The sequence below is a fragment of the Pontibacter diazotrophicus genome (genome assembly GCF_003367245.1).
In the GTDB taxonomy this organism is placed as follows: domain Bacteria; phylum Bacteroidota; class Bacteroidia; order Cytophagales; family Hymenobacteraceae; genus Pontibacter; species Pontibacter diazotrophicus.
This window is the reverse complement of record NZ_QRGR01000009.1, coordinates 57,672-115,342: the sequence shown is the minus strand read 5'-3', so window position 1 is coordinate 115,342 and position 57,671 is coordinate 57,672. Positions and strand designations below refer to the sequence as shown.

Here is a 57,671-nt window from a genome sequence, read left to right as displayed (position 1 = left end):
ATTTCAAAACCAAGTTTGGCATTGTCGAACGTGCTGGTGACAAGCTCCTGGAAAATAGTGGTGTTCTGGAAAAAGATAAGCTGAAATAAAGCAATGCAGAAAGCAATCAGGAAGAAACTTGCCCACAGATAATTAAGAACCATGCAATTTTAGATCGGTATGGAATGAGCGTGTAAGTTACAAAGCCATCCATCATAAAAAAACCACTGGCATTATAAGTATAGCCAGTGGTTGATATAGTTTTTATCAAGCGTATGTTTCACCTCGTGTCAGGTGAAAGGCGATGCTATAAAACTTCTTAATTATAGCACCAGGCCATGGAAGAGAGCGGGTTTATCACCTTGCAGGTTATATACAAAGCCATTCACAATAGCATATTTTACTTTTCCATCTGCACCTTTTAGTACAAAATTAGCACCGCCTTCCAGGCGAAGTGTATGGTTGAGCTTGCTGTTCAGGGTTGTTACATTCAGTGGTAAGTCAGAAGGAGTAATATTGGGGGAAGAAAGCTTCTCTATCCGGACAGTGGTATAACCTTCTGCCAGCAATTCCCGGCTACGCTCCGGTGTCAGGGCTGCAATGCTTTTGAAGTGTTTGCTGTATACCTTTCCCGGCACCAGCGTCAAGCCCTCTCCATTTAGTTCTTCATAGCCGTAGAAAACGCTCATATCCCCGATTTCCTGCACACTGCTGCGGTGGTAGAAGCCTTTGTCGTTAGGAGAAGGCACCTCATCGCGGATGATCCCGAAGTCCAGGAGAATGTTCCTGTCATTGTCTCCATAGCGCACATTCCGCACCACCACGTCGTACAGGTAGCGCTCGTTTTCCGGTATCTTATAATAATCTTCTAAGGCATAGTTGGTATAGCCGTTTTCCGCGATCAGGTGCAGCGCGGAAACGATAGAAGCAAAATTGAGCTGGCGAATGAGCTGTTTTTCCGGGTCGTCCTGATACCCGCCGGATTCTATCAGGATAACACTGGTTCCCCATTTCTGGATATTATCACCGAAGGCCCGTGGCTCGTGCTCATCAGAGTACTTGGCCACCTGCTCCGGAATCAGTTGCTGCAGCGCTTCGTTCATGCCCACAATGGTGCGCATGGCCCGATCGCGTACGGTGTTTACAGTTTGGGCATGGTCAAAAGCGGGAGCCAGAAACGAAATGGTAGCGGGTTTGGAGGTGGTGCCAACCGTGTAGTGGCGGCTCTGGTCGTGCAGGTTAAACCCGAACTCCGGGTTCAGGCTGTCGCGCAGGCTTTTGAGCAACTGCGCTTCCGGACTCTGTAAGCGCAGTGCATCCCGGTTCAGATCCAGTTGCAGTGCGTTTCGGCGCTTAAACTGCTCTGCCCCGTCCGGGTTCAGCATAGGCACGATGTAAAGTGTCATATTCTGCAGAATCTGCTGCCGGATTGGGTCTAGTTGGTCGGACTGCTGCAGAAAATTGAAAAGATCGAACAGCGCCATGGTAGCGGTGGACTCATCACCGTGCATCTGGGACCAGAGCATAACCTTGGTTTTTCCTGTGCCGGCTTTCACCAGGTACAGATCACGCTGTTCCACTGATTTGCCAACTGTCTGCACCTCAAACAGCGGGTGCTGCTTCAGTTGCTCCAGAAGCGGCACAATATCCTGGTGCTTAAACCGCCGGTTCTGTATAGCGGGTTCTTTGTAAGTGGAATGCTGTTTGAAAGCTTGCTGCGCTACTTCAGCACTGGACATTGTCTGGCACTGCGCTTCGAAAAGTGTCATGAACAGGAGTAAGAAAATTTGAAGTCTTTGCATCGGGCCACAGGTTTTTAAATGGCTCTATTTTACGACAAGTTAATAAAGATGCCTGGTTAACGCAGCAGCAACACAAATCTTTTATATGTACGGGGTATGTGTGGGTAAAGCAGGCGCTAGTCCTGCCTCGTGGTTGCTGGTTTTTATGTGCGTATGGCAATGGCGTGAAAGTGCGCGGGCATTGCTGAAACTGCAGGAAGCGTGGCGCTTATGCTGAAAGGAAGAAAGGTTATGGCGGGAAGAGGAAGGATTCAGGCCACCACAGCCTCTGAAATATCTATCATCTGCAGGTAAGGGTCCAAAAAAGCCGCACTGCTAAAACCATTGGTATGGGCTATTTCACCGGCTACAGGACTATACCATACTTCAACAAAGAAGCTTCCCATGTGGTATAGCGCAACATAATGGTCTGCCTCTGACCGGATTGCCAGGAAAGAGCCATATACCCAGACTGCTTCTGCTCTTACGTCTGAGGTCAGGATTTGAAAGTCATTTAGGTCCATGACAGCGATTTACTTTTAGTGCCAATAAGATAAAGGTCAAAAAGCTACTTTAAACTAAAAAATGTATGCTATTATGAAAACATTAATTTGTATTACTAGAAGCGGTAAGCTGTTTGAACCTAGCTCGGAAGGAGGAGAGCCTGAGGGCTGAAAATTCAACTCACTATCGTTAAGGTCTAGGGTGTAAGGGTTTTACGTATGTTTATATAAAAAGTTGAATATTCTTTATTCTTTGGAATCGACAAGCAATTTTCTCTACATATTCCTTAGGTGAAGCTATATCACCGGGTCAGTATGAGCCCCGTTCCTCAGCTGCTGAAAAAGCTATACTGTAAATAAATTTTCACTGCTTTTGCTTCTCATAAACTCTTGCTTCTTGGCTACTCAACATGTATGGAGGGAACATGTTGCTTAGCCAAGAAGTATAAGTTTCGATAACCAATAGGTATACATGGCTCGGAAAAATATAAAATGGATTTTGGGGACCTTGGCAGCGGGTACAACTGGCTTGCTGCTACTGGACGCTATCATCCTGGAGAAGTACTTTTTTAAAGTGAAGGTGTTTGATATCGGGAATAAGAGGAGCAGTAAAAAGCTAAAGCTTGTCCTGCTGACGGATTTGCACATCAGGCAAATTTTACTTCCTCAGTATCACAGGTTGGCGGTAAAGGTAAACAAACTCCAGCCAGACCTTATTCTAATTACGGGCGACATGCTTGACTCCACCGGTAAGGTGGAGGCTATGGATGAATTTTTAGGTCTGCTCCATCGGCATATAAAGAAAGTGGCTATTCCCGGGAACAACGACTACAAGGCGGACAGGAGCCTGCAGCATGTAAAGGCAGCCTACGAAAAGCATCAGGTTGATTTACTGGTAAACGAATCAAAAGCATACACTATCCAAAACACCCGTATCATGGTGACGGGTTTAGACGATTTTATTGAAGGGAAAAGCCATTTTAAAGCTGCCGTGAAAGATATAGGACGTGAAGAGCATCACTTGCTGCTTATTCATAGTCCGCTCCAGCAGGAAGCGGTTAAAGAGAAGATGGCGGAGATAAATAAGGAACGCAGCGTTTCTGAGCAGCTGAATATCCGCTATATCTTTGCAGGGCATACACACGGCGGACAGATAAGGCTACCGGGGTATGTGCCGGTGTTACCCGGCATGTCTGGTGACTATGTAAATGGCTGGTATAACGCCAGCGCGCCTTACCTCTATGTATCAAAAGGCTTTGGTACGTCTACTATTCCTTTGCGCTTTGATGCAAGGTCGGAAATAATCCTTTTTAACTATCATGTTTAAACTGGTGACAGTTTCCTAAGATTTTCCCGTGGAACGAATGAAGCGCATAAAAAAATAATCTACTGATAATAAGCGCTGCAGCAGGTTGAATAACAGGCTGAATTGTGGTTACTTTGTAGCCTTATGCAATTGTCTATCACATCATTGAATTCCGGGAGCAACGGGAACTGCTATTATATCGGGAACGGGAGAGAGGCTATTTTAGTGGATGCGGGAATTTCCTGCCGCGAAACAGAAAAGCGGATGAAGCGCCTGGGGCTGTCTATGAGTAAAGTGAAGGCAATATTCGTTTCGCACGAGCACTCCGATCACATCAAAGGCATTCCGGTGATGGCGAAGAAATACCAGCTGCCGGTTTACATCACCCCCGGTACACTGCAAGGGTGCAGGCTTGATTTCAGTGGAGTTTCTATACAGTATTTTCAGGCACACGAGCCGGTGCAGATAGGTAAAATCTCTGTTACAGCTTTCCCTAAATACCACGACGCCGCAGACCCGCACAGTTTTGTGGTGGATTGCCAGGGTATAAAGATTGGCGTATTTACGGATATTGGGGCACCCTGCGATCAGCTCATTTCTCATTTCGGGCAGTGCCATGCGGCCTTTCTGGAAGCCAACTATGATGACGAGCTGCTGGACCGGGGGCATTACCCCTACTACTTGAAGAACCGCATCAGGGGCGGGAGAGGGCATCTTTCCAACAGGCAGGCCCTAACGTTGTTTGCTGCCTACAAACCTTCTTTTATGAGCCATGTGCTGCTCTCTCACCTGTCAAAAGACAACAACTGCCCTAACCTGGTAAAGGAACTGTTTACCACACACGCCGATGGAACTGAGGTTATCGTGGCATCGCGCTTTGAGGAAACACCGGTTTACAATATTATATACGCTGAGGGTGCTCCTGCAAAAGCCGTAGTGAGCCATGGCAAACAAACCAGCTTATTTGATGACTTGCTGGTCTAAACACAGGAGCAGAGGCGTTGAATTACTTTATTGCTATTGTATTTCAGAAAAGCTTTAGTGAATACCAGGGGGCGGCTGAATAATATGCTCTAACTGCCTTGAACTAATTGTTCTTCCTGCACTGCTACTCTCGTTTTATTGCTATGGGGTATTTCTGTTGGTATCTCGGATGCCTTACTAAATAGCGGGGTAATTTCCAGAAGGTTTTCTTTTATATAATATAGCACGGCCCGTATGAAGAGAAGAACACCAGTCATTTCCAGAGATTCTTCGATGATAACACCTATATTATAAGCTACCTTTTGATACCCATCAGATAAAATATAACCTCCTATTGCCTCCATACCTGCTGCTCCAAACACAAAGATTACTCCCGAAATGATAAAGCGTACTTTTGTCTTGTTTGGAAGGTGAAGTACAAACTTTGAAAAAAACAAGATGCTTATAACGGCACAGCTTAGTATCAGAATGCTCGAACCTATGTGGAATTGTTCTGAAATATTAAATAAATCTAGTATAACACTGTCTACCAGAAGTTCATGAAGGCTTATACTTTCATCAATCGAGAGAAATAAAAAACCAAACGACAAAATACTCCAGTGCAGCCAGTATTTATCCTGAATGCTTCTTTTAAACTTGCTTACCAATGCTAACAAAGCGGATGCTATAAACAAATTAATAGTGGAAACATAGGTCGGTAGAGTCTGTTCGAAATCCATATTGAATTTCATCAGCAAACTATCTTCAGTGTTATTGCCGGTTGTATAAATATAAAAGCCTCTAACGAAAGCCATGAAAATGCACAGCCCTATCAGTGCACCTAAAAAGCGAGTAACAAAAGAGATGTTAACATTTAGATTGATTGCAAAATTTTTTCCCATATTCTCCATATAGTATCTTATGATAATATAAAATTAAGCTTTAGAAGTCACCGGAGTCTTAAAATGGTGATTCCCGAATGACACCGTATTGATGTACTACACACTAGCCTGCACTAGTTTTATTACTGTTTTAATTGAAGTATTTTTAAATTATAATGTATTTGCTGCTGAGTGTTTAAAAATAACCCACAAATCATTTGGCACAAAGAAACCTATCACTGTTGCGTTCAGTAAATGGTTTGTCGTGTATTGTTAAAGTAGATTGTTATTTCCGAACAATTAAATATAATAATGCTCTAATATTCGTGCAATCCTGCTACGAGATGCTTCTGCACCCTTTACTCTAAATGTTACTTGATTGTTATGATTTTGTAAAGGAAACAGTATACGATGGAAATAGAGGTAAAATAAAAACATGATGAAGGAAAATACGAAAGCTTTTCTGTTTGATTTAAACGGAACTATAATTGATGATATGCACTACCATGCCGAAGCCTGGCATCAGATACTGACAAAAGATTTAGGCGCTGATTTAACCTGGGATGAGGTGAAAGTGCAGATGTATGGGAAGAACCGTGAAGTGCTAAATCGTATTTTTGGCGAAGACCATTTCTCAGACGAAAAAGCGGATAAGTTATCTGTAAAAAAAGAAAAATATTACCAGGAGGCTTACAAACCGCACCTGAAGCTGATTAACGGCTTGCACAGTTTCTTAGCAGAGGCCGCTGCACATAACGTCAAAATGGCGATTGCATCAGCCGCCATTGCCGATAACATTGATTTTATTGTGGATAACCTGGACATCCGGCAGTATTTTGATGCCCTTGTTAGCGCGGATGATGTGGAAAATAGTAAGCCAGACCCGGAGACATTCCTGATTGCCGCTGAGAAACTGCAGTTTGATCCGGCAGATTGTATCGTGTTTGAGGATGCCCCAAAAGGAGTGGAGGCAGCGCAGAATGCAGGAATGAAATGTATTGTTATCACCACGGCCCATCCCAAAGAAGACTTTGAGCAGTACGATAATGTGATTGGTTATATCAAGGACTATGAGGATGCGCTAACCAAAAATTTCTTCCAGAAGCATACTGAAGCACCCCAAAAATGACCTGTCGCCGAAATCCATCCGGTGGCATACAGTAGGTGACGCATCTTCAGATTCGCTTCCTGTACTTGTGATGAAAGGTATAAAATAGAAAAAGCAGGCTGTTGTGCCTGCTTTTTCTATTTTCAGAGGTAAGTTTTTAACTCTTGTTCAATTGGTAGTACACCTCACTCCAGCGCAGTTCATTTTGCAACTGGCGCAGGCGTGTCTCCTTGTCAATTGACACACACTCTATACCAGCTATGTCAGCAAAGTCCTGGAGCTGCTCTACACTTAGGTTTTGACTGTAGCAGGTATGGTGCGCGCCTCCGGCCAGTATCCAGGCGGCACAGCCTGTTTTCATGTCCGGGTACGGTTTCCAGAGTACACGGGCCACCGGCAGGTTTGGCAGGTCGTGCTGCGGCTCTACGGCCTCTACTTCGTTCACGAGCAGACGGAAGCGGTTGCCCATATCCACAATAGAGGCATTCAGTGCCGGGCCACCAGCCACATTAAACACCAGGCGCACCGGGTCAGCTTTACCACCAATGCCCAGCGGATGCACCTCGCAGGAAGGCTTTCCGTTGGCAATAGACTCATCTATTTCCAGCATGTGCGAGCCCAGCACCAGTTGGTTGTTCGGGTCGAAGTGGTAAGTATAGTCTTCCATAAAAGCGTTACCGCCTTCCAGCCCGCTACCCATTACTTTCATGGCTCTAACTAACGCGGCCGTTTTCCAGTCGCCTTCGCCGGCAAAACCATAGCCCTGGCCCATCAGGCGCTGGGCTGCTATACCCGGAAGCTGCATCATGCCGTGCAGATCCTCAAAGGTGTCGGAGAAGCCTTTGAAATTACCATCCTCCAGGAACGTACGCAATCCAATTTCGATTCTGGCGGCATCCCTAAGGTTCTGGTATTGGTCTCCGCCTTTTCGCAGCGATTCCATCACCGCATAGCGCTCTTCATACTCCTGCGTCAGCGCATCCACGGACTGGTCGCTAATCTCATTGATTACCTTTACAAGGTCGCCGATGCCGTAAGTGTTCACAGAGAAGCCAAACTTCATCTCAGCCTCTACCTTGTCTCCCTCCGTTACAGCCACATAGCGCATGTTGTCGCCGAAGCGGGCAAACTTAGCACCCTGCCAGTCGTGCCAGCCACAGGCAACGCGGCTCCAGGCACTAATCTGCTCCCGCACGGAATCTTCTTCCCAATGCCCTACCACTACTTTGCGGTTGATGCGCATCCTGGATACCATAAATCCGAATTCGCGGTCGCCATGCGCGCTCTGATTCAGGTTCATGAAATCCATGTCAATGGAGTTCCACGGAATGTCGCGGTTAAACTGGGTATGCAGGTGCAGGAGCGGCTTCTTTAGAATCTTCAGTCCGCCAATCCACATTTTGGCAGGAGAGAAGGTATGCATCCAGGCCACAACACCCACACAGTTCTCCGCTACGTTCGCATCCTGGCAGATGCTGTATATCTCCTCCGTGGTTTTCACCACCGGTTTGAAAACAACCCTTACCGGAACCTGACCAGCCTGGTCTAAGCCATCAGCAATCTGCTGCGAGTGTTCTGCTACCTGGCGCAGGGTTTCTTCCCCATATAAATGCTGGCTGCCTGTTACAAACCAGATTTCGAATTTTTTAAGATCTATCATATGATTAAGTGTGCTTTATACAATAATTGATGAAGTTAAAAAGAAGGCGTTGCTACAGAAACGTGCAACGCCTTCTTAGGTTATCTGCTTAGTACCAGAAGAAGTAGTAAAGCAGGCCGATGATGAGTATGATACCGGCTGCGCCTATGTTAAACGGTGTGCCTGTATTGAACAGCACAGGGTCCGAAACAATGGCCTTTTTGTCGGCTACCGTCATTTTAGCATTGGTGTATAGAATAATGCCCAGCATGATGAAGAAAACACCCAGGAAGTAAGCAGACTCTATGCCTATGTAGCTGTACTCTCCGGCAAGAACCGCAGTTCCTATTAACGTGATAACGCCAAGTGCTAAGAAGAAGTAAGAGTAACCGGCAATCTTTCGCTGCCTTGCCGGCTCAGGAAGCGCTACGCTTACCTTGTGGCCCTTCTCCATGAAGGAGATAACTGAGGCGATAACGCAGAGGATGATAAACACATAGCCCATGCGCATCAGGAACGGCATATCAGGAGCTGTAATTTTGAAGAGGATACCAGCCGGAATGGTGGCAATCGCTGTCCAAAGAGCAGCATTAGGTGTAATCTGCGTCCAGAACAGTCCCATGCCAAACACCACCAGCACACCCGGATAAATGTAACCGGTGTACTCCTGTATGTACTGGAATACCTGGTCAAGGGAGCTTAACTGAGGAGCCACGGTCATGGCGATCAGGAGTGCAACAACTGCCACAATTCGTCCTGCTCTTACTAACTGGCGGCCTGTTGCATCCGGCTTAAAGTAAGGGCGGTAAATATCCATCGTGAAAATGGTAGAGGTACTGTTTACCATAGAAGCCAGCGAAGAAACGATGGCTGCGGCCAGTGCAGCAAAAGCAAGCCCCCTGATACCGGATGGTACGAAGTTCTTCAGTAACCACGGATAAGCCTGATCTGATTTCTGGATGCTACCTACTTCCTCTACAGTCGAGCCAAGAATAGCAGCAAGTTGTTCAGCAGGATATTCATTGATCAACACGTAAGCAGCGATACCCGGAATAACCACGATAAAAGGCATCAGAATCTTCAGGTAGCCGGCAAAGAGAAGACCTCTTTTTGCCTCGTTTATGCTTTTGGCAGCAAGACCTTTCTGGATGATGTACTGGTTAAAGCCCCAGTAGCCCAGGTTGGTAGCCCACATGGCCCCCACAATCACCGCTACACCCGGAAGGTCTTTAAAGGCGTCTCTTGTTCCTCCCTGTCCGTCTGGCACCATAATGTGCCCTTCCGGAACAATAAGGGTAAAGTGCTCGCGGGCACCTGTATAAAGATTGGCCAGACCGGCAAACATACCCTCTCCGTCTCCTACAGCGTCCAGTGCCAGGTAAGTAGTGAAAAGGCCACCGCCTATCAGCACCACCACCTGCACCACGTCTGTCCAGGCTACTGCCTCCAGACCTCCGTAGATAGAGTAAATACCAGAGAAAAGCAGCACTCCTATAATGCCGTAAACAAGCGGAATACCCATGATCTGCTCCAGTGCCAGGGCACCAAGGTAACTTACAGAAGTAAGGTTCACGAACACGTATACCAGCAGCCAGAAAACAGCGAAAGCCGTACTCACGCCACGATTAAAGCGCTCGTTCAGGAACTGCGGCATGGTGTAAATGCCCTTTTCGATGAAAACAGGCAGGAAATACTTTGCTACAATAATCAACGCAACGGCTGCTAACCACTCATAAGCGGAAATGGCCAGGCCGATGGCATAGCCGGAGCCGGAGGTTCCGATAAAGTGCTCAGCAGAAATGTTAGCGGCAATAAGAGAGGCACCCACTGCCCACCAGGTGAGTGATTTATCCGCCAGAAAGTATTCCTGGGCGGTTTTTTCAGTACCTTCTTTTGTCCTCGATACCCATAGTCCCATAAAGAGAATGACGATGGCGTACGCGACGAAAATTACATAATCAAGTGTAGAGAATCCGGCGGTCATTTAATGATGGTTTAGTTTAGAGCCCTCAATATAATGGAATTATATTTTTCAGGAATATACTTATGCTATATATTATGGAAGAAACCTTCTATTGGCCATAATAGGAGTCTGGCCCGTGCTTCCGCTCAAAGTGCTTTTTAATGAGCGAATCCTGTAGGCGCGGTACATCCCCCCGGATTTGCTCCGTCAGGTAAGCCATACGGGCCACCTCTTCCAGTACCGCACTGTTATACACTGCCTTTTTGGCCGTTTTACCCCAGGTAAAGGGCGCATGGTTCCCTACCAGCACCATTTCCACCTCTTCGTAACTCATCCCCTTCTCCTTCAGGTAATCCATTATCTGGAAACCTGTTTCATACTCATAGTTGCCCTGTATCATCTCGTCGCTCATGGGCGGGGCGCAGGGGATGTCTACTGTGTTATGGTCGGCGTGCGTGGTACCGTAAATCGGGATATCGCGCTGCGCCTGTGCCCAGGAAGTGGCATAGGTGGAGTGGGTATGCACAATACCGCCTATTTTATCCCAGTGCTTGTAAAGCACCGCGTGTGTTTTGGTGTCTGAAGAAGGGCGTAGGTTTCCCTCCACGGTATTGCCGTCAAAGTCTACTATCACCATGCTGTCTACGGTAAGGTCCTCGTAAGGGACGCCGCTTGGTTTGATGGCGAATACGCCCAGTTCTCTGTCTGCTGCGCTTACGTTTCCGAAGGTAAAGAGCACGAGCCCCAGCTTCGGCAGCTGCATGTTGGCCTCGTACGCTTCTTCCTGTATATGTCTGTACTTGCTCATAACTTAAGATGGGTTCTGTCTTACAACTTTTTCCTGCACATCGGTTGGCGCTGGCTTCTCAGGCACCGTCTCCTGCTCCACCAGGGCGCCGTGGGCTTGGTACTGGAGGTAGCGCTCCGCATAAATCTTTGTGCGCTCCGGGTTTGGATGATACTCCGCATCAAAGCCCTGCCCCATGGCAGCCATGGCATCCTCCACGCGCGGGTGAATTCCGGCAGCGGTGGCGGCAAACATAGCGGCGCCAATGGCACAGGTCTGTTCTGAACGGTGAATACGAATCGGCATGTCCATTACGTCGGCCATCATCTGCATGATGTAAGGCGACTTACGGGCCACACCGCCCATGCCAATCAGCCCTTTCACAGGAACTCCCTGCTCTTTAAAGCGGTCTACAATACTTTTCGCGCCAAAGCAGGTGGCCTCAACCAGGGCTCTGAACACGCGCGGTGCATCACTTCCAAGGCCTAAACCGAAAATAGCGCCTTTCAGCACTTGGTTGGCATCTGGGGTGCGGCGCCCATTAAACCAATCGATGGCGAACTCGCTTTCTTCCGTCAGTGGCAACTGCTCTGCCTGCCTGGTTAGCTCAGGAATTATTTTATCAGATATTTCCTGTACAAGTGCTTCGGCTGTTTCAGGGGATATAATTTGAGACTGGGAGAGAAGATTCTGCACCGGCCATAGCATTAGCTTCCTAAACCAGGCATAGGTGTCGCCGAAGGCAGATTGACCTGCTTCGAGGCCCATCATGCCCGGGATAACAGAACCTGGTACCTGGCCGCAGATGCCGCGCACTAATGTGTCTGCCACTTCTTCTATAGGGGCCACCAGCATGTCGCAGGTAGAGGTGCCCATTACTTTGCTGAGGTAGTACGGCTCAATCTGTCCGCCTACGGCTCCCATATGCGCGTCAAACGCTCCTACGCCCACCACTACGTCTGTAGAAAGCCCTAGTTTGTCTGCCCATTCTTGGCTCAAGTTGCCGGCAGGCTGGTCAGAAGGATAGGCATCTTTGAAAAGCCTGTCGGTGAAGCCTTGCAGCAGCGGGTCCAGGGAAGAAAAGAACTCCTCCGGCGGTAGCCCTTCGAACTCTTTTGCCCATAGGGCCTTGTGGCCGGCAGCACACACGCTGCGCTTCATCTGCATCACATCGTTTCCGCCCATCAGCAGGAAGGTCATCCAGTCGCAGTGCTCCACCCAGGAGTAGCAGGCAGCACGCACCTGCTCATCCACGCGCAGAATGTGCAGCAGTTTTGCCCAGAACCATTCTGAAGAATAGATACCGCCCACGTACTGCAGGTAATTGGCGTCGAATTTGGCGGCATGCTCATTGATTTGCTCCGCTTCCTTCACGGAGGTATGGTCCTTCCAGAGGACGAACATGGCGTTGGGGTTGCTTTTAAATTCCGGTAGCAACGCGAGGGGAGTACCCGTTTTATCTACGGCAACAGGAGTAGAGCCTGTGGTGTCGACAGAGATTCCCTTCACGGCAGAGGCCGGTACTTTGTCTCCGGCCTGGGCGAGGCAGTCTTTAATTGTCTGCTCCAGTCCTTCCACATAATCCAGTGGGTGCTGCCGGAACTGTTGCTTCTCAGCTATACAGTAATCCCCCTTTTTCCAGCGGGGATAATAATATACAGAGGAGGAAACTTCCTGCCCGTTCAGGGCATTTACGAGTACAGAGCGTACGGAGTCAGTGCCGTAGTCTACCCCGATAACATATTGGTCTTTATTCACGATGCCAGGTGTTAAGTTATAACTGTGTCAAATTAACACTTATTATTTGGAAATAAAAAATTGCGAAGTGATTCTATCAGCTGGTCTTTTATTAAGAAGTCAGGAATTTCTCCGGGTTAGGGATAAACTTCAGGAAGGCTTGAAAATCGTCCACGTACTTGTTCTGGTCCAGTTTATAATAGTAGGCTCCTTTCTTAGAGTTTTCTTTGTCTTTTTCCTGTTGCTTCACAAATAATCCGGTGGACAAAAGTTTACGGTTGAAGTTTCTTTTGTCAAAGTTTGTGTCGTAAAGCCCTTCATAAAGTGCCTGTAGTTGCGGGAAAGTAAACTTCTCGGGCAGGAGCTCAAACAGAATAGGGTGCAGGGCTGCTTTATAACGGAGCCTGTTTTTGGCCATTTCCACCATCTCGTCGTGGTCAAAGATAAGCTCAGGCATTTCATTTAAAGAGAACCACTCCGCATGATACTCTTTGCTCAGCTGCTTTTCATACTTCTGTATATCTACCAGAGCAAAGTAGGTAACAGCAATAGTTCGTTCCACCGGGTCGCGGTTAGGCTCTCCAAAGGTATGCAGCTGCTCCATGTACACATTTTCCAGGCCTGTTAGCTGCTTCAGAATGCGGTCGGCGGCTTTTTTCAGGCTCTCATTAGGCTGAACAAAGCCACCCATCAGACTCCAGTGCTTTTTTTCTGGCGCAAAGCCTCGCTGTATAAGTAAGAGCTTGTAGTGCTCACCATCAAACCCAAAAATGATACAATCGACGGCAACCAATAGTCTCGTCTGGCCTAAGTATTTGATCATGTATAAACTTTTTGCCTAAATGATGCTTTGTGTGCACCAACAATTCGTGTTTAAGAAATTAATGACAATATAGTTATAAAGTTTACAAATGAAAACGGTAACCGGCTGCTTCTCCTGATAACATGTGTGAAAAAGACTCTTAATGGAATACAGCTGCGGGGTTCTATTCCTGTTCGGGCTGGTTTTCTCCTCCGGGCACAGAAGTCTTGCTGGCTAAGTTAGGAATTGTGTGTCTCTTTGTTGAAGTCCAACTAGCTTTCTGCCTTTGCCTTACAATAAAAATAAGTGAAGCTGGTTTGCTTTTTCAGGTTTGCCGGGAGGCCTGCTAAGGATGCCGCTGCTTTACAGTAAATATTGAAAAGTATATAAAGATGTATAAAACAAAGGCCGGTTTTTAATATCTATTTATAACTTTATAAATTCGACTTAATCAACACACCCAAAAACTGACATGAAAAAGACATCATTCAGAAGGCGTCTTCTGCTGCTGACGGCAGTGGGGAGCATCGGCGCCGGCAGCCTTGCGGGCTGCTCAGGCCAGGAAGCCACAGAAGACAACACAGAAATAACAGCCACAACAGACCAACAGCAAGAAATGGACATCAGACAGGAGCCCTTCGGCACAACACCTGAAGGAGAAGAAGCCACCCTCTACACCCTCACCAACGCGCAGGGCATGCAGGTGCAGATAACCAACTACGGGGCCACCATCACCTCGCTGCTCACCCCGGACAGAGAGGGTGAGTTGGGAGACGTGGTGCTGGGCTTCGACAGCCTTGCCGGCTACCACAGCCCGGAATATGTGAAGAGCGGCCCTTACTTCGGGGCCATTGTGGGGCGCTACGGCAACCGCATCGCCCAGGGCAGGTTCACACTCAATGGAGAGGAGTACCAACTGGCCACCAACAACGGCGAGCACCACCTGCACGGGGGCGACAAGGGCTTTGACAAGGTAATGTGGGAGGCAGAGCCCCTGCCGGGGCAGAACGCACTCAGGCTGACGTATGTGAGCCCGGACGGGGAGGAAGGCTACCCCGGCACGCTTACCAGCACCGTCACCTACACCCTCACAGACGACAACGAGATACGCATCGATTACCAGGCCACCACCGACAAGGCCACGCCGGTGAACCTGACCAACCACAGCTATTTCAACCTGGCGGCAGGCGAGGCAGAGGACGCGCTGGAGCACGTGGTGACGCTCAACGCAGACAAGTATACGGTGGTGGATGAGTCGCTTATTCCCACTGGCGAGCTGCGCGATGTGGAGGGCACGGTGATGGACTTCCGGGAGCCGCAGACAATAGGCGCGCGCGTGAACCAGGTGGAGGGCGGCGGCTACGACCACAACTACGTGCTGAACGGAGCGGAGGGAGAGCTCACAAAGGCAGCCACGGTGTATGAACCCACGAGCGGGCGTGTGATGGAGGTCTTCACCACAGAGCCGGGCATTCAGTTCTACTCCGGTAACTTCCTGGACGGCACCATCACCGGCAGCGGCAACCAAACCTACAAAAAGCACTACGGCTTTGCCCTGGAGACACAGCACTTCCCGGACTCTCCCAACCAGCCGGACTTTCCCTCCACTACCCTGGAGCCGGGGGAGACTTACGAGTCGACAACCGTCTACAAGTTTTCTGTAAGAGATAACGGAGAATAAAATTAAGCTACACAAAAAGGCTACCTGTAATAGGTGGCTTTTTTGTGTAGCAACCTCTGTTTTTTTATTCCTTCTTTGTCATCTGAGAACCTTATTCTCAAGGAGCTCCTTTGTATAGGTTTGAAACAATATTAGAAGCTGTCCGTTCATTGGCTCTATCTGGCAAACTGCGCTGTTTTAGATGGGTGTGGTAGCAGAATACAATTGTGAAGGTATCATTCTGGCAGGTAAGTGGCTGCAATGGTATGAGCTGTGTAAACAATTTAAATTTTCAGGGAACAGTGCATTCGAGTACGCTTCTTCTCCAAATTAAGAATATCTTTAAGTTCTGGAACATCACCTATAAAACATGAAAATCAAAAAAGCTGTCATCACCGCGGCTGCCCGTGGCGAGAGGTTATACCCTGTTGCCGATACCATTCAGAAAGCCATGCTTCCGATTATTGATATCGACGGGCTGCATAAACCGGTCATTCAAATTATTGCAGAAGAAGCCTTTTCCAGTGGTATTGAAGAGCTTTGTGTGATTTGTGCTCCGGGCGACGGGGAACGTTACATCAGCGCCTTTGCTTCTTTGCGGGATAACCTGGTAAAGTCTTTTAAAGGTGTGGATTGGGCGAAAGAGGAAGCTGAAAAAATAGACCAGTTGCTGAGCCGTATTCAGTTTGCAGAGCAGGAGGAGCCTTTAGGGTATGGGCATGCGGTATACTGCGCCCGCGATTTTGTAAACAACGAGCCTTTCCTGCTGCTTTTAGGTGATTACCTGTATGTGTCTAACCTGCTTCAGAAACGTTGTGCTGCGCAGCTGATAGAGCTTGCCTCACAGGAGAACTGTTCGGTGTCGGCCGTAAACCCAACCATCGAGCACCAGATAGGCCGCTACGGCACGCTTACCGGTAAACAGTTGCCCGGCAACGCAGGCGTTTACCAAATCGATAAAATTATAGAGAAACCCTCTCTGAGTGTGGCGGAACTGGAGTTGCAGACGCCCGGACTACGTGTAGGTTACTACCTGTGCTTTTTCGGGATGCACGTGTTTACGCCTGTTGTTTTCGATATACTGGAGAAGCACGTCGCCCGCGACGGCAGCAACATTCTGCTCACGCCAGCGCTGCAGGAACTTGCCGAAACGGATAAATACCTTGCCCAGGAAGTGAAAGGGAACCGCTACGACCTGAGCAAAAAGCTTGGCTGGCTGCAGGCGCAGATTGCACTGGGACTGGCAGGGCAGGCGCACGACGAGACACTGACTTCTATGGTGGATTTGCTTGCTGAAGCTAACAGCCGGAAGTCTAGTTAAGCTTTATTTAGAATTAACTGCGGATCAAATAACCCACCCCTACCCCTCCCTGGAGGGGTAGGGGTGGGTGAAAAGCTGGTTGTAATCAACTGATGAAAGCATCCGCACCTGAATCAAAAAATAAATCTGCCTGCTGCTACCCTTCATCAGCGGGCCATATAGTGCTGCGAGACCAAAGCAACATGAACATCTTTATTCAAACCATTACTTCTTCGGATGCCGCCGAACGCAACCGCTCCTTTTTTGAGATAAGCCAGAAGCTGTCTGTAAGGGAACTGCTGGCGGCTATGCGCGAACTGGACGCTTTCCGGAAAACCACACCTAACCTGTATGAGAAAGTAAGAGCCATCCTCTTTTTATATGCTGGCTTCCGTTTCTTCCTGATGGAGGCGAAAGAAACGCCAGCTGTCGGGAAGATCTCCTATGCTGGTTTCGAGGACCTGCTGGCCCGGCGCTTCGAGCATGCCATTGCTACTTTTCTGCAGGAACTGGACAAACATGGACCGAATGCAGCCCTGTTCAGTGCCCTGGCCGATGCTTACCACCAGTTGTCGTTCCAGATACTGGCAGACCAGGTGCGGAAAAGCGTGCGTTCCAGCAAAGGAAACCAGTGGATGTTCCGGGTGGGACACCAGGAGGAGCACCCAATCCGGATACACCCAAAGCTGCTGGAGCGGCAGGACAACTCACTCTTTTACCCCATCCTGCACGAGCATACCTCCGTGCGTATGGACCTGACGCACAGCGGCTGGTCTGATATATTTTTCCTGGGAATGGATTATCCGGAAGGAGCGCGCGTCATCAACGTATCCATCAACTTAGGCGTTTTTGGTCGTGACAAGGACATCCGGCCGCCGTTGCACAGTTATGTGCGCGTTATTCCGGAGCCGGTGCTGCGCCTGACGAGTATCGACCTGAATACGACGAAAGACATACACGACCTGGCAGACCTGTTCAATTTCGGGAACGACTATCTGAGCCTGGTGAAAGCCGGTGTTATTGCATCGGGGCTTATTCCCCCTTCGTTTGAGGGAACAAATCAGTCTTTGCCCGAAATCCTGGCCCGTATCGTGGCACCGGGTATGGGTATTGAGTTAGTCACCAAAGTAAACGATATACCGAAAGGCTCCCGCTTTGCCGTTTCCACTAATCTCCTGGGCTCCATCATCAGTCTGCTAATGCGTGCCACTGGCCAGACACAGAAGCTGGAGGGCGGCCTGGAAGAGAGCGAAAGACGTCTGGTAGCGTCACGTGCTATACTTGGCGAGTGGATTGGAGGCTCTGGCGGTGGATGGCAGGATTCCGGCGGCGTATGGCCGGGTATCAAAGCTATACAGGGCACTTTTGCGCAGGAAGGCGATCCGGAAAACGGCATCAGCAGGGGAACGCTGCTTCCGCGCCACCGCGTGCTGCAGGGCGAAGAAGTGCATCCGGAAATAGCTGATAAGATTATCAATTCGCTGGTGTTGATGCACGGGGGGATGGCCTCCAACGTAGGGCCTATCCTGGAGATGGTAACGGAGAAGTATCTGCTCAGAGGAGAGAAGGAGTGGGCGGCCCGGCAGCAGACAAACCAGATATTCGATAACATCCTGGGAGCTATTCGGGAGGGAGACATTCGGAAATTAGGTGCTAACACAGCCCGTAATTGGGAGCAGCCCATCAAAACAATTATCCCGTGGGCATCTACTTACTTTACAGAGCAGATCATCGCTAAAGCCAAAAAAGCCTTTGGGGAAGACTACTATGGTTTCCTGATGCTGGGCGGCATGTCCGGCGGCGGAATGGGTATGTTTGTAAACCCCGAGCGACACGAGGAATATAAAACGGGCGTATTGGATATTCTCCGCCAAACCAAGAACGAGCTGTCGGACTCCCTGCCATTTGCCATGGAACCAGTGGTGTATAACTGGAGCATCAACCCGAAAGGTACCTGGGCGACACTGCATGAAGGAAACGAGTCACTGATGCCGGAGCAGTATTATGCCATTCATGTGTCAGAGCTGGTTCGAAAAGACCCGACGACCGTTTCGTACATCCGCCGCGCTGAAATTGATTTGTTTACTACGTACTGCGAAAAAAATAACCTGGCGTACCCGCTGCTTCGCACCATTGTCAGCAATTTGTTTAAAGTGTCTGACCCGTCTTCGCAGGGTAACCGCAGTGTGGAAAACGAAAAAGCGGAAAAAATCAAAAGAGAAAACGGCTTCGATTACATACAGCACGAAGACATACGGGAGGAGTTGCAAAAAGGCCGCATCGGCTTGTCGCGTAACCGTTTGGCCGCCGAGACTTCTATAGAAGATGTTCGGCCTGAGGATATTGTGCACCTGGAGGAGCTAAGCCCTACCGAAAAGACAGGTGAGGAAGCCATAAGGGCAGGCAAAGTAGCCGTGATGAGCCTGGCAGCCGGTGTGGGTAGCCGCTGGACCAAAGGAGCGGGTGTGATAAAAGCGCTTAATCCGTTTGTGGAAATTGAAGGGGAGCACCGCAGCTTCCTGGAGATTCACATGGCCAAAACCCGTAAAGTGGCGGAAAAGTATGATGCCAGAATCCCACATATAGTAGCCACCAGCTACCTGACGCAGGCACCTATCCGAAAGCAGTTGGAGAAGACGCAGAACTTCGGCTACGACGGATCTATTTACTTGTCTGAAGGGCGTTCTATTGGTCAGCGTTTTGTGCCGATGGAGCGCGACCTGCGCTTTATGTGGGAAGAGATGCCGCAGGAAACGCTGGACGAGAACAAACAGAAGGTGCGGGATGCCGTGCGGCAGAGCATGATCAACTGGGCTAAATCGAAGGGAGAGGGCACTGATTATGTCGATAACATTGCAGCTCAGCGCTTTTCGCCACTCGGCCATTGGTACGAGGTGTCGAACCTGCTGCGCAACGGCACCCTTGCCAAACTCCTGGAGGAGCAGCCGCAGCTGGAAACCATTATGCTGCACAACATTGATACCCTGGGGGCGGATGTGAACCCGGCTGCCCTGGGTTATCACCTGGAGTCAGAGAATGCGCTGACGTTTGAGGTGGTACCCCGCCGCATCGAGGACAGGGGAGGTGGACTGGCCAGTGTGAATGGCTACGTGCGCTTGCTGGAAGGCCTGGCGCAACCGCGCGAGGAAGACGAGCTAAACCTGAGCTACTACAACTCCATGACCACCTGGATACAGATTGATCCGCTGTTGAAACTGTTCGGGCTGACGCGTGCAGATCTGCAGAAAGGGGACGAGGCGCAGCTGGCAAAAGCCGTGAGAAGCGTGGCGCAGCGTATACCAACTTATGTGACCATCAAAGATGTAAAATACCGTTGGGGGCACGGGCAGGAGGACATTTACCCGGTAGCGCAAATCGAAAAGCTCTGGAGCGATATGTCAGCCCTGGCTGATGTGAAGTGCGGGTATATTGCGGTGCCAAGGTACAGGGGGCAGCAAATGAAAGACCCTGCACAGCTGGACTCGTGGGTAACGGATGGCAGCAAGGCCTATGTCGCTTCACTGGGTACGTTTGCTTGATAAAGCACTGGATTTCTCTGATTGTTATTACTGTTTATATAGCATCTGCAAAGGGAAAAGCAAAGGTGGGAGCCGTTAGACTCCCACCTTTTTAGCTTTTTGACTCTTTTATCAGTAGCACAACCCGGTAACCAAGTACAACCACGGCCGCCGGAATAGCCAGAAATTTAATTATTTTAAAAGGATCCATATTTTAAAGTTTATTTATCTGATAAGGAACAGCTGTTTGATAGGATTGTTTTTTCTGACTGCACAATAGGTAACTGCCAATCGGTTTTGCATGCTTAGAACCTTGTTTATGCCACTTTTGATTGAGCTACTTCCGTTTTGTCTAAGCTACCGTAGTTTAAGCTTGTCCAGCGGCTCATGAGCAGCCTTTTCCATCTTATCTCCTTTGCTCTCAAGGCCGAGAGGCCTCGTCTTGGGGGTAGGGGCCCTCTATAAGGGCATCGCGCTGTGCATTTGAAGTTGCCGGGGGAAGGGGCCCTCTTTAGCTCCGCTGCGGGCTGCCTCACTTCGTTCGGCACCACATCAAATACAAGGCGCTCAACCCAAAGACTGGAAACTATTTCACTCCGTGCTTGCTGGTTTTGGGTGATATACTCTAGAAATAAAGCCTTAGCAATGGAAGAGGCCTAATGCGGCCTAAAAAGCAGACCCCCATCCTTGGACTCTAAAGGGGGCCCCTGCACCCCCAGGAGGGACAGGGGTGGTTTGACCCGGTACCTAAGAAAAGGTGCTATGGAATTGACATAATGTGATATGATTAAAAACTGTTTTTAGAAGTAGCCATAAAATGAGAACAGCCTCACGACTATTTCTAGTCGTGAGGCTGTTCTCATAAAACCTATTGTTAAACTGCTACGCTGGCATCAGCTCTTTCAGTTCACCTACTACTTTGGTCATAGAGGATTTGGCATCTCCGAACAGCATCAGGCAATTCGGATAGCCGAACAACTCATTCTCAATGCCGGCATAGCCAGCGCTCATACCGCGTTTGCAAACAATCACAGTACGCGCTTTATCTGCATTCAGCACCGGCATACCATAAATCGGGCTGCCGGGGTTTGTGCGGGCGGCGGGGTTTACCACGTCGTTGGCACCAATAATCAGGGCGATGTCGGTGTTGGCGAATTCATCGTTGATCTGGTCCATTTCAATCAGCTTGTCGTAAGGCACATTGGCTTCTGCCAACAATACGTTCATGTGCCCGGGCATGCGGCCCGCCACCGGGTGTATGGCAAACTTCACAGAGGTTCCTCTGCGTTCCAGCATGTCAGAAAGCTCACGCACAATGTGTTGGGCCTGTGCTACAGCCATGCCATAACCTGGCACAATGATAACAGATGAGGCTGAGTCGAACAGCATGGCTGTTTCTTCCACGCCCACCTCTTTTACCACTATCTCTTCACCGCCATCGGTAGTGGCCGCAGAACCCGTCTGGCCGAAACCGCCGAGCAGCACGTTGACCAAAGAACGGTTCATGGCCTTGCACATAATCTGGGTAAGGATGATACCAGATGCACCCACCAGGGCACCCGCTATAATCAGTACCTGGTTGTTGAGCACGAAGCCCGTGGCGCAGGCGGCAATACCAGAATACGAGTTCAGCAGGGAGATAACCACCGGCATATCGGCCCCACCAATAGGGATGACAACGAGCACGCCCAATAGCAGGGCTATAAACAATACTCCCATCATCCATAACTCCACGTTCGGCTCCAGCACCACCAGTACAGACAGGGCCAGGGCACCTAAGAACAGGATGGCATTCAGGGCATGCTGCCCGGTAAACATAATCGCTCTGCCGTTGATGAGGCCTTTCAGTTTACCGAAGGCCACCAGCGAACCCGTCAGGGTAACGCAGCCAATGATAACACTTATAACAATCGTCACACCTACCACCACTTCCATGCTGTAACCGGCATCATGTGCCATGCGCCAGTATTCAGAGGTAGCCACCAGTACGGATGCAGCACCACCAAATCCGTTGAAGATGGCGACCATTTCCGGCATAGATGTCATTTCTACGCGCTGCGCAATCACAGTGCCAATCACGGAGCCAACAAGTATGGTGACAAAAATTTCTGTGAAGCTCAGCACCTGTCTGTCGAGCAGGGTCACGAGGATGGCGATGAGCATGGCCACCGCAGAAATGAAATTTCCCCGGCGTGCCGTGGACGTTTTGCCCAGCATTTTGATGCCTACAATAAACAGCACAGAGGCGATCAGATATGCTATCTTGATAATTAAATCTCTCTCCATGTGCTTACTTCTTTTTCTTTTTGAACATCTGCAACATGCGGTCTGTCACCACATAGCCCCCCACCACGTTGAGGGTGGCCAGCAGCAGCGCAGCAATTCCCAGCCATTTGCTCACCGACATGTCTTCAGGGCCGGCCGCCACAATAGCGCCCACAATGGTGATACCTGAGATGGCGTTTGACCCTGACATAAGCGGGGTGTGCAGGGTAGGGGGCACCTTAGAAATAAGCTCGAAGCCTACAAAGCTGGCTAGCACCAGCACATAAAGGAGTACAATTAAACTTTCTGCATTCATACTGTTTTCGCTAAAATTTCCTTTGTAAACGGATGTACTAACTCGCCCTGGTGTGTGATCAGAGAGCCCTTGGTAACCTCTTCTTCCATCTCCCATTTAAAGCCTTCGTTGGTGGCCAGGTGGAGGAGAAGCGTGCTGATGTTCTTGGCGTAAAGCTCACTGGCGTTCACCGGTACCATGGCGGGTAAATTAGACTCGCCAATGATCGTGACGCCATGCTTGATAACGGTTTTATTAAACTCGCTCAATGCACAGTTGCCACCCGATTCCACCGCCATGTCCACTATAACAGAACCAGGTTTCATGCTCTCCACCATTTCTGCTGTTACCAGCAGCGGCGCCTTTTTACCAATAACAAGCGCCGTGGTAATGACAATGTCGGCATCGGCCACATGCCGGGAGACAAGCTCTTTTTGCTTTTGCAGGTACTCGGCTGATACTTCGCTGGCATAACCGCCTTCTGTTTTCACGCCTTCTGCCTGCACCTCCAGAAAGCGGCCTCCCAAAGACTCTACCTGCTCTTTTGTTTCAGGCCGCACATCCGTCACCTCTACCACTGCACCCAGGCGTTTGGCGGTGGCAACAGCTTGCAGACCTGCCACACCGGCCCCAAAAATAAGTACCCGGGCAGGGGTGATGGTGCCGGCAGCCGTCATCATGAGCGGAAAGATTTTGCCCAGGGCGTTGGCCCCCAACAGCACCGCCTTATAGCCACCCAAATTCGCCTGGGAGCTGAGGGCATCCATCTTCTGCGCACGGGAAATGCGAGGAACAGCATCCATGGCAAAGGCACTTATCTTCTTGCGAAGGCACAAGTCCACCAGTTCCGGTACTGTGTAGGCGTAAAGGAAGGAGATCAGGGCACTGCCGTCGCGCAGCAGTTGCAGCTCATCTGCCGTTGGCGCGTTCACCTTCAGGAGCACATCGGCATCTCCTAGCAAGGCGGCTCTGTCCGGGAAAATAAGCCCTCCCGCAGCCTCATAGGCCTTGTTATAAAAACCTGATGCCACGCCGGCCTCGCTTTCGATGCCGCATTTAAAGCCAGCTTTGGACAGTGATTTCACTACATCTGGTGTAAGAGCTACCCTTCTTTCGGATGCTTTGCTCTCTTTAAGTACTGCTATGTTCAAGGCTAAATGTGTTAAGTTATAACTCTTATGTATTTCTATGAATCAGATTAATCGGCCAGACATTACTTAGCCCGCAGATGAAATAGACGATGCTTGCCTAAGTCAAAAGCGTACAGGCAGGTTCTCTTGTGTTTTACTTAGATGAAAAATCTGGCATTATCTCATTTCAACGGCACTCATGCCTGTGGAATGAAATAATCCCGGCTTCAGCCTGGCTTATATATTTAATTATTTGTTGTAACTTTGAATTCCTGATTTTGCCATGATCATAGCAAAGCAGCCCGTGCAGCACTTCTGCAGAAAAGTGAGCTGATTAGGATTTTGAGAAGCGAAGCGGACGCAGAACGACTTAAGTTTTGTTTATGAAGGCATAATGCGGGGTTTCAGGTGCTGATATGGCCCATTTTATTTAATGCAGTAGCCGTGCTAGTGCAGTAAAAACAGTTGCCGTCAGGTTCTGAAAGCGCACGTTTGCCGCTCAAGGAATAAACTTATGTGTACTCTTGGTTACGCTGTAATATTATGGAGCTAATATAATAAATTTATCATTAGTTAAAGGAAGATTTTAGATATATTTTAGAATCTGATGCAATAATTTATAATTATGCGAATCACGCACGGTTTAACCCTTGTTTTTTGCTTTTTGTAAATACTTCGCTTCACTCACCGTATAAGATGCAATGAAGCTAGAAAGCAGTGGCAGAAGTCGGATTTAAAAGTATTCATTCCATCAGGTAATTGGTATCATTTTAGCAGTAGATGCTAAATAAGGGCACAACTGGTCTTCTTATTTTTATTTAAGGCTTTTGTGTGATTGTTCCGCTCACAGTATGTATTTTTGAGCGGTTGTTTGTATATACAAAACATTAACCTGCTCTCTGTTCAACATGCCTGATTATGCGCTACACCCTGGAGTAGCAGAAGGGAGACGGAACAGTATCTTATCTACAATCTAATTTGTAGGTTTATATTGAGAAGTCTTCAATCCTGGGCCAGGTGCTATAGTAGCAGATCAGATTATTAGAGTAGAGGCGACTAAATATTTTATTTTAAGATGCTTAAAACAAAGAAAGAACTCATTTTAGAAACAGCCTTAACCCTTTTTGCTGATAAAGGGTATGACGCTACGCCCACCAGCTTAATTGCAAAAGAGGCAGGAGTATCGGAAGGGCTGATCTTTAAACACTATGTCAGCAAGGATAACCTTCTGGAGGCGGTTGTGAAAGCCGGTTACAGACGTATTACGGACAGAAGTAAGGGATTGGTAGTAGAAGAAGACCCGATCAAGCTCATTGAAAATGTGCTGGACATGCCCCTGAAGCTTGTAGAAGAAGAGCGTAACTTCTGGCGCATGCAGTTCCGCCTGGTAGACGAGGAAATCTCACAGAAGCACCACATGCGTTACTCGCATTCTGTGATGCAGAAACTGGAGGGTGCCTTCAAGAAGTTGGGTTATGAAGAGCCTGAGTTAGAAACAGAGATCCTGATGTTGCTGGTGGAAGGCCTCTGGAGGCTTTACCTGACGAACGAAGATAAAGGGCATTTTACGAAGATGCTCGATTTGATCAAAGCGAAATATAAAAGATAGTATTTTTCTTGTGGCTGCTAACTTCTGCCCCTGGCAATAACATGCTGAGGTGGTAAAAAGGCTGCCACTGAATTAACCCGGTTTTTTAACGCCGGGTATACTGCATAAAACACAAGAAAGCCCCCTGATGTGCATCAGGGGGCTTTCTTGTGTTTTAATTTTCTGCTGAGAGATGGCAGATTGAAGGAGATACCTTGTTTGAAAAGCAATGATTACAAACCAAAAACTCTTGGTAGCCAAAGGCTCAGTTCCGGCACATACGTAATCAGCAGCAGGGCTACCACCATCGCCAGGAACAGGGGCACCAGCGGTTTTATCACTTTGCTGATGCTGATATCGGCTACGCCACAGCCCACAAAAAGCACGGCGCCCACAGGCGGCGTGCACAAGCCGATGCAAAGGTTCAGCACCATGATGATGCCGAAATGAACCGGGTCTACACCAAGTGCCGTGACAACCGGTAAAAAAATCGGTGTGAAAATCAGGACGGCCGGCGTCATGTCCATGAAAATGCCCACAAACAGGAGAATCAGGTTGATGATGATCAGGATGATGATTTTGTTGTCGCTGATGCCCAGGAGTGCATCACTAAAAGCCTGGGGAAGATTGGCATAAGACATCACCCAGGACATTCCCATTGAGGTGCCAATCAACAGCATCACAATGGATGTGGTGATTACAGTCTGAATCAGGATGTCGGGGAGGTCGCGCACCTTAACCTGGCGGTATATACCCATGGAAAGGATGATGGTATACAGCACGGCAACAGCCGAGGCCTCAGTGGCTGTGAATATGCCCGCTATGATACCGCCAATCACCACAATGAGGAGCAGCAGGCTCGGAACAGCATCTAAAAACTTTTTTAACACCTCCTTCAGGGAGGTTCTGTCGCCAACCGGGTATTTTTTCTTGTAAGCGATAAAGCCAGCCACAATCATGAGGGCTAAGCCAAGCATGAGCCCCGGGATATACCCCGCCACAAACAGCGCGGCAATGGAAACACCCCCGCTCGCCAGTGAATACACAATCAGGATGTTGCTGGGGGGGATGATCATGCCCGTGGTGGCAGAGGTGATGTTCACAGCCGCACTGAAAGGCCTGGAGTAGCCTTCTTTCACCATCCTTGGGTTCATAATGCCGCCAATGGCCGAAGCTGCAGCTACGGCAGAACCCGAAATGGCGCCGAACAGCATACAGGCTACAATATTCACGTAAGCAAGGCCGCCGGGTAAAGTGCCTACCAGGCTCTTGGCCAGGTCAATGAGGCGTGTGGCAATGCCTCCCCGGTTCATCATTTGCCCTGCCAGTATAAAGAACGGAATGGCCAGCAGGGCAAAACTGTCCAGGCCTGTTGCCATGCGCTGGGCAAGTGTGGTAAAAGCCGCCTCCGGGGCAATGCTCACCAACATAGTCAGCAGGGCAGAGATGCCGATGGAAAAGGCAATAGGCACCCCAAGGGAAAGCAAAATCACAAAGCTGATAACCAGTACGAGTATCTCTAAGAGTTCCATGTAAGCCTGTATGTGGTGAGAAGCCTGCCGGCCGGTAGAATAAATGAATTGTTATGTATGATGGAGCTGTAAACAGACTCTAAGCTATCTCCTTACCTAGCTCCACCGGGTCCTCGGGTTTCTCCGTGAGGTTCATGATGCTGTAATAGATGATGATGAGCCCGCTCAGCGGCACCACCAGGTAAACGTACCCGAGCGGAACATTAAGGGAGGCGGAGGTTTGGTTTAAGGTGAGCGTGATGTAGACAAGCTTTATACCGCCCCACACCATCGCAAACAAGGCAAAGACAGCCACCAATACATTTATCAGCACATTCAGGTTGCGTTGCTTTTTGCCTTCCAGCTTAGAAGGAAGAATGTCGATGGCTAGGTGCATCTTTCTGCCTGTTACATAGCTGGCTCCCAGAAGGCTGACCCAAATAAGAAGGAACCGGGCTAATTCATCCGTAATGGAGCTTGGCGACCTCAAGATAAACCGGGAGCCTACCTGCCAGAGTACGTTCAGCACCATTGTCCCCATCAGTATAACCAGTAACCAATATAGGGTACTGTCAAGCCTTTGTCTAAACTTCATGTCAGCTGTGTTTTGTCTGTCTATTTGTTGTCTTGCGCAGCTGTCTGCTTTTCAGCAGCACGTATTCGCTGGATGAGGGTATATACCTCCGGCTCATTTTTGAAGCTCTCGTACATGGGCTCTACTATTTTGGCAAAAGGCTCCTTGTCCGGGTAAGTTACTTCAACGCCTGCCTTCTTCACTTCTCTCAGCGCTTCCTCCTCAGCCTCCTGCCATAGCTCCCGCTGCACCACCGCCGATTCGTCTGCCGCCTCCTGTAGCCACTGCTGCTCCTGCGGCGTTAAATCTTCCCACACCCTGGTGCTGATGAGCAGGATGTCAGGCACCATCGTGTGCTCGTTTATGGAGTAATGCTTTGCTACTTCGTAGTGGCGCGAGAGGTAAAAAGTAGGAGGGTTGTTCTCGGCACCATCCACCACGCCCTGCTGAATGGCTGTGTATATCTCCCCGGTGGAGATAGGCGTTGCGGCTCCTCCGAACATATTAATCATAGCAATGGCTGTGTTGCTGGGCAGTACCCTTACCTTTAGCCCTCGCAGGTCGCTGGGCTTGGTAACAGGTTTTTTGGAGGTGTAAAAGCTGCGGCTCCCGGCATCATAGTAGGTGAGGCCACGGAGCCAGTACTGCTCTCCCTCTGTCAGGAGGTCTGCTCCAATCTCGCCATCCAGCACATTGTAGTAATGTGTTTTGTCCTGGAAGATGTATGGCAAGCTCAGCACCTTGAAGTTAGGGGAGAAACTTTCCATGGTAGCGACGGACACTTTCGTCATGCCCAAGCTACCAATCTGCAGCAGCTCCACCGACTCCCGCTCACTGCCAAGCTGCGAGTTGGGGTAAATGCCTATCGTCATTTTGCCACCGGATGTTTCCTTTACCCTCTCGGCCATATGCAGCATGGCAATGTGCACCGGGTGCGACACCTCCAGGCTATGCGCCAGTTTAATCTCCTTTGTTTGAGAGATTTCTTTGCAGGAGGTGTGTGTAAGCAGCAGCAGGAGCATTGCCACGCACAGCAGCACATGCCTGTAAAGCGGCCTGTTTGTTCGGGGGGAAAGGTAGTGGTGGTGCTGCATTATTTAGCTCTTACTTTTCTGATGGTTTCCAGTGCGGTGCGTGTCAGTTCTTCCAGTTTCGCATAGTTCTGCGAGGCGATAAGGTCTTTGCTGATGAGCTGAGAACCCATGCCCACGCAATGCACGCCGGCCGCAAACCAGGCTCTCAGGTTTTCTTCCTTCGGCTCCACGCCGCCTGTCGGCATAATGCTCGACCAAGGGCAGGGCCCTTTGATAGCAGCCACGTAGTCGGGTCCGCCTACCTGCTGGGCAGGGAAAATCTTTACCACTTCAGCGCCCAGTTCCTCTGCTTTCGAGATTTCCGACAGGGTAGCACATCCCGGTGCCCACATGATTTTGCGCCTGTTGCAGACAACCGCCACATCCGGGTTCAGAACCGGCGACACAATAAAATCGGCACCGGACTGGATGTACAAGCCAGCCGTAGGAGCGTCCACTACAGAGCCTGCTCCCAGCATCATTTCCGGGAAGGAGGCACGGGCGTGCTTTACCAGCTGCGCAAAAATCTCATGGGCAAAGTCGCCCCGGTTGGTGAATTCAAATACCCGGACACCCGCCTTATAGCAGGCTTCCATTACCTGCCTGCACACTTCTATCTCAGCATGGTAAAAGACAGGCACCATGCCTGTTTCTGCCATTTTCAATGCTACTTCTATTCTGCTAAATTTAGCCATGGTTGATGAATCAGTTACGTCTTAAAATATAAAAACTACCGTACGAGCCTGCCGGAGGTATCGCCGTTTAAGAGCGCCTCTACCTCCTCCACAGTAGCCAGGTTCGCATCCTCCTGTATAGTGTGCTTCAGCACCGATGCGGCTACGCCGAAATCCAGTGCCTTCTGGTCGTCCTGGTAGGCGAGCTGGCCATAAATGAAACCAGCCATAAAAGCATCTCCGCCACCTATTCTGTCAATGATCGGGTTGATGTCGTATGTCTGTGTCTCCAGCATCTGCTGGCCATCCCAGAGCATACCGGAAAGGGTGTTGTGCGTGGCGCTAACAGAGCCGCGGGTGGTGTTAACAATCTTCTTTATTTTCGGGAAGCGCTCCATAATCTGGATGAACACAGAGGCAAGTTCATTGCCACCAGACTCCTGTGGCCTGATGCCGAGGATGTCTTTGGCATCGCCCTTACCGGACACAATGATGTCGCAGCCCTCAATCAATTCGGGCATGACATCAGACGCTGTTTTGCCGTACTGCCACAAGTTCTTCCTGTAATTGATATCGGCAGAAACGGTCAGGCCTTTTTGATTGGCTACCTCGATGGCCTTTTTGCAGCAGACTGCGGCACCGGCAGAGATGGCAGGCGTAATGCCTGTCCAGTGGAACCAGCCTGCATCGGCAAATACTTCATCCCAGTCAATCATATCCGGCTCCAGGCTCGCAAAAGCAGAGTAACTGCGGTCGTACACTACTTTGCTGGGCCGCACACTGGCACCTGTCTCCAGGAAGTAAATGCCGATCCGGTCGCCGCCGTAGATGATGTGCTGCGTATCCACGCCGTATTTTCTTAGCAGGTTGGTGGCAGCCTTGCCCAGTTCATTGTCCGGAAAGCGGGTAACGTGCCCGGCGTTGATGCCCAACTGGGCCAGTGATACCGCCACATTCGCCTCGCCGCCGCCATAGGTGGCATCAAAATGTGTGGATTGTACGATGCGTGCGTAGTCAGGCGTGGATAACCTGAGCATGATTTCTCCGAAGGTGATAACCTTTTTATTCATATCAGAAACCGAAGTAAGATTTAGCGTTGTGGTAGGAAATGTTTTCTACTAGCTGGCCAAGCCACTCCATCTCGCTAGCTGGCAATTCGCCGTTTTCCACGTCGTTGCCAATCAGGTTACACAATATCCTTCTGAAGTACTCGTGCCTAGGGTAAGATAAAAAGCTCCTGGAATCAGTGAGCATACCCACAAAGCGGCTCAGCAGGCCCATGTTAGAGAGGGCATTCATCTGCTTCTCCATGCCGTCTTTCTGATCGAGGAACCACCAGGCCGAGCCAAACTGTATTTTGCCAGGTGTGCTGCCATCGTTGAAGTTACCGATCATGGTGGCGAATAGCTCGTTCTGGCTTGGGTTCAGGTTATACAGAATGGTTTTTGCCAGCTGGTCTGAATTATCCAGTTTGTCTAAAAACCGAGAGAGCGGCTCGGCCACGCCAAAATCACCGATGGAGTCGAAGCCTGTGTCCGGGCCTAGTTCACGCATCATGCGGGTATTGTTGTTGCGGAGCGCGCCCAGGTGGAACTGCTGTGTCCAGTTTTTGGAGTGGTCGAGCAGGGCCATGTGTACCAGCATCGCAGATTTAAACTTCAGCGCTTCCTCCTCTGTAAGCGTTTGTTTCTGCAAGGCCTTTTGAAAGATGTTCTTTATCTCCTCATCCGTATAGTCGGCTGCATACATGGTGTTCAGGCCATGGTCGGAGAGGCGGCAACCCTGCTCGTGGAAGAAGTCATGCCGCTGCTTCAGGGCATCCAGCAGTTGCTGAAAGTTGCTGATAGAAACACCGGAGGATTCTTCGAGTTGCTCGAGGTATGGCAGGAAAACATCCGGGCTTTCAATAGCCAGTATTTTATCGCACCTGAAAGTGGGCAGCACCTGGATACCGAAGTCATCGGCCTTTATTTTCTGGTGGTGCTCTAACGTATCTGTCGGGTCATCGGTGGTGCAGATAACCTCCACCTTCATCTGGTGTAGGATGCTTCTGACACTGTATTCGTCTGACTGCAGCATATCGGTGCAGGTGTTGTAGATTTCCCTTGCCGTTTCATGCTTCAAAATTTTCTCTACCCCGAATGGTCTTTTCAGTTCCATGTGCGTCCAGTGGTACAGGGGGTTGCGAACCGTGTAAGGAACCGTCTGGGCCCACTTCTCAAACTTGGCGTAATCGTCGGCATCGCCGGTGCAATATCGCTCCGGTATGCCGTTGGTGCGCATGGCGCGCCATTTATAGTGGTCGCCTTCTAACCATATCTGGGTGAGGTTGTCGAATTTCCTGTCGGAAGCAATGGCCTCTGGCGACAGGTGGCAATGGTAGTCAATAATGGGCATTGCCTTGGCATGCTCATGATATAGGCGTTGTGCTGTTTTTGTCTGTAGAAGAAAATTATCGTCTAAGAAAGACATATTTGTAATTTATTGTTAGATGACAATATAAGTGCTATTCCTGACAAATTAATTAGAAGTCACCGTGTGTTCTGATTGCTGCAGGTGTTTTACTTGTTCTGTAACCAGGGCTGTTAAACCCTCTATTTTTGTTAAGTCAGTATCCCAAAGGTTCGTATTGGAAAGGACTGCCTCCACTACCTCCGGTGCATCGTGCTGTAGCCACGTCTCCCTGAAAAAGCTGAGTACCTCCGGCGCATCGTTCAGCAGGATGTTCTTTCCGGCCCACTCGCCCTTGTAAAACAGGATAAGGGCAGCCAGGGAGTGCAGCAGCCGCTCAGGAAGCTTTCCTGTTCGCTTATGGTATTCCAGCACCGACGGAAGCACGCGCACCTTATACTTAGAGACAGCATTCAACGCGATAGCAATAAGCTCGTGCCGGATAAAAGGGTTCTGGAACCGCTCAATCACATCGTTCGCAAACTGCTCTAACTCCTCCTTTGGCAAATCCAATGTTGGAATAATCTCTTCGGATATAGCTTCTCTGATAAACTTTCCTGTGTGTTCATCCTCTACTGCTTCACGCACTGTTCTTAGCCCGTGCAGGTAAGCAACGGGTACTAAAGTGGTATGGGCGCCATTCAGGATGCGCACTTTGCTGGTGCGGTAAGGCGTAAGGTCTGAAACAAACTTTACCTGCAAGCCAGCTTCCTCTGTAGGGAGCGCTTTTTTAACAGACGCAGGGGCTTCTATCACCAGAAGGTGATAAGGCTCTGCTGTTACCACTAATTGGTCCTCGTACCCAAGCTCCTCCTGTACTTCTTTAATGGTTTCCTGCGGGTATCCGGGCACGATACGGTCTACCAGTGTATTGCAGAAGATAATGCTATCATTCACCCAGCTACTGAAGTCTTCAGGAAGGTTCCATGTACTGGCGTACTGCAGGACGATGTGTTTTAAAGCCTCCCCGTTTTTTTCTATCAGTTCGGTGGGGATTACAGTCAGACCTTTGTCCGGTGCTCCCTTAAAGTGCTGAAACCGGTGGTATAGCAAAGCCGTCAGTTTACCCGGAAAGCTGGTTGAAATGGTGCGGGCACTCTTATCGTTCTCATCATAGGCGATGCCCGCCTCTGTGGTGTTTGAAAAGATGAATTGCAGATCCGGGTTTTCGCCACGCTTCAGGTAAGCAGCGTAATCATCGTAAGGGTTCAGGGCGCTGGCAATGCAGCTGATCAGTCGCTTCTCCTGGGTAGGTTTTCCGCCTTTTATGCCGTTCAGCAGCACATGAAACAGGCCATCCTGCTGTTTGAGGGCTTTGATCGTTGTTCTGTGGCGGTCTCTTGGCTGCACCACGTCAACAGCGCCGTTGAAGTCTGTTTTTTCGTTCAGTACATCAATCATCCAGTCTACAAAGCCCCGTAGGAAATTGCCTTCGCCGTACTGTAGTACTTTTACCGGCCGCTGGACTGTTATACCGGCTGTTTGTCTGTTTAAAGGCTTCATAATTTCAGGTTTCTGCGGTTCGCTGCTTTCTTGATCTGGCAAACCACTGCTGTCATAGATCATATTATACCTCCTTTTGGACAGGAAGCTGTATATTTTCACCTACAGGTGAACTTAATAGTAAAATTCAGGCACCTCTTTTCATAGATGATTCCCGGATGATTAGCTCAGGCTTCAGCACGATTTTTTGTGGGACAGCCTCCTTGTTTCCAGACTTCAGCTGTTCGAAGAAAATTTCAGCTGTTTTTTTACCCATGGTCATGCTAAACTGGTCTACTGTTGTGAGTGCCGGATCGGTGAAGGAAGTGAACGGGTCATTACTGAACCCCGCCAGGGCTACTTCCTGCGGAATCTTGAATTTGTTCTCCTTCAGCACCTGCATGGCACCCATGGCACCGTAATCACTGGCTGAAAAAACACCATCAGGCCTTTCCTTTAGCTTCAGTAGCTTTTCCATGCTTTCCCTTCCATCAACCAGCTGTAGATTACTTTGCACTACAAGTTCCTCATCATAGGGAATACCGTAATCGCTGAGGGCATCACTATAGCCTCGCAGGCGCTCTTTAAAGATACTGACTTTCTTAGGGCTGGTGAAGTGGGCAATGCGGCGGCAACCCTGCTGTATCAAATGCTCCACCACTTTGTAGGCACCCAGGTAATCGTCTATCATGACCTGGCTCACCTCCAGGGCATCGGTGGTGCGGTCGAACAGCACCAGCGGGATTCCTTCTGCCTGTATTCGCTTAAAGTGGTCGAAATTTTCGGTGTTCTTGCCAATGGAAGCAATAATGCCATCCACGCGGGCGCTGAGCAGCGCATCAATGGTCTGTATTTCCTTTTCGTAGTTGTCGTACGACTGGCAGATAATCACCTTGTAGTTCAGGTTATTAGCCATGTCCTCGATGCCTCTCACCACAGAGGAAAAGAAGGCTCTGTCGGCGGTTGGCACTATAATGCCAATGATGTGGCTTTTGCCGTGGCGCAGGGCGGCGGCAATATGATTTGGCTGATAGTTTAGCTGCTTGGCCGTCTTCAGGACTGCCTTTCTCGTCAATTCACTTATTCTTGGGTTATTATTCAGGGCACGCGATACGGTAGAAGCCGTTATGTTAAGCTTCTCTGCGATGTCATGAATGGTTACTTTTGTTTTATTTTCCATTTCCCTAACTTATAAATGAGCCGCCGGGCCTTCGCTGTTACTCATTGCTGGGCTTCCCGATGGTGGCCAGTATGCCGCCATCCACATATATGATCTGCCCGTTCACAAAGTTGCTTGCCTTGCTTGCCAGGAAAATAGCGGTTCCCTCCAGGTCATCCGGGTCGCCCCAGCGGCCCGCCGGTGTGCGGTTGATAATGAACTCATTGAAAGGGTGGCCGTCTACCCGTATGGGAGCGGTCTGATCTGTTGCAAAGTAACCGGGGCCTATGCCGTTTACCTGTACGTTGTATTTTGCCCACTCCGTAGCCAGGTTGCGCGTCAGCATCTTTAAGCCGCCTTTAGCCGCCGCATAAGCCGAAACCGTGTCGCGGCCCAGTTCGCTCATCATAGAGCAGATGTTTATAATCTTGCCCCTTCTTCGTTCAACCATGTGGCGGGCCACATGCTTACTCATAATAAACGGGCCTGTCACATCAACGTCTAACACTTTACGGAATTCCGCCACTTCCATTTCCAGGGCGGGCACTCTTTTTATCATACCGGCATTGTTCACCAGAATATCAATAGGGCCTATCTGCTGCTCTATCTGAGCGATATTCTCTGCAGCCTGTGCCTCATCTGTCACGTCGAAAAGGTAGCCGTGCACGGTATAGCCCTCTTGCCTGTAGTTTTCGAGCGCCTTTTCCATTTTGGCAGGCGTGTTGCCGTTTATCACCAGTGTGGCGCCTGCTTTGCCGAGCCCTTTGGCCATGGCCATTCCCAGGCCGTGCGTGGCGCCGGTTATCAGGGCAACCTGTCCTGTTAAATCAAATAAATTTTTCATACGCTTTACTTTAAATCCACTGGTTGCACTTTGTCCATGTCGTTGTAGTCCAGGTTTTCACCGGCCATTCCCCATATAAAGGAGTAGTTGTAGGTGCCGGCACCGCTGTGGATAGACCAGGGCGGAGAGATGACCGCTTGGTTGTTTTTAACGAACAGGTGGCGTGTTTCCTGTGGCTCTCCCATAAAGTGCGACACCACCTGGTCTTCCGGCAGGTCAAAGTACAGGTAGGCTTCCATTCTCCTGTCGTGGGTGTGCGCCGGCATGGTGTTCCACACGCTTCCTTTCTGTAGTTCTGTCAGGCCCATCTGCAGCTGGCAGGTTTCCACAACAGAATTGATAAGTAATTTCCTTATAAGGCGGTGGTTGGAGTTTTCGAGAGAACCCATCTCCACTGTCTCCGCCTCGTCAAGCGAAACTTTCTTGGTAGGGTAGGCGTGGTGTGCCGGTGCCGAGTTAAAGTAAAAGAGCGTTTTACCCGAAGCTGCCGGATGAAACACCACTTCCTTTACACCTTTGCCAACGTACAGCGCTTCCTTATTGGCAAGCGTGATTACGTCGCCGTCTACCGACACCGTACTTTCGGCTCCTATATTGATGATGCCAAGTTCCCTTCTGTCCAGGAAATGCTCCGAACGAAGTGTCGGGAGAGTCTCCAGCTTTAAAGGCTGCTCTACCGGTTGTGCACCGCCTACAATCAGGCGGTCATGCATGGTGTAAACTGCCTGAATAGTGTTTTCCTGAAAAAGGTTTTCTATTAGAAAGGTCTCACGCAGTTTGGCTGTGTCATAGCTTTTGCTGTCGTTGGGGTGAGTGGCGTGCCTGATAGAATAAGAAATGCTCATAGTTCTAGGGGGTTGTTTGTGTAACCGTTTGCGCAAATTACTAATTTTTTTAAATATTACTAATTTTACTATGGTTTTGTGCTGCGGATATCTGATTTTTGTCAAAAGGTGAGTAAGTGCTAACATTGTCTGAAATGCCGTTACAGTATATTTTAAGGCCTATTTGCCAAGGGTTTAAAAAATATTTCTTTGTGAAAGGTTGTATAGAATTTAAAATCTTTCTAATATGCAATCGGTTGCGCAACAAATTATATCATTATCAGTAAGTGATTAATCATTAGTAGTAGGTTGCACAGCGGTTTGAGGGACACTAACGGGTATAAGAGGTAAGCATAGCGCCTGCCCGCCCGAAGAAGAGAAGAGGAATAGTTGTCCGGCCGTAGCAGGGAACATGGGTGCTGACATGGCGCCTCCTTCGCATAGAAAAAGACTTTTAATCCATAGTATTTATATATCTACTTTATCATTTTATACTTAATATTTTCCTATGCGACATGTTTTACTCAAGAAGACGAAGTACTTACTGACGCTTGCTTTTGTCTTCACCGCAATTGTTGGGGCGCTCGCTCAAACACTTCCTGTAACAGGAAGAGTAGTGGATGAAAACGGCGAGGGGCTGCCAGGTGTAACGGTGGTGCTGAAAGGGACGTCAACAGCTGCTCCTACAGATGCTGAAGGCGATTACCAGCTTTCGGTGCCAGACGGAGAGGGTACGCTATCCTTTAGTTTTATCGGTTATCAGCCGCAGGATGTGGCCATTAACGGCCGCTCTACAATCAATGTCTCCATGGCCCCTGACCAGAAGGCACTAGAGGAGGTGGTGGTAATCGGTTACCAGACTGTTACCAGGAAAGAACTTACGGGTTCTGTTTCTTCAGTTAATGCCAGGCAGATAGCGGATATTCCAGTGAGCACCGCCGCTGAAGCCCTTGCAGGCAGGCTGGCAGGTGTGCAGGTGACAACTTCTGAGGGACAGCCGGGCGCTGAAATACAGATACGGGTGCGTGGCGGAGGCTCTATTACGCAGGATAACGCGCCGCTTTATATAGTGGATGGTATTCAGGTAGAGAATGCCCTTTCCTTTCTTTCGCCGCAGGAAATTCAGTCAATTGACGTGCTGAAAGATGCTGCCTCCACCGCTATTTACGGTGCGCGGGGCGCTAACGGCGTGGTAGTTATTACCACTAAGGGTGGTGTGGAAATGCCAACGCAGGTAACTTATAATGGCTTTGCCGGTGTGCGCAGCATTGTAAATAAACTGGATGTGATGAACCCTTACGATTATGTGAAGTATCAGCACCAGATATACAACTATAACACAAATGAAGAGACGCGTAACTCTTTCATAGATCGCTATGGCTTTTACGAAGACATCGACATTTACCGCAACATGCCTTTTGCTGACTGGCAGGAGGATGTTTTCGGGCGTGACGCCACAAGCCAGACGCATATATTAGGGGTAACAGGCGGTTCCAAAACCACCTCCTTTAACTTCACCCTCAACCACACCGATGAAGAAGGCATTATGCTTAACTCTGGCTTTCAGAGAACCCTGGCCTCCTTTAAATTCGACCACAGGGTTTCTGACCGCTTGAAATTTGGCTTGAATACCCGGTACAGCCGCCAGACAGTAGAGGGTGTGGGAACTTCCAACACAGGGACACAAAGCACGAACAGGCTGCGGAACGCGGTGCGATTCAGGCCCTTTGTGGCGCCGGGAATGGAGAGCCAGGTAGATGAGTTCGACCCTGAGTTTGCCAACCTGACCAATCTTACCAGCCCGGTGCTGCTGGCTAACCAGGAACTGCGGTACGACTACCGCAATGACCTCCTCCTGAACGGATGGTTTAGTTACGACATCATCAAAGACCTTACCTTCAGAAGCGTGATTGGTATTGCCACTACCAGCCGCGACAGAAATAACTTTAACGGAACTGCTACCAGCATTGCCAGGCAGAACGCCGATATGCCGGTTGTGCAGCTACTGGCGGGGGAGTCATTGTCGCTGACAAATTCAAACACCCTTAACTACCGCTTAAATGTAGGCGACGACCACCATTTTGATGCCCTCATCGGGCAGGAGATATGGCAACGGGAATCAGAAAACAGGAACATTATCACCAAGTGGCTGCCTGTAGACATTACCCCTGAGCAGGCCTTTGCCGGTATACAAAAGGCAACTCCTCCTGCAGGCCTCATTCAGGATGCCCCCACAACAGACCAGTTCGAAGAAAGGCTTTTCTCTTACTTCGGACGCCTGACCTACAATTTTGGGGATAGATACCGTGCTGTTTTCAACGTGCGTCGCGACGCTTCGTCCCTGTTTTCCCCTGAAAACCGGGTAGGTTACTTCCCATCTGCTTCCCTAGCGTGGCATATTGCTGAAGAAAACTTCATGGAGGGCACAAGAGACTGGCTTTCGGACCTGAAAGTGAGAGTGAGCATGGGTGAGGTTGGGAATAACAGGGTGGGCTTAGACCTCTGGAAGACAATGTTTACCTCCTCCGGCAACGACGGCTATGCCTATTCTGAGGCGATTACACCTGGTTTTGCTGCCAACCAACTGGCTAACCCAAACCTGAAGTGGGAAACAACGCTTTCCAGAAACCTTGGATTGGATATCTCGCTCTTCAACAACAGGGTGAATGCCTCAGTTGACGTTTACATGAACAATACAAGAGACCTGTTGCTGCCTGTTACAATTCCGCAGACAAGCGGTTACAGCACCCAGTTCCAGAACATCGGGGAAACCGAAAACAAAGGCCTGGAAGTGCAGCTCGACGGTGTGGTTATAGACAACGGATCCTTTACCTGGACGTCAAACTTCAACATTGGCTTTAACAGAAATAAAGTAGTGAACTTAGGTGTGGATACGGAAGGCAATCTAATTGAGTCTTACCTGGTGGAATCTGGATGGGTGAGCGCCACCTACCAGGATTTCCAGGTGGCAGTTGGGCAGCCGATAGGCCAGTTCTTTGGTTACGTGACAGATGGTTTCTATACCCTGGATGACTTTAACTATGACGCCGCCGCCGGAACTTATACACTTAAAGAAGGCGTGCCGGACAGCCGCGCTGTAGCGTTGGGTAACCGCGAACCACAGCCAGGCGACCTGAAACTGGCGAAGCTTTCCGATTCAGAGGGTGACCTGATTACAACGGAGGACAGAACGGTGCTGGGCAACGCGCAGCCAAAGTTCATCGGTGGTTTTAACCAGCAGTTTACCTACAAAGGTTTTGACATGAGCCTGTTCATGAACTTCTCTTACGGCAACAAAGTGTATAACGCCAACAAGCTGGAGTTCACAACGCAGTACCTGTACCGCGACAATAACATGCTGTCGTTGATGAATGATAGATGGCAGTGGTACAACGACAACGGTGAGCTGGTGACGGACCCGGAGCAGCTGGCTGCCATGAACGAGAACACAAAATACTGGACACCGGCTGGCGGGCAGTACTTCCTGCACTCTTTCGGCATCGAAGACGGCTCTTTCCTGCGCATCAGCAACCTGACACTGGGCTACTCTCTTCCTGAAAGCCTGCTGCAGCGAACAGGCTTTATATCTAAATTCAGAGTGTATGCCACTGTTAACAACCTGGCGACCATTACAGGTTACACAGGCTATGATCCGGAGGCCAATACAAGAAGAGCCAGTTCGCTTACACCTAGTGTAGATTATGCCGCCTATCCGCGCAGCCGCTACATACTCGGTGGTGTAAATGTTACTTTCTAAATTTTAAATCAAATCGAGATGAAAAAGAAATATATAAAGCCCCTGTTGGTGTCCCTGGCCATGGGAGGTCTGCTTACCTTCTCTTCATGTGAAAGTTACCTTGACGTGGAGAACCCGTCTACTGTATCGCAGGAAGCAGTATTCAACAGTGTCGGCTATACAAGTTCTGCCATAACCGGTATATATAACAAACTGATGGGAGACAATGGCTACGGCAGCCGTGTTTCCACGCTTTACCCGAATGCCGGCGACGATTTTATAGTGGGTGGCGCATACAACCCTTTGGACCGCAGGGGTATTTCAGGCTTTGGGGTGCACCCGGACAACTCGGAAATCTACAGGCCTTTTCTGGAGATGTACGCAGGTATCGAAAGGGCTAATATCGCCATTAAGTATATCCCCTTGTCTCCGTTGTATGAAAACGGAACGGAGGCCGAGCAGGCTGCCATGCGCAAGATGTACGGAGAGGCGCTGACACTTCGGGCTATCTTCTACCACGAGCTTATCCGCAACTGGGGTGATGTGCCGGCGCAGTTCGAACCATCGGCCGACATCCCGGACCTCTACCTGCCTAAAACAGACCGGGATGAAATTTATGACCGCCTGTTGGTAGACCTGCAAATCGCTTCTGATCTGGTGCCCTGGAGATCTGAATCCGGTGACCCCAGCACCCGCATCACCAAGTCTGCTGTGAAGGGCCTGCGCGCCCGCATTGCCCTGGCACGCGGCGGCTATTCGCTTAGAAGAGAGTCTGGCGTAATGGAGCGCCGCAGTGACTACAGAGACCACTACCAGATTGCCAGAAACGAAACCCTCGACATCATACAAAGTGGCCAGCATAGCCTGAACCCGGAGTTTGAGCAGGTTTTCAGAAGCCTGCACACAGCCGGCGGAGACCCTACAAATGAGCATATCTTTCAGGTGGGGGCATTCGGCGGTAACTCCAGAACCGACAGTAAATTAGGCTACAGCAATGGGATCAGGATAGACCGCAACTCAGTTTATGGCGCTGCAAACGGGCAGTTGGAAGCCATACCAACCTACTTCTATGAGTTCGACTCTCTTGGCGACTCCAGAAGAGACGTAACCCTTGCTTACTTTACCATCAACAAAGACGACAACAAGGAACTCGTGTCAGCCAATGTGATGCGGGATGGTAAATTCAGAAAGTACTGGACCAGTATTGCCGGCACCAATCAGAACCTGGGTATTAACTGGCCGATCCTGCGTTACGCCGATGTGCTGCTGATGTTTGCCGAAGCTGATAATGAGCTGAACGGAGCACCATCGGCAGAGGCTGTTGCGGCTTACGAAGCAGTGAGAAGCAGAGCCTATACTGGTTATGAAGAAAGAATGGGAACCACTCCGACAGGCCAAACCGAGTTTTTGGAGGCTGTCAGGCAGGAACGTTTCCTCGAGTTCGGGGGAGAAGGCATCCGCAAGTACGACCTGATTCGCTGGAATTTACTTGAGCAAACGATAAACGAAACCCGTGCCAAGTTAACTGACTTCATGAACGGGGAAGGTCGCTATGCCAATGTGCCGCAATATGTATATACCATCCCGACCAGGTTTAACAATGCACCGGATGTGTCTGCAGAGATGGCGACGTTTGATTTATTTGGTGGCTCTGTTGCCGGGGCAATGTATACGCCGGCGCCGGCCTCCACACCGGCAGGCTATACCCGGAAGAACTGGAGAGCCGCTGTAAACGCGGACTATGTGGCGCAGTATGCGGTAGCCTTCGAGCCAAACAAATCTGAATTGTTCCCGATTTACTCCGGTGTGCTGAACCAGAACTACAACCTGACACAGGACTACGGATACTAAGTTCTATATCGGATCATGAATCATAAAATAGCAAGACATGAAAAAATTTCTAAATAAGATATCAAACAGACTGATTCCGATGATGCTGCTCATGGTACTGGCGGTTGCCTGTAAGGAAGAGCTGGATGAACTGGAGCCGATGCGCATGTTTACGCCCACTGCCGGGTTCAGGGCCCTGAGCAGCGAGACACAAGTGAAGCTGACCTGGAACCGATCGCTGTACACCACCGCCACCGACGGCGTAACCTATACGGTGGAGGTAGCAGAAGACACCTTGTTCCAGACACCTGTTATTTTATCTGTGCAGACAGATACCGCCGGCGTTGTATTCACGGATGAGCAGCTGCAGGTAAGGCAAGACTACTTTGCCCGCGTAAAGGCGAATGCCTTAGGTGACAGGCCGGAGTCGAACTGGGTGGTGAGCAACAGCTTCAGGATAAGCGGAGAGCAGATTTTCGCGCCTTTGCAGGATGCTGATGTGATTGATGTGGCTGTTGTGCTCCGTTGGAGAGAGGAGCCCGGCCTGACACGCATCGTGCTGACGCCGGAGGTTGGCGAGCCGATAGAGGTGGCACTTACCGAAGCCGATATAGCAGAAAGAAGGATGCGGGTGGAAGGCCTGACGCCAACCACTGTTTATACCGCTGAGATATTCCAGGGCACCCAGTCGAAGGGCATTACCACGTTCACAACCAAAGAGACGTTGGTAGGCGACGCTGTGATCGACCTGACAGGTATCACAGACAGGCCATCGGTCCTGATGGATACGCTGTCTCAGATCGAATCCGGGAGCACGGTGGTATTGAAGCGGGGCATGACCTACGAAATCTCCTCGACCACAAACCTGGACCGGTCGGTTACGATTGTAAGCGAGAATACACTGGACCCTCAATTAGCGACTATCTACTTTACCAGCAATTTTAACATTGAAGAAGGCAGTGAGATTGATTCGCTGGTATTCCGGAATGTGGTGATGCGAAGCAGTGACTACGGCGGGAAATATGTGTTTAACATAAACAAAGCCAGTGACATCGGCATGCTTAAGTTTGATGCAGTGCATGCCGAGATATTCCGGGGCATTGTCCGGTTACAGTCTGCAGGCATTAACATAGATGAGTTTGCAGTGGTCAACAGCGTGATAGACAGTGTGGCCAATTATGGGGTACTGACGATTGACAACGCCGGTGCCAACGTAAATCACATCCTTTTCAGCAACAGCACCTTTTACAAAATTGAGCGGGTAATGACAAGCAAAGCAGGCTCACAGTCCATTGTCATCGAGAACACCACGTTCAGTGAGGCACCGGAAGGAGGCCGCTATCTGATCGACTATAACTCCAATGATGTGGCGGATGGTATCATTGTGCGAAACACCCTCATCGGCAGGGGTAAAAATTCAGGAGGCAGCAGGGAAGTGAGAGGAATCCGGGCCGGCAGCGGCACCCTGATAGAGTCGAGCAGCACCTATGCCACCTCTGATTACGTGGCAACCTCTAATGAGATACCGGGGCTGTCATCCTACAGTGGTACTTCCTTTGATTTATTCACTGACCCGGAAAACGGGAACTTCACTATCAAAGACACGAACTTTGATGGAGCAAGCAACACCGGTGACCCGCGCTGGAGACCGTAATCAAATCATACTTTAGCATGGTGCAGCCTTAAAACTGCACCATGCTATTTTAATCTTTCTACAGATATGCCCTCTCCTAAATTTAAATACGGTTTCCTTGTCATAAGTACAGCGCTCTCTTTTACTCTGGCAAATTGTAAAAGCAAGCAGGACGAGCCTGCACCGGTAGTAAAAGAGCCTGTGGCGGAAGATGGTCCGACGCCTGTAAGCGAGGCTGCACTGGCTTTCCCGGGGGCAGAGGGCTTTGGGAAAGATGCCACTGGTGGCCGTGGAGGAAAGGTGCTAAAGGTAACGAACCTGAACGATTCCGGAGAAGGAAGTTTACGGGCAGCCATTACTGCAACAGGTGCCCGCATCATCATTTTTGAAGTATCAGGTACCATGGCCTTAAAGTCGAACCTGAACATCAATAACAGTGACATTACGATTGCCGGGCAAACAGCTCCCGGAGACGGTATTACACTCAAAAATTACCCTGTTAATGTAAACGCCGATAACGTCATCATTCGCTTTATGCGTTTCCGGATGGGCGACGAAGCACAGCAGGAGGCGGATGCCCTCGGCGGGCGGTTCCATAAGAACATCATCGTGGACCATTGCTCCATGAGCTGGTCTACAGACGAATGCGTTTCGTTCTACGCCAACGAGAATTTTACCTTGCAGTGGAGCATCATTTCGGAGAGCCTCCGGAACTCTGCGCACGCCAAGGGGGCACATGGGTATGGCGGTATCTGGGGCGGGAAGAATGCCTCGTTCCACCACAACCTGTTGGCGCACCACGACAGCCGGAACCCGAGGCTGGGCGAGGAAGCCGGTAAAGCCTTTGCCTTAACAGACCTGGTAGACTTAAGAAACAACGTGATTTACAACTGGGGCAACAACAGTGCTTACGGTGGGGAGGCCATGAATGTGAACATGGTGAACAATTACTACAAGCCGGGCCCTGTAACCACCAAAAAAGAACGCATCCTGTCCATCGATAAAAATAAGAACAGCGGCACAGAGGTATACGACATGTGGGGTAAATTCTACATCAACGGAAACTATGTAGAAGGCAGCACCAGGGCAACCAATGACAACTGGACCTATGGCGTCTTTAACCAGTTTCATGGCAGCTACGGAACAGTTTCGGAAGCCGACAAAGCAGCTATGAAGCTTTCTGAACCGCATCCTATTCAAAATAATGTCACCACCCACACCGCAGATGAGGCCTACCAGCGGGTGCTGGAGTATGGCGGGGCTTCCCTGAAACGGGATGCCGTAGACACCCGGGTGGTGGCGAATGTCCGCGACGGGTCTTTTACCGCGTCAGGCTCTAACGGTAGTGACAAAGGCATTATCGACAGCCAAAGTGATGTGGGAGGGTGGCCGGAACTGGCATCTGTAGCTGCGCCACTGGATACTGACAACGACGGCATGCCGGACGACTGGGAAAAAGAGCACAAGTTAGACCCGGCGAAAGCTAATGCAAACGGTAAAAGCCTAAGCACCGCCTACGATAACATTGAAGTATACATCAACAGCCTGGTAAAGGACATCATAGAAGCCCAGGTGAAATAGTGTTGTTCAGGGGATAAGTTTGCTTTTTGCAGAATCCTGCCTGGCCGTGTAAAAAGACTTCGCAGCGTGCGCAGCTCCTGCAAGTGTCTGAACAGGTACCGCTGCTATTGAATAAATACTTTAAACAAAGGAACATGAACGTTAGGGTAACATTCGGTTTGATAGTGCTTTCGCTGCTAAGCGCAGGAAGCGTATTGGCGCAAAACCTGAAAAAGGAGTTTCCGAAGTCCTTCACTATCACAGTAACTAACCCACTGGATCAGCAGCGGGACGATGTGATGGTATTGGTAGAAGGCGACGATATAAAAAAACATGCCGCTGCTTTTAACCCAAAGGCGTTCGTGGTGCTAGACGGTACTAAAGAAATTCCCAGCCAGTATAATACGAAAGACAGTGAGAACAGGGGCATCGTGGTGGTACTCGACCGGTTGGGACCCAAAGCCTCCCGCAACCTGACCATCCGCTATAACGAAACAGGCGCTGCCCCCCGCAACTATACCAAGCGCACACAGGCGGAGGTCTCTCATAAAGTGGGCGGCGAATTCCAGAACCGAAAATATATAGGCGGATCTTTCCAGAACGTGGATTCGCTTCGGGTGCCGGACGAGCATACTGACCACTCTTATTTTATCCGCTACGAAGGGCCCGGCTGGGAATCAGACAAAGTAGGCTACCGGTTTTACCTCGACTGGCGCAACGGCACCGATGTGTTCGGAAAGAAAACAAAAGACATGGTGCTGCAGCAGGTGGGGCAGGACGGCTTCGACTCTTACCACGACGAGCAGCCTTGGGGCATGGACGTGCTGAAGGTAGGCAAATCACTGGGTGTTGGTACGCTGGCCATGTTCCACGAGGGACAGGCAAAGCGCATGGCCGAAACCGACAGCATGATCAGCGTCATCACTGAAAACGGCAACGTGTATTCCTCTATCCGCACGAACTACTATGGATGGAACATAGCAGGCATGAAGCTGGATGTAACCTCCCATCTGAGCATACCTGCCGGCAGCCGCCTGACGCACCACCAGGTAGAAGTAAAAGGAGGCACGCCGCAGAATCTGAGCACAGGTCTGATTAAAGACAAGCGGGCCAATTTCACGACCAGAACAGGTAAAGCGCAGCACTGGGGCTATATAGCCACCTATGGCAAACAAAGCCTGAACGGCGAAGGGGATAACCTGGGGATTGCCGTGCTGTTCCGCATGAAAGACCTGTTGGAGATTACAGAAGATGAGCTCAGCCATGTGGTACAGCTAAAGCCTTCCGGTAACAAGGTGGAGTATTACTTTCTGGCAGCCTGGGAGCTGGAGCCGGAGGGAATAAAAACAAAGACAGATTTTATTAAATACCTGAATAAAACAGCACAGGAACTCGAAAACCCGGTGCAGGTACAGTTCACCTCCAAGCCAAAGATGTAAACCATACGTTGCGTGCTGAACTTGAATCACATAAAAACAGAATGCATAAAAAGAATACCCTTACCCGAATCATCACGTTTTGCCTGGGGCTGCAACTGGCAGGCACAGCCGCCTGTTCCCAGCAAACGGCCAGTACCACTACGGCAGCGGAGCCAACAACCGTGGCAGTGAAGCAGGAACCGGAAGCAGCACAAGCACTGGCATTTCCGGGAGCCGAAGGCTTTGGGAAGTACACCACAGGCGGGCGCGGCGGACAAGTGGTCGTGATCACGAACCTGAACGATGAAGGTCCCGGTAGCTTACGCGAAGCCATCCGGAAAAAAGGCCCGCGTATAGTTGTTTTTGCCGTGTCGGGCTACATTGATTTAAAGTCACCCCTGGACATCAACAACAGCGATATTACCCTTGCGGGGCAGTCAGCACCCGGAGACGGAATCACACTGCGCTATTACCCCATGAACATAAAAGCGGATAACGTCATCATACGCTACATGCGCTTTAGGATGGGCGATGTAGCAGGCGTACAGGCCGATGCGCTGGGAGCAAACAAGGGCAAGAGCAACATCATCGTCGACCACTGCTCTATGGGTTGGGCCACAGACGAAAGCGGTTCTTTTTACGACAACAAGAATTTTACTCTGCAGTGGTGCATTCTCTCAGAGAGCCTGAACCAATCGGTGCACGCGAAAGGAGACCATGGCTACGGTGGTATATGGGGCGGTGTAGGCGCCTCGTTCCACCATAACCTGATAGCGAACCATATGAGTCGTATGCCACGCTTTAGCGGTTCCAAGACAACAGCAAACTCCCCGGACGAATTAGTGGACTTCCGCAACAACGTCATTTATAACTGGGGCGGGAACAGTGTGTATGGCGGTGAAAAAGGGCGCTACAACATGGTGAACAACTACTATAAACCAGGACCTGCCACACCAAAATCAAAGAAAGACAGGCTGCTGGAGCCATATGCGCCTTACGGGCAGTTCTATATGAATGGGAATGTAATGGAGGGAAACCCGGAGGTGACGCAGTACAATGCCCTAGGGGTAAGTTTGGACCATCCTGATTCGGCGCTGGTTGCGAACCCCTTTGAGACAGCTGCAGTACGCGAACAGGCTGCAAAAGAAGCCTATGAGTTGGTGCTGGCAAACGCCGGGGCAAGCCATAAACGAGACAAGGTGGACGAGCGTGTTTTGCGGGAAGTGCGGCAGAACAACCCGGCAAGCGGTAAAAACAAGAACGGCATCATCGACTCGCAGCAGGATGTGGGTGGGTGGCCGAAACTGAATGCAGGAACTGCCCCCGCCGATAGAGACCAGGACGGTATGCCGGACGAGTGGGAAAAGAAGCAGAAGCTGAACCCAGCCGACGCTGCCGATGCCGCTGCCTATACTTTAGACAAGCAGTACACCAACATCGAAGTATACCTGAACGGGTTAGTCAACAAAAAAGAGAAGATATGAAGCTATTAACCACCCTGCTTTTTTTTCTGAGTGTTCTTGCTGCTCAGGCACAACAGCAGCGGCTGGTGGTAGCCCTGGACGGCAGCGGCGACTATACTAGTATACAGGAAGCCGTGGATGCTGTACGTGCTTTCCCGTTAGAGCGTGTGGAGATATTCATCCGGAATGGCGTGTACCGCGAGAAACTTGTGGTACACTCCTGGAAAACAAGTATTTCCCTAATCGGCGAAAGCAAAGAGAACACGATTATCCGTTGGGGTGACTATTCCGGCAAAGGCGATATCAATACCTTCACCTCCTATACGGTACTGGTGCAGGGGAACGATTTCCGGGCAAAGAACATCACCTTTGAGAATGTAGCGGGACCGGTGGGGCAGGCGGTGGCACTGCACGTGGAGGCTGACCGCTGCGTGTTCGAGAACTGCCGCATCATTGGGGATCAGGACACGCTGTATGCCGGTGTAAACAATAGCCGGCAGTACTACAAAGACTGTTATATAGAAGGCACCACGGACTTTATTTTCGGGCCCGCCACGGTTGTATTCGAGAACTGTACCATCCATTGTAAAAAGAACTCTTACATCACGGCGGCCTCTACACCCCAGGGCCAGGAGTATGGGTTTGTTTTTCTGAATTGCACCATCACCGCTTCTGACGAAGCTCCCAAAGTATACCTGGGCCGTCCCTGGAGAGCATATGCCAAAACAGTATTTATCAACACCACCCTTGGCGACCATATCCGGCCGGAGGGCTGGCATAACTGGAATAAGCCGGAGGCGGAGAAAACTACCCTATATGCGGAGTTTAATTCCAAAGGCCCGGGTGCTGCGCCAAAAGCAAGAGTGGCGTGGTCAAAGCAGTTAACAGCGCGCGAAGCGGAGCGATATAAGGCTGAACAGGTGTTATCCGGGTGTGATGGGTGGAAGATAAATGGTGAGTGAGTGATTAATTGAATAATTTTTTTCTTATATTGTGCAATCGATTGCTCATAAAAGCATCTCTAATAAGTGTCTGTACATCAATAAAAGTGCAGGATATTAAGATAAGGCTGGGAAAAGGATTGCACACTTGTCCGTGACATAAAAAGGGTAAAGCAGTGTAACAGGTTGCAAGTGCCACAATAGCAGAACTGGATTAGCTTACATAGAATAGAAGAACCAAATAAATATTATTCATATTTAAACTTAAAGAATCTATGGGACGAGCATTACTTAGAAGCGGGAGGCACATGCTTACTTTCCTGCTTATGTTATTCTCTGTTGCAACAGTACTGGCGCAAAGCGCTACCGTCAGCGGCAGAGTAACGGATGAAAATGGCGATGGCCTGCCCGGTGTAACAGTGCTGGTAAAGGGTACAACCAATGGAACAGCCACTGGTGCGGACGGTGCTTATACTTTGCCGGTCACCACATCAGATGCCACGCTGGTGTTTTCCTTTATCGGTTACCAGCCACAGGAAGTGCAGGTGAACAACCGCTCTACAGTTAACGTGTCGCTGGCTCCGGATTCCAGGGCACTGGAAGAAGTGGTGGTGATTGGATACGGCACCGTGAAAAAATCAGATCTCACGGGTTCAGTAGCCTCTGTGCGTGGCGAAGACCTGACGGCAATACCGGTTACCAACGGCCTAGAGGTAATGCAGGGGAAAGTGCCAGGCCTCGACCTGACCAGAACGAGCGGACAGGCAGGAGCCGGTCTGAACTTCAACATCCGGGGAAACAGATCAGTAAACGCAAGCAACCAGCCACTCATACTCGTGGACGGTATACGCTACGACGGTCCGCTTGATGTGAACCCCAACGACATTGCCTCTATGGAGGTGCTGAAAGATGCCACTGCTACAGCTATTTATGGCTCGCTTGGCGCAAACGGTGTTATCCTGATTACGACCAAGAGTGGTGCGGCAGGCAAAACACGCGTTACACTTAACTCTTACTATGGCATCCAGACCAGAAACGGTTACGCGGATATCATGACAGGTCCTGAGTGGGTGCAGCTGCGCAGAGAAGCCCGCCGAACAGTGGGAGAGTGGGATGGCCCGGAAGATGATGAGCGGATACTGCCACCGGCACAATTCGAAAACTTCCAGAACGGCATCTGGACAGAGTGGGGAGAAGAGCTTATCGGCACCGGAAGCCAGCAAAACCACCAGATAGGAGTTTCCGGCGGAAGCGATAAAATCAATTACTATTTCTCCACAGAATATTTTAATGAGAAGGGCCTGCTGGCAAACGACCAGTTGGAGCGTTACAGCGGCCGCATGAACATTGGCTATAATCTGCTGGACAACCTGAAGCTGAGCACCAACCTGATGTATACCTACAGGGACCGCGACATCAGGAGAGACCCCCTAAACCAGGCAAACAAGATGAGCCCGCTGGGTGCGCCCTATGACGCTGAAGGAAACCTGGTAACTTTCCCGGTAGGCGATGCCTCCACCTTAAACCCGCTGGTGGATGAGCAGCCGGGTAACTATGAGAACAACGATGTAAACAGGCGCTTTTTCGGTAATCTGTCGCTTGACTACACACCGATTGAGAACCTGACGCTTACCTCCCGCTTTGGTATTGATCAATCCAATAACCGCAACGGTTTGTTCGCAGCCACCAACACCATCGAGACCGGCCCGAACGGACTCTCCCTTGCACGGGCTGAATTGGGTAACTTTTCCCGGTTTACGTGGGAGAACTTTGCCAACTATAACAAGACGCTGTCTGAGAACCACGAGCTTTCTGCCACCCTTGGCACCAGTATCTGGTCTGAGCGAACAGAATTCTTTTCGGCACAGGGCAGAGACCTGCTTTCTTCCACGCTGTTGTTTTATAACCTCGGTGCCACCCAGACGGCCTTCCAACTGAACAGCAGCCTGGTAGAGCGAAGCATGGCTTCTTTCTTTGGGCGTGTCAACTACAAACTCTTTAATAAGTACCTGTTCACAGGGGTGTTGCGGACAGATGGCTCGTCAGTGCTGGCAGAAGGCAGGAAATGGGATTATTTTCCTTCCGCGTCAGTGGGCTGGTTGCTGAAGGAGGAAAACTTCCTGCGCGACGTGAATTTCATATCTGACCTGAAGCTTCGTTTAAGCTACGGCATCTCGGGCAACAGCCAGATAGATCCCTATCTGACATTGGGTGGCCTGGGCCGCTCTACCTATGCCTTCGACCAGGGCACAGCCGAATCTCCGGCATACGGCTACTACCCAGGGGCATTGCCAAACCCGAACCTGACCTGGGAAACAACAGCGACAGCGAATGCAGGCCTCGACTTCGGATTGTTCTACAACAGGGTGGTAGGTACGCTGGATGTATACCAGCAAAACACCAGGGACCTGCTGCTGGAAAGAAACCTGCCAACTACCACCGGTTATGAGCGCGTGATTGACAACGTGGGTGAGACGCGCAACCGTGGCGTGGAACTACAGTTAGGGACTATTAACCTGGACCAGCCAAACGGAATCAGGTGGAGTACTGATGTGAGCTTTGCCAGAAACAAAGAGGAAGTGGTGAAGTTGGCAGACGGTGTGGAGCGCGATCTGAGTTTTGGCGACTATGGTTTGCATGTAGGTCAGCCGCTGAACGTGTTCTACGATTATGAGAAGATTGGCATCTGGCAGTCAGGTGAGGAAGATGCGGCCGCTGTGAACCAGCAAAATCCGGGAGATATCCGGGTGAGAGACCAGGATGGTGACGGCGTGATTACCCCTGAAGACCGCATTGTAATAGGCAATGAGACCCCGGACTGGACGCTTGGCGTCACGAACAGGCTAGGTTACAAAGGGCTGGAGCTTTCCTTCATGGTATATGCCCGTATCGGACAAACCATCATCAGCGAGGCAGCCGGTTCCTATAAAGTAGACGGTCTGGAAAACGGACCGATGGTAGACTATTGGACACCGGAAAACCCAACGAACGCTTACCCAAGGCCAAACGCTGGCACCAGCAGATCCAGCACACGCTACTACTCTACCCTGCAGTACGTGGATGGTTCTTTTGTAAAGATGCGCGATATAACACTGGCTTACACCTTCCCGAATGCCATTTCGGAAAGGCTGAAACTCGCGCGCCTCAGAGCTTATGTTACCGCTAAGAACTACTTTATTCTGCACAGCGAAATAGCTCCTTATGATCCGGAAAGAGGCGGTGCGCTTAGCTTCCCGATGACAAAGCAAATGGTATTTGGCTTGAACCTCGAGTTTTAGCGACACAATCAAACCTGAAAAATCATGAAGAAGATATTATATAAATTCATACTTCCAGCCCTGCTTTTGGGCTCTGCGTCCTGCGAGTCTTTTCTGGATGAGGAAAACGTGTCTGGCCTTACCTCCGAGGGCTATTACTCCACCACAGAGGGCATTGAAAGCCTGGTGAACTCCCTGTACACGCCCATGCGCTTCTGGTACGGGAAAGAGAACGGCATTGCCTTAACAGAACTGGGTACTGATATTTTTACCCGTGGCAGCGGTATGGAGAACCCGCCGGTGGCGCTCTACAACTCTGACCTTTCAGGAGCTAACGGACCCATCACTTTTTACTGGACACGCTTGTATGCCGCCCTTAACGCGACAAATGCTGCCATCGCCCGCATTCCTGACTCTTCATTGCCTGCTGACTTAAAGCCGGTACGGGAAGGAGAAGCCCGCTTCCTGAGAGCATTTTACCTGTGGCACATCGTGGAAACTTGGGGCGGGGTGCATTTGGCAACAGATGAAACCATAGGAGTGTCCACCACGGCGAATCGTTCTTCTGTGGAGGCTTTTTATAACCAGATATTTGAGGACCTGCAATTTGCAGCGGCCAACCTGCCTGTTACCTCAAACCAGTATGGCCGCGTAACCAAGCCCGCAGCAGAGGCTTTTATGGCGCGCATGCACCTGTACCGCGGTAATTATGCAGAGGCCTCACAACTGGCACAAAAAGTAATCAGTGACTATAACTTCAGCCTAGTGCCAACTTATGAAGGGTTATGGGACATCGACAATGTTGGCAATTCTGAGGTAGTATGGAACGTGAATTTTACTGCTGATCTCGTACTCAACAGGGAGTTCGACGGCCTGACCAACTCCAGCAGCGACGACATCCTGCTGCGTGATGGCGGCAACAACTCGCACCTGTTTTTCCTGATGACCTATGATCAGTTGCCGGGCATGCAGCGTGATATCACGTATGGCCGTCCGTTTGCCCGCTTTATGCCAACGGCACACCTGCTGGACCTTTTTGACGAAACAAAAGATGCCCGCTACGACGTCACTTTTCAGACGGTATGGTACGCAAACAAGCCCGGCACCTACAACGTCACCTCTTCTGACGGCACACAGCGCTCCGTAAGCTTTGCCGCCGGAGATACGGCCATCTATGCCACCAAGTATGTGGTGCCAAACGCAGTGAAGGATGCAACGACTTATACCATCATCGACAGAAGCAGAACCTATGATGTAAGTGCGGGGGATGCGCCGCAGGTAAGAGACCGGTTTATGTCGCTGAAGAAGTTCCTGGATACTTCCCGCCCAACTATCTCACAGATGTCGGGACGGCGCGATGCTTACGTTATCCGCCTGGCTGAAATGTACCTGATCGTAGCAGAAGCTGAGATGATGCTGGGTAACATGTCTGAAGCGGTTGAACATATGAACGTGGTACGCAGAAGAGCCGCTCTGCCCGGACAGGAAGCGGAGATGGAGATAAGCGCAGACCAACTGGACATTGACTTCATACTGGATGAGCGTGCCCGGGAGTTTGCCGGTGAGCAGCAGCGCTGGTTCGACCTCAAGCGCACGAATAAACTGGTAGAGCGGGTGCAGGCATATAACCCCGATGCCGCGCCTAACATACAACAGTTCCACAGTGTAAGACCTATCCCGCAGGCACAACTGGATGTGGTTTCCAACCCTGGTGAGTTTACCCAAAACGAAGGCTACAACTAATAAGGGCAGCAGCGGGAGGCAAAACTTTGTTTCCCGCTGCTTAATCCATAAGTTATAAGCCAAAACGAACTGAAACTGTCAGCATGATTAAAGACGAGAAGAAAATGACGTTTATCAAATTTACTTTCCCCATTCTGCTGTTGCTGGCTGTAGCCTGCCAGCAGGGCAAGCCTGCGGCAGAACTTGCTACAGAGCAGGAACAGCAGCCTCAGTCTACAGATAAACCTTACTCCGTCTGGATGGCCGACTCCGACATCAAGCGCAATCCGGAAGGCTGGATGATTGATTTCAAGGAGAAGCCGAAATGGGACTATACCCAAGGGCTGTTCGCCAGCGCTATTGAAAGGGTCTATGACAAAACCGGGGATGAAAAGTACCTGAACTACATCCAGGCCTTCGCCGACACCATGATCAGCGAAGACGGGACCATCATGACCTATAAAAAAACAGACTATAACATCGATCGTGTAAACCCTGGTAAGTTCCTGATGGAGCTGTACAAGGAGACAGGCGACGAGAAATATAAACTGGCTTTAGAGGAACTACGCGACCAGATGCGCACGCACCCGCGGACATCCGAAGGTGGCTTCTGGCACAAGAAAATATACCCGCACCAGATGTGGCTCGATGGTTTGTACATGGCTTCTCCCTTCCTGGCACAGTATGGGGTGGAGTTCAACGAGCCTGCGCTGTTTGATGAGGTAACGAAGCAAATCAGCCTGGTAGACAAGTACACCTGGAACAGCGAGAAAGGGCTCTGGCACCACGGCTGGGACGAGAGCCGTGAGCAGAAGTGGGCCGATCCGGAGACAGGTAAATCACCGAATGTATGGGGCCGCGCGATGGGTTGGTATGCCATGGCGCTAGTGGATGTGCTGGATTACCTCCCGGAAAATCATCCAAGGAGAAACGAGGTGCTGCAGATTACGCAGAAAATGGCCAATGCTCTTACACAGTACCAGGACAAGGACACAGGCCTTTGGTGGCAGGTGGTGGACATGGGCGGCAAAGAGGGCAATTACCTGGAGGCTTCTGCTTCCAGCATGTTTACTTATTTCCTGGTGAAAGCTGCTAAGAAAGGCCATATCGACCAGCAGTACATGCAGCACGCTGAAAAGGCATATACTGGTATCCTGAACAATTTCATAGAAAAGAATGCCGATGGCTCCATCAGCATCACCAACGTGTGTGCGGTGGCCGGCCTGGGCGGTAATCCTTATCGTGATGGTACTTATGAATACTACATCAACGAAGAGCGCCGCAATAACGATCCAAAGGCAGTGGCTCCTTTTATCATGGCCTCGCTTGAGTTCGAAGAACTGAATAAAACGGCATCTAAATAACGCAAAAGCATTTGAATGAACCCACCCCTGCCCCTCCCAGGAGGGGAATTACACACATAAGGAAAATTCCCCTCCTGGGAGGGGCAGGGGCGGGTAAAGATGTTTCAACGCACTCTTTGATATCATTCCGCAAACGAGTTTATAAAACCAAGACACCATGACCATAAAAAAACACGCTTACTTCCTTGCCTTCCTGCTCTGCCTGGTGCTAAACCATGTGCAGGCGCAAAAGCATGATTTTGTGGTGGCCAAAGACGGAAGCGGTGATTTCTTAACAGTGCAGGAGGCCATTAACGCGGTACCTGATTTCAGAAAGAACCAAACTACGATTCACATCAAAAACGGGGTCTATAAAGAGAAGCTGGTACTGCCGCCTTCTAAAACCGCTGTGAAGTTTGTGGGGGAAGACGTGCAGAAAACCATTCTGACGCATGACGACTATGCGGCGAAGAAGAACCGCTTTGGCGAAGAGATGGGCACTACCGGTTCCACCAGTTTCTATGTTTTTGGAGATGATTTCTCAGCCGAAAACATCACCTTCGAGAATTCAGCCGGACCAGTAGGGCAGGCTGTGGCGGTGCGCGTGGACGGGGATAAAGTGATGTTTTCCAACTGCCGCTTTCTAGGCTACCAGGATACACTCTACCCGCATGGCGAAAAGAGCCGCCAATATTATAAGAACTGCTACATAGAAGGCACCACTGACTTTATTTTCGGCTGGTCTACTGCTGTGTTCGAAGACTGTGAGATTTTCAGCAAGGAGGGAGGAAGCTATATAACGGCGGCCTCTACTTTAGAAGAAACACCCTACGGCTTCGTGTTCCTGAACTGCCGCCTCACAGGCAATGCGCCTGCCAACTCCTATTACCTGGGCAGGCCCTGGAGGCCCTATGCCAAATCCGTTTTTATCAACACCTACATGGGCAACCATATCAAGTCGGAAGGCTGGCACAACTGGAATAAGCCGGATGCTGAAAAGACATCTTTCTACGCGGAGTATAACTCGAAAGGTCCGGGTGCCAATGCAGCCAAACGTGTGAATTGGTCGCATCAGCTCTCAAAAGAACAAGCCGAAAATTATACCCTGGAGAAGATTTTTGGTGATTGGGTGCCGGGTAAGCCAACAGCTTCAGCCAGTAAATAGTAGAGCGCCAGCTTTTGCGCAGGGGCCAGTACAGTATGAATGAAAACCGCATAAACAGTTTCACCATGATGCACAACCGCTTCTTTTTATATGCCAGCCTGGCAATTTCCTGTTGGAGTTATTCCTGCTCGCAGGGCGTAACTCAAAGCAAGACAACCGAAAACACAACGGCAGCTACCTCCACTCAAACTGCCACAGAGGTTTCAAAGGTATGGGTGGCAGATCAGGGAGATGGTACCTACAATAACCCTATCATTCACGCCGATTATTCTGACCCGGATGTGTGCCGCGTAGGCGATGACTATTACATGACTTCCTCCAGCTTCAATGTTGCCCCTGGTTTGCAGATTTTGCACTCCAAAGACATGGTGAACTGGAACATCATTGGCTATGCCCTGGACTATAACACACCCATCGAACATTTTGCGAAGCCGCAGCATGGCAACGGCGTATGGGCACCTGCTATCCGGCACCATAATGGGGAATTCTACATTTACTGGGGCGACCCTGACTACGGCATTTATATGGTAAAGACCAAAGACCCGGCGGGGCAGTGGGAGGAACCGGTGCTGGTGCAGGCAGGAAAAGGCCTCATTGACTCCTGCCCGCTGTGGGATGAGGATGGCAACGCCTACCTCGTGCATGCCTATGCAGGCAGTCGCGCAGGTATTAAAAGCATACTGGTGGTAAATAAAATGAGCCCGGATGGCACGAAACTGCTGGATGATGGGGTGATGGTGTTTGACGGCCACGACGAGCACCCAACGGTGGAAGGGCCTAAGTTTTACAAGCACAACGGGTACTACTATATTTTTGCCCCTGCAGGCGGCGTGTCCACGGGTTGGCAGCTGGTGCTGCGCTCCAAAAACGTGTTTGGTCCATATGAGGAAAAAATCGTGATGGACCAGGGCAACACCAGCATCAATGGCCCGCACCAAGGCGCCTGGGTAAATACCCCTTCAGGCGAAGACTGGTTCTTCCATTTCCAGGATGTGGAGGCTTACGGGCGTATTGTGCACCTGCAGCCAATGAAGTGGGTGAACGACTGGCCGGTAATTGGCGTGGACAAAGACGGCGATGGCAAAGGCGAACCCGTGATGTCCTATAAGAAACCTGATGTCGGCAAGACTTATCCTGTCGTGACGCCACAGGAGTCGGATGAGTTTGAGGGAAACGGGCTTGGCCTGCAGTGGCAGTGGCATGCAAACCCAAAAGCAACCTGGGCTTTTGCAACAGGAAGCAAAGGAGCGTTGCGGTTGTTTACAGACCAGCTCCCGGAAGATTATAAAAACTTCTGGGATGTGCCGAACCTGCTACTGCAGAAGTTTCCGGCAGAAACCTTCACCGCCACTACCAAGCTGAAATTCTCCCCCAATCCAAAACTTCAGAACGAGCGCACTGGCCTGATTGTAATGGGTGAAGATTACGCTCACCTTTCACTTGTAAGCAAGAAGGATGGTATATACTTAGCCTTTAATACTGTAGACGATGCACACAAAAGTACGCCTGAAAGCGAGCAGTTGCTGGACAAACTGAACGGCAACGAAGCATACCTCCGGGTAGAGATAGATAAAGGTGCCCTGTGCCAGTTCAGTTACAGCGAAAACGGGAATGATTTCAAAAAAGTAGGCAACGCCTTTACTGCTGTTCCAGGCCGTTGGATTGGGGCCAAAGTCGGCATCTTTGCCACCAGAGAAGATAAAATAAATGATGCCGGCTATGCCGATTACGATTGGTTCAGGATCACACCAAATACATCCTCCACTTTCCAAAGCAAGAAATAAATACAAAGCATATGAATACAAA

The 57,671-nt window shown here is 50.0% G+C and carries 42 protein-coding genes (2 of these 42 cut by a window edge); 20 read left to right on the top strand and 22 right to left on the bottom strand.

Annotated elements, in window-relative coordinates; all coding sequences use genetic code 11:
* The 3 genes from DXT99_RS09790 to DXT99_RS09780 form a co-directional block, all read right to left on the bottom strand.
* Positions 1-143, bottom strand: partial view of a nucleoside recognition domain-containing protein gene (locus DXT99_RS09790; RefSeq protein WP_115565363.1) — the beginning only. 1,090 nt of this gene lie to the left of the window's left edge; 143 of the gene's 1,233 nt are visible here — the first part of the coding sequence; it begins with the start codon at positions 141-143; the stop codon falls past the left edge of the window.
* A gap of 159 nt (positions 144-302) precedes the next feature.
* Entirely contained in the window at positions 303-1,781 is a 1,479-nt protein-coding gene (locus tag DXT99_RS09785; protein WP_246000622.1) for a M14 family metallopeptidase, read from the bottom strand.
* Between the two features lie 251 nt (positions 1,782-2,032).
* Positions 2,033-2,284: a hypothetical protein gene (locus tag DXT99_RS09780; protein ID WP_115565361.1), complete on the bottom strand. Its 252-nt coding sequence runs from the start codon at positions 2,282-2,284 to the stop codon at positions 2,033-2,035.
* Positions 2,285-2,735: 451 nt separating this feature from the next.
* On the opposite strand from DXT99_RS09780, the gene DXT99_RS09775 reads away from it, so the two are divergent.
* Positions 2,736-3,590 carry a metallophosphoesterase gene (locus DXT99_RS09775; RefSeq protein ID WP_115565360.1) on the top strand — a complete coding sequence of 285 codons (855 nt, stop codon included), beginning with the start codon at positions 2,736-2,738 and terminating at the stop codon, positions 3,588-3,590.
* A 123-nt stretch (positions 3,591-3,713) separates the two neighbouring features.
* Positions 3,714-4,553 (top strand): MBL fold metallo-hydrolase, encoded by an 840-nt coding sequence (locus DXT99_RS09770; RefSeq protein ID WP_115565359.1) that lies wholly within the window; start codon positions 3,714-3,716, stop codon positions 4,551-4,553.
* An 89-nt stretch (positions 4,554-4,642) separates the two neighbouring features.
* On the opposite strand, the gene DXT99_RS09765 is transcribed toward DXT99_RS09770, so the two are convergent.
* Complete coding sequence (locus DXT99_RS09765; protein ID WP_115565358.1) at positions 4,643-5,443, bottom strand: hypothetical protein; 801 nt, start codon at positions 5,441-5,443, stop codon at positions 4,643-4,645.
* A 409-nt stretch (positions 5,444-5,852) separates the two neighbouring features.
* Here DXT99_RS09765 and DXT99_RS09760 point away from each other — a divergent pair, with 409 nt between their 5' ends.
* Positions 5,853-6,542, top strand: a complete 690-nt coding sequence (locus tag DXT99_RS09760; RefSeq protein ID WP_115565462.1) for an HAD family hydrolase — start codon at positions 5,853-5,855, stop codon at positions 6,540-6,542.
* A gap of 136 nt (positions 6,543-6,678) precedes the next feature.
* On the opposite strand, the gene araA is transcribed toward DXT99_RS09760, so the two are convergent.
* The 5 genes from araA to DXT99_RS09735 form a co-directional block, all read right to left on the bottom strand.
* Positions 6,679-8,181, bottom strand: a complete 1,503-nt coding sequence (gene araA / locus DXT99_RS09755) for an L-arabinose isomerase (RefSeq protein WP_115565357.1) — start codon at positions 8,179-8,181, stop codon at positions 6,679-6,681.
* An 88-nt stretch (positions 8,182-8,269) separates the two neighbouring features.
* Positions 8,270-10,144: a sodium/sugar symporter gene (locus DXT99_RS09750; RefSeq protein WP_115565356.1), complete on the bottom strand. Its 1,875-nt coding sequence runs from the start codon at positions 10,142-10,144 to the stop codon at positions 8,270-8,272.
* Between the two features lie 88 nt (positions 10,145-10,232).
* Complete coding sequence (locus DXT99_RS09745) at positions 10,233-10,931, bottom strand: L-ribulose-5-phosphate 4-epimerase (protein ID WP_115565355.1); 699 nt, start codon at positions 10,929-10,931, stop codon at positions 10,233-10,235.
* A 3-nt stretch (positions 10,932-10,934) separates the two neighbouring features.
* Complete coding sequence (locus DXT99_RS09740) at positions 10,935-12,668, bottom strand: ribulokinase (RefSeq protein WP_115565354.1); 1,734 nt, start codon at positions 12,666-12,668, stop codon at positions 10,935-10,937.
* 91 nt (positions 12,669-12,759) lie between these two features.
* Complete coding sequence (locus DXT99_RS09735; protein ID WP_115565353.1) at positions 12,760-13,470, bottom strand: NUDIX hydrolase; 711 nt, start codon at positions 13,468-13,470, stop codon at positions 12,760-12,762.
* A 451-nt stretch (positions 13,471-13,921) separates the two neighbouring features.
* Between DXT99_RS09735 and DXT99_RS09730 the strand changes: the two genes are divergently transcribed.
* The 3 genes from DXT99_RS09730 (at position 13,922) to DXT99_RS09720 (ending at position 19,948) form a co-directional block, all read left to right on the top strand.
* Positions 13,922-15,130, top strand: a complete 1,209-nt coding sequence (locus DXT99_RS09730) for an aldose epimerase family protein (protein WP_115565352.1) — start codon at positions 13,922-13,924, stop codon at positions 15,128-15,130.
* Positions 15,131-15,479: 349 nt separating this feature from the next.
* Positions 15,480-16,430, top strand: a complete 951-nt coding sequence (locus DXT99_RS09725; protein WP_115565351.1) for a UTP--glucose-1-phosphate uridylyltransferase — start codon at positions 15,480-15,482, stop codon at positions 16,428-16,430.
* Positions 16,431-16,612: 182 nt separating this feature from the next.
* Complete coding sequence (locus tag DXT99_RS09720) at positions 16,613-19,948, top strand: UTP--glucose-1-phosphate uridylyltransferase (protein ID WP_115565461.1); 3,336 nt, start codon at positions 16,613-16,615, stop codon at positions 19,946-19,948.
* Positions 19,949-20,809: 861 nt separating this feature from the next.
* On the opposite strand, the gene DXT99_RS09715 is transcribed toward DXT99_RS09720, so the two are convergent.
* The 3 genes from DXT99_RS09715 to DXT99_RS09705 are packed head-to-tail and all read right to left on the bottom strand — an operon-like array spanning position 20,810 to position 23,638.
* Positions 20,810-22,213 carry an NAD(P)(+) transhydrogenase (Re/Si-specific) subunit beta gene (locus DXT99_RS09715; RefSeq protein WP_115565350.1) on the bottom strand — a complete coding sequence of 468 codons (1,404 nt, stop codon included), beginning with the start codon at positions 22,211-22,213 and terminating at the stop codon, positions 20,810-20,812.
* Positions 22,214-22,217: 4 nt separating this feature from the next.
* The gene (locus DXT99_RS09710) at positions 22,218-22,508 is read right to left on the bottom strand and encodes an NAD(P) transhydrogenase subunit alpha (protein WP_115565349.1); all 291 of its coding nucleotides are present in this window, start codon (positions 22,506-22,508) and stop codon (positions 22,218-22,220) included.
* The gene (locus tag DXT99_RS09705; protein WP_115565348.1) at positions 22,505-23,638 is read right to left on the bottom strand and encodes a Re/Si-specific NAD(P)(+) transhydrogenase subunit alpha; all 1,134 of its coding nucleotides are present in this window, start codon (positions 23,636-23,638) and stop codon (positions 22,505-22,507) included. The genes DXT99_RS09710 and DXT99_RS09705 overlap by 4 nt, the downstream gene beginning before the upstream one ends.
* 1,054 nt (positions 23,639-24,692) lie before the next feature.
* Between DXT99_RS09705 and DXT99_RS09700 the strand changes: the two genes are divergently transcribed.
* On the top strand, positions 24,693-25,226 hold the full coding sequence (locus DXT99_RS09700) for a TetR/AcrR family transcriptional regulator (RefSeq protein ID WP_115565347.1): 534 nt from the start codon (positions 24,693-24,695) through the stop codon (positions 25,224-25,226).
* Positions 25,227-25,438: 212 nt separating this feature from the next.
* Here DXT99_RS09700 and DXT99_RS09695 read toward each other — a convergent pair whose 3' ends face one another.
* The 10 genes from DXT99_RS09695 to kduI form a co-directional block, all read right to left on the bottom strand.
* Positions 25,439-26,737 (bottom strand): TRAP transporter large permease, encoded by a 1,299-nt coding sequence (locus DXT99_RS09695; protein ID WP_115565346.1) that lies wholly within the window; start codon positions 26,735-26,737, stop codon positions 25,439-25,441.
* Positions 26,738-26,816: 79 nt separating this feature from the next.
* A complete protein-coding gene (locus DXT99_RS09690) occupies positions 26,817-27,311 on the bottom strand; it encodes a TRAP transporter small permease (protein WP_115565345.1) in 495 nt (164 codons plus the stop codon).
* Between the two features lie 20 nt (positions 27,312-27,331).
* Complete coding sequence (locus DXT99_RS09685; protein WP_115565344.1) at positions 27,332-28,384, bottom strand: TRAP transporter substrate-binding protein; 1,053 nt, start codon at positions 28,382-28,384, stop codon at positions 27,332-27,334.
* Positions 28,384-29,058 carry a bifunctional 4-hydroxy-2-oxoglutarate aldolase/2-dehydro-3-deoxy-phosphogluconate aldolase gene (locus DXT99_RS09680; protein ID WP_115565343.1) on the bottom strand — a complete coding sequence of 225 codons (675 nt, stop codon included), beginning with the start codon at positions 29,056-29,058 and terminating at the stop codon, positions 28,384-28,386. The genes DXT99_RS09685 and DXT99_RS09680 overlap by 1 nt, the downstream gene beginning before the upstream one ends.
* 35 nt (positions 29,059-29,093) lie before the next feature.
* Positions 29,094-30,107 (bottom strand): sugar kinase, encoded by a 1,014-nt coding sequence (locus DXT99_RS09675; protein WP_115565342.1) that lies wholly within the window; start codon positions 30,105-30,107, stop codon positions 29,094-29,096.
* Between the two features lies 1 nt (position 30,108).
* On the bottom strand, positions 30,109-31,509 hold the full coding sequence (uxaC, locus tag DXT99_RS09670) for a glucuronate isomerase (protein WP_115565341.1): 1,401 nt from the start codon (positions 31,507-31,509) through the stop codon (positions 30,109-30,111).
* Between the two features lie 48 nt (positions 31,510-31,557).
* Positions 31,558-32,991 (bottom strand): tagaturonate reductase, encoded by a 1,434-nt coding sequence (locus DXT99_RS09665; protein ID WP_115565460.1) that lies wholly within the window; start codon positions 32,989-32,991, stop codon positions 31,558-31,560.
* Between the two features lie 127 nt (positions 32,992-33,118).
* The gene (locus DXT99_RS09660; RefSeq protein ID WP_115565340.1) at positions 33,119-34,150 is read right to left on the bottom strand and encodes a LacI family DNA-binding transcriptional regulator; all 1,032 of its coding nucleotides are present in this window, start codon (positions 34,148-34,150) and stop codon (positions 33,119-33,121) included.
* 37 nt (positions 34,151-34,187) lie between these two features.
* Positions 34,188-34,973 carry a gluconate 5-dehydrogenase gene (locus DXT99_RS09655; RefSeq protein ID WP_115565339.1) on the bottom strand — a complete coding sequence of 262 codons (786 nt, stop codon included), beginning with the start codon at positions 34,971-34,973 and terminating at the stop codon, positions 34,188-34,190.
* A 5-nt stretch (positions 34,974-34,978) separates the two neighbouring features.
* Positions 34,979-35,818 (bottom strand): 5-dehydro-4-deoxy-D-glucuronate isomerase, encoded by an 840-nt coding sequence (gene kduI, locus DXT99_RS09650; RefSeq protein ID WP_115565338.1) that lies wholly within the window; start codon positions 35,816-35,818, stop codon positions 34,979-34,981.
* A 487-nt stretch (positions 35,819-36,305) separates the two neighbouring features.
* Between kduI and DXT99_RS09645 the strand changes: the two genes are divergently transcribed.
* From DXT99_RS09645 to DXT99_RS09585, 13 genes are all read left to right on the top strand, one after another.
* The gene (locus DXT99_RS09645; protein WP_115565337.1) at positions 36,306-39,554 is read left to right on the top strand and encodes a SusC/RagA family TonB-linked outer membrane protein; all 3,249 of its coding nucleotides are present in this window, start codon (positions 36,306-36,308) and stop codon (positions 39,552-39,554) included.
* 18 nt (positions 39,555-39,572) lie between these two features.
* The gene (locus tag DXT99_RS09640) at positions 39,573-41,384 is read left to right on the top strand and encodes a RagB/SusD family nutrient uptake outer membrane protein (RefSeq protein ID WP_115565336.1); all 1,812 of its coding nucleotides are present in this window, start codon (positions 39,573-39,575) and stop codon (positions 41,382-41,384) included.
* Positions 41,385-41,421: 37 nt separating this feature from the next.
* Positions 41,422-43,017: a DUF5123 domain-containing protein gene (locus DXT99_RS09635; protein ID WP_115565335.1), complete on the top strand. Its 1,596-nt coding sequence runs from the start codon at positions 41,422-41,424 to the stop codon at positions 43,015-43,017.
* A gap of 66 nt (positions 43,018-43,083) precedes the next feature.
* Positions 43,084-44,577 carry a pectate lyase gene (locus tag DXT99_RS09630; RefSeq protein ID WP_115565334.1) on the top strand — a complete coding sequence of 498 codons (1,494 nt, stop codon included), beginning with the start codon at positions 43,084-43,086 and terminating at the stop codon, positions 44,575-44,577.
* A 134-nt stretch (positions 44,578-44,711) separates the two neighbouring features.
* Positions 44,712-45,995: a DUF4861 domain-containing protein gene (locus tag DXT99_RS09625; RefSeq protein ID WP_115565459.1), complete on the top strand. Its 1,284-nt coding sequence runs from the start codon at positions 44,712-44,714 to the stop codon at positions 45,993-45,995.
* Positions 45,996-46,036: 41 nt separating this feature from the next.
* Positions 46,037-47,458 carry a pectate lyase family protein gene (locus DXT99_RS09620; RefSeq protein WP_115565333.1) on the top strand — a complete coding sequence of 474 codons (1,422 nt, stop codon included), beginning with the start codon at positions 46,037-46,039 and terminating at the stop codon, positions 47,456-47,458.
* On the top strand, positions 47,455-48,399 hold the full coding sequence (locus DXT99_RS09615; RefSeq protein ID WP_115565332.1) for a pectinesterase family protein: 945 nt from the start codon (positions 47,455-47,457) through the stop codon (positions 48,397-48,399). The genes DXT99_RS09620 and DXT99_RS09615 overlap by 4 nt, the downstream gene beginning before the upstream one ends.
* Positions 48,400-48,653: 254 nt before the next feature.
* Positions 48,654-51,656: a SusC/RagA family TonB-linked outer membrane protein gene (locus tag DXT99_RS09610; protein WP_115565331.1), complete on the top strand. Its 3,003-nt coding sequence runs from the start codon at positions 48,654-48,656 to the stop codon at positions 51,654-51,656.
* A gap of 24 nt (positions 51,657-51,680) precedes the next feature.
* Positions 51,681-53,378, top strand: a complete 1,698-nt coding sequence (locus tag DXT99_RS09605; protein WP_115565330.1) for a RagB/SusD family nutrient uptake outer membrane protein — start codon at positions 51,681-51,683, stop codon at positions 53,376-53,378.
* An 83-nt stretch (positions 53,379-53,461) separates the two neighbouring features.
* Positions 53,462-54,721, top strand: coding sequence for a glycoside hydrolase family 88/105 protein (locus DXT99_RS09600; protein WP_246000619.1), 1,260 nt, complete (start codon positions 53,462-53,464; stop codon positions 54,719-54,721).
* Positions 54,722-54,878: 157 nt separating this feature from the next.
* Positions 54,879-55,865 carry a pectinesterase family protein gene (locus DXT99_RS09595; protein ID WP_115565329.1) on the top strand — a complete coding sequence of 329 codons (987 nt, stop codon included), beginning with the start codon at positions 54,879-54,881 and terminating at the stop codon, positions 55,863-55,865.
* A gap of 35 nt (positions 55,866-55,900) precedes the next feature.
* Positions 55,901-57,649: a glycoside hydrolase family 43 protein gene (locus DXT99_RS09590; protein ID WP_246000617.1), complete on the top strand. Its 1,749-nt coding sequence runs from the start codon at positions 55,901-55,903 to the stop codon at positions 57,647-57,649.
* Positions 57,650-57,660: 11 nt separating this feature from the next.
* A protein-coding gene (locus DXT99_RS09585) for a glycoside hydrolase family 28 protein (RefSeq protein ID WP_115565328.1) crosses the window boundary here: on the top strand, positions 57,661-57,671 show its 5' end (the start). It continues 1,777 nt past the right edge of the window; the window shows 11 of its 1,788 coding nt (coding positions 1-11); the start codon lies at positions 57,661-57,663; its stop codon lies beyond the right edge, outside the window.

Excerpts from the sequence above, each read along its gene's own strand:
- DXT99_RS09590 (WP_246000617.1), top strand. The coding sequence starts at position 55,901 with ATGAATGAAAACCGCATAAACAGTTTCACCATGATGCACAACCGCTTC.
- DXT99_RS09720 (WP_115565461.1), top strand. The coding sequence starts at position 16,613 with ATGAACATCTTTATTCAAACCATTACTTCTTCGGATGCCGCCGAACGC.
- DXT99_RS09685 (WP_115565344.1), bottom strand. The coding sequence starts at position 28,384 with ATGCAGCACCACCACTACCTTTCCCCCCGAACAAACAGGCCGCTTTAC.
- DXT99_RS09735 (WP_115565353.1), bottom strand. The coding sequence starts at position 13,470 with ATGATCAAATACTTAGGCCAGACGAGACTATTGGTTGCCGTCGATTGT.
- DXT99_RS09700 (WP_115565347.1), top strand. The coding sequence starts at position 24,693 with ATGCTTAAAACAAAGAAAGAACTCATTTTAGAAACAGCCTTAACCCTT.
- DXT99_RS09605 (WP_115565330.1), top strand. The coding sequence starts at position 51,681 with ATGAAGAAGATATTATATAAATTCATACTTCCAGCCCTGCTTTTGGGC.
- DXT99_RS09730 (WP_115565352.1), top strand. The coding sequence starts at position 13,922 with ATGAAAAAGACATCATTCAGAAGGCGTCTTCTGCTGCTGACGGCAGTG.
- DXT99_RS09680 (WP_115565343.1), bottom strand. The coding sequence starts at position 29,058 with ATGGCTAAATTTAGCAGAATAGAAGTAGCATTGAAAATGGCAGAAACA.
- DXT99_RS09770 (WP_115565359.1), top strand. The coding sequence starts at position 3,714 with ATGCAATTGTCTATCACATCATTGAATTCCGGGAGCAACGGGAACTGC.
- DXT99_RS09780 (WP_115565361.1), bottom strand. The coding sequence starts at position 2,284 with ATGGACCTAAATGACTTTCAAATCCTGACCTCAGACGTAAGAGCAGAA.
- DXT99_RS09625 (WP_115565459.1), top strand. The coding sequence starts at position 44,712 with ATGAACGTTAGGGTAACATTCGGTTTGATAGTGCTTTCGCTGCTAAGC.
- DXT99_RS09785 (WP_246000622.1), bottom strand. The coding sequence starts at position 1,781 with ATGCAAAGACTTCAAATTTTCTTACTCCTGTTCATGACACTTTTCGAA.
- DXT99_RS09610 (WP_115565331.1), top strand. The coding sequence starts at position 48,654 with ATGGGACGAGCATTACTTAGAAGCGGGAGGCACATGCTTACTTTCCTG.
- DXT99_RS09630 (WP_115565334.1), top strand. The coding sequence starts at position 43,084 with ATGCCCTCTCCTAAATTTAAATACGGTTTCCTTGTCATAAGTACAGCG.
- kduI (WP_115565338.1), bottom strand. The coding sequence starts at position 35,818 with ATGAGCATTTCTTATTCTATCAGGCACGCCACTCACCCCAACGACAGC.
- DXT99_RS09765 (WP_115565358.1), bottom strand. The coding sequence starts at position 5,443 with ATGGAGAATATGGGAAAAAATTTTGCAATCAATCTAAATGTTAACATC.
- DXT99_RS09665 (WP_115565460.1), bottom strand. The coding sequence starts at position 32,991 with ATGAAGCCTTTAAACAGACAAACAGCCGGTATAACAGTCCAGCGGCCG.
- DXT99_RS09760 (WP_115565462.1), top strand. The coding sequence starts at position 5,853 with ATGAAGGAAAATACGAAAGCTTTTCTGTTTGATTTAAACGGAACTATA.
- DXT99_RS09615 (WP_115565332.1), top strand. The coding sequence starts at position 47,455 with ATGAAGCTATTAACCACCCTGCTTTTTTTTCTGAGTGTTCTTGCTGCT.
- DXT99_RS09695 (WP_115565346.1), bottom strand. The coding sequence starts at position 26,737 with ATGGAACTCTTAGAGATACTCGTACTGGTTATCAGCTTTGTGATTTTG.
- uxaC (WP_115565341.1), bottom strand. The coding sequence starts at position 31,509 with ATGTCTTTCTTAGACGATAATTTTCTTCTACAGACAAAAACAGCACAA.
- DXT99_RS09690 (WP_115565345.1), bottom strand. The coding sequence starts at position 27,311 with ATGAAGTTTAGACAAAGGCTTGACAGTACCCTATATTGGTTACTGGTT.
- DXT99_RS09745 (WP_115565355.1), bottom strand. The coding sequence starts at position 10,931 with ATGAGCAAGTACAGACATATACAGGAAGAAGCGTACGAGGCCAACATG.
- DXT99_RS09660 (WP_115565340.1), bottom strand. The coding sequence starts at position 34,150 with ATGGAAAATAAAACAAAAGTAACCATTCATGACATCGCAGAGAAGCTT.
- DXT99_RS09595 (WP_115565329.1), top strand. The coding sequence starts at position 54,879 with ATGACCATAAAAAAACACGCTTACTTCCTTGCCTTCCTGCTCTGCCTG.
- araA (WP_115565357.1), bottom strand. The coding sequence starts at position 8,181 with ATGATAGATCTTAAAAAATTCGAAATCTGGTTTGTAACAGGCAGCCAG.
- DXT99_RS09635 (WP_115565335.1), top strand. The coding sequence starts at position 41,422 with ATGAAAAAATTTCTAAATAAGATATCAAACAGACTGATTCCGATGATG.
- DXT99_RS09645 (WP_115565337.1), top strand. The coding sequence starts at position 36,306 with ATGCGACATGTTTTACTCAAGAAGACGAAGTACTTACTGACGCTTGCT.
- DXT99_RS09750 (WP_115565356.1), bottom strand. The coding sequence starts at position 10,144 with ATGACCGCCGGATTCTCTACACTTGATTATGTAATTTTCGTCGCGTAC.
- DXT99_RS09675 (WP_115565342.1), bottom strand. The coding sequence starts at position 30,107 with ATGAATAAAAAGGTTATCACCTTCGGAGAAATCATGCTCAGGTTATCC.
- DXT99_RS09600 (WP_246000619.1), top strand. The coding sequence starts at position 53,462 with ATGATTAAAGACGAGAAGAAAATGACGTTTATCAAATTTACTTTCCCC.
- DXT99_RS09655 (WP_115565339.1), bottom strand. The coding sequence starts at position 34,973 with ATGAAAAATTTATTTGATTTAACAGGACAGGTTGCCCTGATAACCGGC.
- DXT99_RS09775 (WP_115565360.1), top strand. The coding sequence starts at position 2,736 with ATGGCTCGGAAAAATATAAAATGGATTTTGGGGACCTTGGCAGCGGGT.
- DXT99_RS09640 (WP_115565336.1), top strand. The coding sequence starts at position 39,573 with ATGAAAAAGAAATATATAAAGCCCCTGTTGGTGTCCCTGGCCATGGGA.
- DXT99_RS09715 (WP_115565350.1), bottom strand. The coding sequence starts at position 22,213 with ATGGAGAGAGATTTAATTATCAAGATAGCATATCTGATCGCCTCTGTG.
- DXT99_RS09620 (WP_115565333.1), top strand. The coding sequence starts at position 46,037 with ATGCATAAAAAGAATACCCTTACCCGAATCATCACGTTTTGCCTGGGG.
- DXT99_RS09725 (WP_115565351.1), top strand. The coding sequence starts at position 15,480 with ATGAAAATCAAAAAAGCTGTCATCACCGCGGCTGCCCGTGGCGAGAGG.
- DXT99_RS09710 (WP_115565349.1), bottom strand. The coding sequence starts at position 22,508 with ATGAATGCAGAAAGTTTAATTGTACTCCTTTATGTGCTGGTGCTAGCC.